The 57,671-nt window shown below is 35.2% G+C and carries 53 protein-coding genes, 3 tRNA genes and 1 rRNA gene (1 of these 57 running past the window's edge); 24 read left to right on the top strand and 33 right to left on the bottom strand.

Annotated elements, in window-relative coordinates; all coding sequences use genetic code 11:
• The 6 genes from INQ25_RS05975 to INQ25_RS05950 all read right to left on the bottom strand — a co-directional run.
• On the bottom strand, positions 1-854 hold the 5' portion of the coding sequence (locus tag INQ25_RS05975) for a hypothetical protein (protein WP_070357004.1). Its footprint begins 355 nt before the window's first position; 854 of the gene's 1,209 nt are visible here — the first part of the coding sequence; its start codon is at positions 852-854; the stop codon falls past the left edge of the window.
• A 128-nt stretch (positions 855-982) separates the two neighbouring features.
• Positions 983-2,275, bottom strand: a complete 1,293-nt coding sequence (locus tag INQ25_RS05970; RefSeq protein ID WP_213863305.1) for a sugar phosphate nucleotidyltransferase — start codon at positions 2,273-2,275, stop codon at positions 983-985.
• Between the two features lie 112 nt (positions 2,276-2,387).
• Positions 2,388-3,626, bottom strand: coding sequence for a hypothetical protein (locus INQ25_RS05965; RefSeq protein WP_010082038.1), 1,239 nt, complete (start codon positions 3,624-3,626; stop codon positions 2,388-2,390).
• Between the two features lie 84 nt (positions 3,627-3,710).
• Entirely contained in the window at positions 3,711-4,067 is a 357-nt protein-coding gene (gene sdhD / locus INQ25_RS05960; RefSeq protein WP_010963113.1) for a succinate dehydrogenase, hydrophobic membrane anchor protein, read from the bottom strand.
• Positions 4,064-4,441, bottom strand: coding sequence for a succinate dehydrogenase, cytochrome b556 subunit (gene sdhC / locus INQ25_RS05955; RefSeq protein WP_010963112.1), 378 nt, complete (start codon positions 4,439-4,441; stop codon positions 4,064-4,066). Before sdhC ends, sdhD begins: the two co-directional genes overlap by 4 nt.
• 100 nt (positions 4,442-4,541) lie before the next feature.
• Positions 4,542-6,046: ribosomal RNA gene (locus tag INQ25_RS05950) — 16S ribosomal RNA — on the bottom strand.
• 153 nt (positions 6,047-6,199) lie between these two features.
• Here INQ25_RS05950 and INQ25_RS05945 point away from each other — a divergent pair.
• Together INQ25_RS05945 and INQ25_RS05940 are read left to right on the top strand one after the other, a co-directional pair.
• Positions 6,200-6,814, top strand: a complete 615-nt coding sequence (locus INQ25_RS05945) for a hypothetical protein (RefSeq protein ID WP_213863304.1) — start codon at positions 6,200-6,202, stop codon at positions 6,812-6,814.
• Positions 6,815-7,325: 511 nt separating this feature from the next.
• Positions 7,326-7,502 (top strand): hypothetical protein, encoded by a 177-nt coding sequence (locus tag INQ25_RS05940; RefSeq protein ID WP_174930890.1) that lies wholly within the window; start codon positions 7,326-7,328, stop codon positions 7,500-7,502.
• A 112-nt stretch (positions 7,503-7,614) separates the two neighbouring features.
• On the opposite strand, the gene INQ25_RS05935 is transcribed toward INQ25_RS05940, so the two are convergent.
• The 3 genes from INQ25_RS05935 to INQ25_RS05925 form a co-directional block, all read right to left on the bottom strand.
• The gene (locus INQ25_RS05935) at positions 7,615-8,466 is read right to left on the bottom strand and encodes a ParB/RepB/Spo0J family partition protein (protein ID WP_213863303.1); all 852 of its coding nucleotides are present in this window, start codon (positions 8,464-8,466) and stop codon (positions 7,615-7,617) included.
• Positions 8,463-9,305: a ParA family protein gene (locus tag INQ25_RS05930; protein ID WP_213863302.1), complete on the bottom strand. Its 843-nt coding sequence runs from the start codon at positions 9,303-9,305 to the stop codon at positions 8,463-8,465. Before INQ25_RS05930 ends, INQ25_RS05935 begins: the two co-directional genes overlap by 4 nt.
• A 90-nt stretch (positions 9,306-9,395) precedes the next feature.
• Positions 9,396-11,879 (bottom strand): response regulator, encoded by a 2,484-nt coding sequence (locus tag INQ25_RS05925; protein ID WP_213863301.1) that lies wholly within the window; start codon positions 11,877-11,879, stop codon positions 9,396-9,398.
• Between the two features lie 160 nt (positions 11,880-12,039).
• On the opposite strand from INQ25_RS05925, the gene hemF reads away from it, so the two are divergent.
• From hemF to sucD, 7 genes are all read left to right on the top strand, one after another.
• Positions 12,040-12,864, top strand: a complete 825-nt coding sequence (gene hemF, locus INQ25_RS05920) for an oxygen-dependent coproporphyrinogen oxidase (protein ID WP_213863300.1) — start codon at positions 12,040-12,042, stop codon at positions 12,862-12,864.
• Positions 12,865-12,968: 104 nt separating this feature from the next.
• Positions 12,969-13,040, top strand: a tRNA-Glu gene (locus INQ25_RS05915).
• Positions 13,041-13,068: 28 nt separating this feature from the next.
• Complete coding sequence (locus INQ25_RS05910; protein ID WP_213863299.1) at positions 13,069-13,755, top strand: 16S rRNA (uracil(1498)-N(3))-methyltransferase; 687 nt, start codon at positions 13,069-13,071, stop codon at positions 13,753-13,755.
• A 217-nt stretch (positions 13,756-13,972) separates the two neighbouring features.
• Positions 13,973-14,046: transfer RNA gene (locus INQ25_RS05905), tRNA-Pro, on the top strand.
• A gap of 199 nt (positions 14,047-14,245) precedes the next feature.
• Positions 14,246-14,446 carry a 30S ribosomal protein S21 gene (rpsU, locus tag INQ25_RS05900; protein ID WP_006279819.1) on the top strand — a complete coding sequence of 67 codons (201 nt, stop codon included), beginning with the start codon at positions 14,246-14,248 and terminating at the stop codon, positions 14,444-14,446.
• A 37-nt stretch (positions 14,447-14,483) separates the two neighbouring features.
• Positions 14,484-15,635: an ADP-forming succinate--CoA ligase subunit beta gene (gene sucC, locus INQ25_RS05895; RefSeq protein ID WP_174515667.1), complete on the top strand. Its 1,152-nt coding sequence runs from the start codon at positions 14,484-14,486 to the stop codon at positions 15,633-15,635.
• A 3-nt stretch (positions 15,636-15,638) separates the two neighbouring features.
• Positions 15,639-16,514: a succinate--CoA ligase subunit alpha gene (sucD, locus tag INQ25_RS05890; protein WP_155969196.1), complete on the top strand. Its 876-nt coding sequence runs from the start codon at positions 15,639-15,641 to the stop codon at positions 16,512-16,514.
• Between the two features lie 8 nt (positions 16,515-16,522).
• Here the strand turns inward: sucD and dapF are convergent, their stop codons facing one another.
• Entirely contained in the window at positions 16,523-17,311 is a 789-nt protein-coding gene (gene dapF, locus INQ25_RS05885; protein WP_213863338.1) for a diaminopimelate epimerase, read from the bottom strand.
• Positions 17,292-17,879: a nitroreductase family protein gene (locus INQ25_RS05880; RefSeq protein ID WP_213863298.1), complete on the bottom strand. Its 588-nt coding sequence runs from the start codon at positions 17,877-17,879 to the stop codon at positions 17,292-17,294. Before INQ25_RS05880 ends, dapF begins: the two co-directional genes overlap by 20 nt.
• Positions 17,880-17,964: 85 nt before the next feature.
• Here INQ25_RS05880 and INQ25_RS05875 point away from each other — a divergent pair, with 85 nt between their 5' ends.
• The 6 genes from INQ25_RS05875 (at position 17,965) to petA (ending at position 24,282) form a co-directional block, all read left to right on the top strand.
• Positions 17,965-18,492 carry a biotin transporter BioY gene (locus INQ25_RS05875; protein ID WP_213863297.1) on the top strand — a complete coding sequence of 176 codons (528 nt, stop codon included), beginning with the start codon at positions 17,965-17,967 and terminating at the stop codon, positions 18,490-18,492.
• On the top strand, positions 18,489-18,878 hold the full coding sequence (locus INQ25_RS05870; RefSeq protein ID WP_151807511.1) for a DUF1284 domain-containing protein: 390 nt from the start codon (positions 18,489-18,491) through the stop codon (positions 18,876-18,878). The genes INQ25_RS05875 and INQ25_RS05870 overlap by 4 nt, the downstream gene beginning before the upstream one ends.
• Before the next feature lie 168 nt (positions 18,879-19,046).
• Positions 19,047-19,922, top strand: coding sequence for a tetratricopeptide repeat protein (locus tag INQ25_RS05865; RefSeq protein ID WP_213863296.1), 876 nt, complete (start codon positions 19,047-19,049; stop codon positions 19,920-19,922).
• A gap of 840 nt (positions 19,923-20,762) precedes the next feature.
• Positions 20,763-20,835 (top strand) — tRNA-Val (locus INQ25_RS05860).
• A gap of 52 nt (positions 20,836-20,887) precedes the next feature.
• Complete coding sequence (gyrA, locus tag INQ25_RS05855; protein ID WP_213863295.1) at positions 20,888-23,590, top strand: DNA gyrase subunit A; 2,703 nt, start codon at positions 20,888-20,890, stop codon at positions 23,588-23,590.
• A 92-nt stretch (positions 23,591-23,682) separates the two neighbouring features.
• Entirely contained in the window at positions 23,683-24,282 is a 600-nt protein-coding gene (petA, locus tag INQ25_RS05850) for a ubiquinol-cytochrome c reductase iron-sulfur subunit (protein ID WP_010963095.1), read from the top strand.
• Between the two features lie 18 nt (positions 24,283-24,300).
• Here petA and priA read toward each other — a convergent pair whose 3' ends face one another.
• Positions 24,301-26,643, bottom strand: a complete 2,343-nt coding sequence (gene priA / locus INQ25_RS05845) for a replication restart helicase PriA (protein WP_213863294.1) — start codon at positions 26,641-26,643, stop codon at positions 24,301-24,303.
• A gap of 144 nt (positions 26,644-26,787) precedes the next feature.
• Here priA and INQ25_RS05840 point away from each other — a divergent pair, with 144 nt between their 5' ends.
• Entirely contained in the window at positions 26,788-28,572 is a 1,785-nt protein-coding gene (locus tag INQ25_RS05840) for a hypothetical protein (protein ID WP_213863293.1), read from the top strand.
• Positions 28,573-28,644: 72 nt separating this feature from the next.
• Here the strand turns inward: INQ25_RS05840 and thyX are convergent, their stop codons facing one another.
• The 3 genes from thyX to INQ25_RS07020 all read right to left on the bottom strand — a co-directional run bounded on the left by thyX (position 28,645) and on the right by INQ25_RS07020 (position 31,715).
• Positions 28,645-29,499 (bottom strand): FAD-dependent thymidylate synthase, encoded by an 855-nt coding sequence (gene thyX / locus INQ25_RS05835; RefSeq protein WP_015589436.1) that lies wholly within the window; start codon positions 29,497-29,499, stop codon positions 28,645-28,647.
• 9 nt (positions 29,500-29,508) lie between these two features.
• Positions 29,509-30,786, bottom strand: a complete 1,278-nt coding sequence (gene murA / locus INQ25_RS05830) for a UDP-N-acetylglucosamine 1-carboxyvinyltransferase (RefSeq protein ID WP_006279833.1) — start codon at positions 30,784-30,786, stop codon at positions 29,509-29,511.
• Between the two features lie 155 nt (positions 30,787-30,941).
• Entirely contained in the window at positions 30,942-31,715 is a 774-nt protein-coding gene (locus INQ25_RS07020) for a lysostaphin resistance A-like protein (RefSeq protein WP_458695336.1), read from the bottom strand.
• On the opposite strand from INQ25_RS07020, the gene INQ25_RS06535 reads away from it, so the two are divergent.
• Positions 31,624-31,848 (top strand): hypothetical protein, encoded by a 225-nt coding sequence (locus INQ25_RS06535; RefSeq protein WP_010082031.1) that lies wholly within the window; start codon positions 31,624-31,626, stop codon positions 31,846-31,848. The two genes, INQ25_RS07020 and INQ25_RS06535, sit on opposite strands and share 92 nt — an antisense overlap.
• Before the next feature lie 40 nt (positions 31,849-31,888).
• Here the strand turns inward: INQ25_RS06535 and INQ25_RS06690 are convergent, their stop codons facing one another.
• Genes INQ25_RS06690 through acpP form a run of 3 tightly spaced genes read right to left on the bottom strand, consistent with a single transcriptional unit; the run spans position 31,889 to position 33,563 of the window.
• Positions 31,889-32,014, bottom strand: coding sequence for a hypothetical protein (locus INQ25_RS06690; RefSeq protein WP_255322260.1), 126 nt, complete (start codon positions 32,012-32,014; stop codon positions 31,889-31,891).
• A gap of 3 nt (positions 32,015-32,017) precedes the next feature.
• Positions 32,018-33,289 carry a beta-ketoacyl-ACP synthase II gene (gene fabF, locus INQ25_RS05820; RefSeq protein ID WP_010082030.1) on the bottom strand — a complete coding sequence of 424 codons (1,272 nt, stop codon included), beginning with the start codon at positions 33,287-33,289 and terminating at the stop codon, positions 32,018-32,020.
• A gap of 13 nt (positions 33,290-33,302) precedes the next feature.
• On the bottom strand, positions 33,303-33,563 hold the full coding sequence (acpP, locus tag INQ25_RS05815; protein ID WP_006279836.1) for an acyl carrier protein: 261 nt from the start codon (positions 33,561-33,563) through the stop codon (positions 33,303-33,305).
• Positions 33,564-33,708: 145 nt separating this feature from the next.
• Between acpP and INQ25_RS05810 the strand changes: the two genes are divergently transcribed.
• Together INQ25_RS05810 and INQ25_RS05805 are read left to right on the top strand one after the other, a co-directional pair.
• Positions 33,709-34,500, top strand: coding sequence for a polyprenyl synthetase family protein (locus INQ25_RS05810; RefSeq protein WP_213863291.1), 792 nt, complete (start codon positions 33,709-33,711; stop codon positions 34,498-34,500).
• Entirely contained in the window at positions 34,493-35,434 is a 942-nt protein-coding gene (locus tag INQ25_RS05805; protein WP_213863290.1) for an FKBP-type peptidyl-prolyl cis-trans isomerase, read from the top strand. The genes INQ25_RS05810 and INQ25_RS05805 overlap by 8 nt, the downstream gene beginning before the upstream one ends.
• A gap of 68 nt (positions 35,435-35,502) precedes the next feature.
• Here the strand turns inward: INQ25_RS05805 and hslU are convergent, their stop codons facing one another.
• On the bottom strand, positions 35,503-36,993 hold the full coding sequence (gene hslU, locus INQ25_RS05800; RefSeq protein ID WP_213863289.1) for an ATP-dependent protease ATPase subunit HslU: 1,491 nt from the start codon (positions 36,991-36,993) through the stop codon (positions 35,503-35,505).
• Between the two features lies 1 nt (position 36,994).
• Positions 36,995-37,549, bottom strand: coding sequence for an ATP-dependent protease subunit HslV (hslV, locus tag INQ25_RS05795; RefSeq protein WP_006280198.1), 555 nt, complete (start codon positions 37,547-37,549; stop codon positions 36,995-36,997).
• A 115-nt stretch (positions 37,550-37,664) separates the two neighbouring features.
• Here hslV and gshA point away from each other — a divergent pair, with 115 nt between their 5' ends.
• Positions 37,665-38,825, top strand: coding sequence for a glutamate--cysteine ligase (gene gshA / locus INQ25_RS05790; protein WP_213863288.1), 1,161 nt, complete (start codon positions 37,665-37,667; stop codon positions 38,823-38,825).
• A gap of 3 nt (positions 38,826-38,828) precedes the next feature.
• Here the strand turns inward: gshA and INQ25_RS05785 are convergent, their stop codons facing one another.
• From INQ25_RS05785 to INQ25_RS05775, 3 genes are all read right to left on the bottom strand, one after another.
• Entirely contained in the window at positions 38,829-39,626 is a 798-nt protein-coding gene (locus INQ25_RS05785) for a hypothetical protein (protein WP_006280195.1), read from the bottom strand.
• A gap of 70 nt (positions 39,627-39,696) precedes the next feature.
• Positions 39,697-40,644, bottom strand: coding sequence for a ferrochelatase (hemH, locus tag INQ25_RS05780; protein ID WP_010082099.1), 948 nt, complete (start codon positions 40,642-40,644; stop codon positions 39,697-39,699).
• Positions 40,645-41,439, bottom strand: coding sequence for a hypothetical protein (locus INQ25_RS05775; protein ID WP_213863287.1), 795 nt, complete (start codon positions 41,437-41,439; stop codon positions 40,645-40,647).
• A gap of 118 nt (positions 41,440-41,557) precedes the next feature.
• Here INQ25_RS05775 and ndk point away from each other — a divergent pair, with 118 nt between their 5' ends.
• Complete coding sequence (ndk, locus tag INQ25_RS05770) at positions 41,558-41,977, top strand: nucleoside-diphosphate kinase (RefSeq protein ID WP_213863286.1); 420 nt, start codon at positions 41,558-41,560, stop codon at positions 41,975-41,977.
• Between the two features lie 599 nt (positions 41,978-42,576).
• On the opposite strand, the gene INQ25_RS06530 is transcribed toward ndk, so the two are convergent.
• The gene (locus tag INQ25_RS06530; protein ID WP_080717651.1) at positions 42,577-42,687 is read right to left on the bottom strand and encodes a WPE palindromic element domain-containing protein; all 111 of its coding nucleotides are present in this window, start codon (positions 42,685-42,687) and stop codon (positions 42,577-42,579) included.
• A 723-nt stretch (positions 42,688-43,410) separates the two neighbouring features.
• Between INQ25_RS06530 and recR the strand changes: the two genes are divergently transcribed.
• Entirely contained in the window at positions 43,411-44,016 is a 606-nt protein-coding gene (recR, locus tag INQ25_RS05760) for a recombination mediator RecR (RefSeq protein ID WP_213863285.1), read from the top strand.
• A gap of 3 nt (positions 44,017-44,019) precedes the next feature.
• Entirely contained in the window at positions 44,020-45,240 is a 1,221-nt protein-coding gene (locus INQ25_RS05755) for a KAP family P-loop NTPase fold protein (RefSeq protein WP_213863284.1), read from the top strand.
• A gap of 45 nt (positions 45,241-45,285) precedes the next feature.
• Here the strand turns inward: INQ25_RS05755 and INQ25_RS05750 are convergent, their stop codons facing one another.
• Positions 45,286-45,918: a hypothetical protein gene (locus INQ25_RS05750; protein WP_213863283.1), complete on the bottom strand. Its 633-nt coding sequence runs from the start codon at positions 45,916-45,918 to the stop codon at positions 45,286-45,288.
• A gap of 69 nt (positions 45,919-45,987) precedes the next feature.
• Entirely contained in the window at positions 45,988-47,352 is a 1,365-nt protein-coding gene (locus INQ25_RS05745) for a pyruvate dehydrogenase complex dihydrolipoamide acetyltransferase (RefSeq protein ID WP_155969613.1), read from the bottom strand.
• Positions 47,353-47,422: 70 nt separating this feature from the next.
• Here INQ25_RS05745 and INQ25_RS05740 point away from each other — a divergent pair, with 70 nt between their 5' ends.
• Positions 47,423-47,914 carry an SH3 domain-containing protein gene (locus tag INQ25_RS05740; protein ID WP_007551030.1) on the top strand — a complete coding sequence of 164 codons (492 nt, stop codon included), beginning with the start codon at positions 47,423-47,425 and terminating at the stop codon, positions 47,912-47,914.
• On the opposite strand, the gene INQ25_RS05735 is transcribed toward INQ25_RS05740, so the two are convergent.
• The 7 genes from INQ25_RS05735 to INQ25_RS05705 all read right to left on the bottom strand — a co-directional run bounded on the left by INQ25_RS05735 (position 47,911) and on the right by INQ25_RS05705 (position 57,110).
• On the bottom strand, positions 47,911-48,396 hold the full coding sequence (locus tag INQ25_RS05735; RefSeq protein ID WP_213863282.1) for a WBM0748 family T4SS-associated protein: 486 nt from the start codon (positions 48,394-48,396) through the stop codon (positions 47,911-47,913). The two genes, INQ25_RS05740 and INQ25_RS05735, sit on opposite strands and share 4 nt — an antisense overlap.
• Before the next feature lie 123 nt (positions 48,397-48,519).
• A complete protein-coding gene (locus tag INQ25_RS05730; RefSeq protein WP_213863281.1) occupies positions 48,520-51,336 on the bottom strand; it encodes a hypothetical protein in 2,817 nt (938 codons plus the stop codon).
• On the bottom strand, positions 51,317-53,671 hold the full coding sequence (locus tag INQ25_RS05725; protein ID WP_213863280.1) for a VirB4 family type IV secretion/conjugal transfer ATPase: 2,355 nt from the start codon (positions 53,669-53,671) through the stop codon (positions 51,317-51,319). Before INQ25_RS05725 ends, INQ25_RS05730 begins: the two co-directional genes overlap by 20 nt.
• 44 nt (positions 53,672-53,715) lie before the next feature.
• Positions 53,716-54,090, bottom strand: a complete 375-nt coding sequence (locus INQ25_RS05720; protein ID WP_022626145.1) for a hypothetical protein — start codon at positions 54,088-54,090, stop codon at positions 53,716-53,718.
• Between the two features lie 94 nt (positions 54,091-54,184).
• Positions 54,185-55,432: a hypothetical protein gene (locus INQ25_RS05715; protein ID WP_213863279.1), complete on the bottom strand. Its 1,248-nt coding sequence runs from the start codon at positions 55,430-55,432 to the stop codon at positions 54,185-54,187.
• Between the two features lie 122 nt (positions 55,433-55,554).
• On the bottom strand, positions 55,555-56,583 hold the full coding sequence (locus INQ25_RS05710) for an NAD(P)H-dependent flavin oxidoreductase (RefSeq protein ID WP_213863278.1): 1,029 nt from the start codon (positions 56,581-56,583) through the stop codon (positions 55,555-55,557).
• Between the two features lie 5 nt (positions 56,584-56,588).
• On the bottom strand, positions 56,589-57,110 hold the full coding sequence (locus INQ25_RS05705) for a cytochrome b (protein WP_010082022.1): 522 nt from the start codon (positions 57,108-57,110) through the stop codon (positions 56,589-56,591).
• Between the last annotated feature and the right edge of the window lie 561 nt (positions 57,111-57,671).

Genomic DNA, 57,671 nt, shown 5'->3' with positions numbered 1-57,671 from the left:
ATTTCTAGCTTTGTGCTTGATTTTTGATCAGTATGACCTAACTTTTTAAGTTTTAGTGGTAATTCAGGTTTATCTTTAGTTGATTTAGGAACAGTTCCTACTACTTTTGGTTTTTGTCTAACTTCTTGACCAGCAGTAAACATTTTTTTTGGCAATGGGGGTGCTATTGATGGTTTTGGCAATATTGGAGGTTTAGATTGTTGTTTTTGTTTAAGTTCTCTTTTTGCTTCCATATGTTCTTTAGGAACTGTTACATAAATTAGCTCTTCTCTAGGCGATTTTGAACTTTGTGAATTTTCTGTTAAAATTTTACTCTTCTTCTCTTGATAATTTGATATCTCTTTGTATCCAGGCTTTTCATCTAATGAATTTCCATGGCCTGAATCATTATAATTAACTTCTACTTGTCTATCTTCTTTTAGAAAACTGCGTTCTGGCTTTTCTGGAGCTATTGCAATATTTCCTCTTTCAACTTGCTCCAAACCTGAAATTTTACGATAAGCCTCTAGATATTCAAAGATTGTCATTGAAGTAGGAGGAGGTAATTTATCAATAAAACTACTTATATTCTTAACTGGAACATTTCTTCCCGAGATTCTATTCAATATTTCCTTTAATATCTTAAGACCTGATGGCTTTCCATTCATCGATTTTACATAATCAATTGAGTCACTACGTATAACAAACTTAGCTACATCTTCTGCCTTATCTGTAAAACGCTTTAATGCCTGAGATAAATCCCTTACCGTTTTATTATAATGTCTAATAGTTACTAACTCATCTCTTGCTTTTATAGCTTCTTTAAGGAAACCGAGATTTTCTCTATAATTGTCACTTTTAAATGGATCCTTCATATTAATTACAACTCATTATTTATTAAAATATGGGTATAGGTTTAAAATATTAAGATTTAGTAAATATTATTTTTTACATAAAGCAGCTATACCCATATTATAAATTGCCAACAAATGCATTTATGGCGTTACCATATTCTTCCATATACATCATCCAATCTCACTATATCATTATCAGATAAATGCTCTCCTATCTGAAATTCAACTATTTCAAGTGGAAAGCTTGTGCTTCTATTTTCAATCCTATGGGAAACTTCCCTTGGGATTTCTATCATATGGTCCTTTGCTATAGCATATTCTTTGTCTTCTAAACTAACATATCCAACTCCTGATAGCACTATATGGTATTCATCTCTATAGTGATGGAATTGCTTAGAAGTGCAGCTTAATGGATTGATAAAAAGATATTTTATAAGAAAATTTTCGCTCATTAAAATTATACTACAAAATCCCCATGGTTTAACTTCTTTCCTTATCACCTTTACTTTCTTAACTTTATGAATAAATGAAATTAGACTTTTGTTTGGTTGCTTACAAGCTCCACTCAATAAATTTTTATTACTTTCTGTCGTTGAAACTGGTTCTTTTTCTCTAATCACATGCTGAAATGATGCCGGTTCTTTACTAAACTTCTCACTCAATTCTAAAACTGAATTCCAAGTTCCAACATCCAACCAATCGAAATTAGCTTCTATCATTGCAACGTCTTTTGCTTTCTCCATCACCAAGTAATCAATGGATATGCCTTCAATTCCTGCAAAATCTCGTTGTTTTAAATACAGAAATCTCTCTTGCGGTGTGAAATATTTAAAACATAAATTGTAAAGATTCGGGGCAGATTTTTTAATCTCATCTATGTAGCGTTTTGCTTTAAACACAAATATTCCAGAGTTCCAATAATGATCGTTACTTAACTTACGCTCGGGCTTTTCTGTAAAATCTTTCACTATATGACATTTTTCTTTCTGATCATATACTGCATTTATATAGCCGTATTCAGAATTGAATTCATGAGGCTTAACCCCAAAAGTGACTATAGAGTTAGTTTCAGAGGCTAACTTAGACGCTTTTTGAGTAGAAGCATAAAAACTATTCAAATCACCTATAAAATGGTCTGAAGGCAGAATTAACATTGTCTCGTTTTCATTGCAGAGAAGTGCAGCAATTAATATTGCTGCTGCTGTTCCAATTTTCACTGGTTCGAAAATCACTTTATATTCTTGCAGTGCATGCAATTCCTCCATCACTAATGACTCGTACTGTATATTTGTAGCAATTATGGGCGGCATATAATCGCTTTTTAGCCTCAACAAAGTGTTGTGAAACATAGTGTTCTGACTAAATATTTTCTGAAATTGCTTTGGCTTAGATAAAGGCCAAAGTCTGCTACCACTACCACCACACAATATTACAGGGCGCATTTAGTTAAGATATTAATTAAATAATTAATATCTTATACTGAGGGCAAAATACATGCAAGTTTTTGTTGTGGAATAGTTAATAAAGAAAGTAAATGTTGATTTAAAGTAATTGCTAATGAGAGTGATCATGTGTAGCGCCTTGCCCTTGCTGTGAATTTCTTCTATTTTGTAATTCCTCAACATGACCTTTTCTTTTATCACTTAATATTTCATTACCCTTATTTTGTTCTTCCTCAGGACTCTTTAGTATTTCATTACTCTTGCTAACTTCTTTATCATCCCCTTGTTTCTTTGGCCTTCTAGCGTTAAGCTCATCCCATGTGCCCACTAGTGAATCACGATTCCCATGATCCGGCTTTAGCCTTTCTTCACCTTTAATAACATTAAAGTCACTTTTTGCTTCTTCCAAACATCCTTTCAGTTGGTGTTTCCACATGGTGTAGTAAGCATCACCATATTTTTTCTCATTTGCTACAAACAATAAAATTGGAGCCTTAAGTATGGTAGCTCCCATATCCACTAAATTTTTTACTGCCATTGCAGGAGTAAATAAAAGATAACCAAAAGACTTTGCAATTGGGTTTTGTTCGCTTATTAAATGCTCCCCTAACTTTATAGGAAGAGAAGTCAACAATTTAGTACAAACTTTAGCTAAACTTGTAGCAAAAACGATAGGAACAGATATAAGACTTTTATCTAGCTCTAGATTACCATTCTGATCTCTAATTTCTGAAAAATGGGTGCTTAGCTTCTTGTAATCACTAGTGTATAATAATTCTCCATTTCTTCCTTTTTCATCAACAACTTCCTGAACTTTACCTTCTTTATTTTTTACCTCTTTAGTTAGCACAGAAGAATTAGTTAATTCAAATGGATATTGAGGATCCTTAGTTTTTTCAGCTTCAAAAATTGGCACGTGTTTTTTCAAATCCATTCTCGAAAAGCCTAATGGCTCAAAATATGACTTATGCAACTCATTTATCGGAATTTGCTTACCCTGATTGTCTATATAATTGATAGTAAAATAAGATCTATCATTATCTTTATCTTTGGTAACTAAAGATAATCTGAAACTTGGTTGTTCTCCATTCTCATCTTTTTGACCATACAAAAGTTTATAGGTTGGATTTTTATCTTTATCTAGTATAGCATTTCCATGCATATCCCTGTTTTCTATGATTTTAGCAGACTGTACAATTTGATCATAATTTTTTGGATACTGGCATTTCCTTCCATCATACATCATTACCTTTCTAAGGTCTTCGACGTAAACTTGAGATTCAGGTGAAGTAAGCAGACCTTTTGCTTTAAGTGTAAGATCTATTGCTCCCTTTTTTAATGCTTCAAACATATTGTCAAACCAAAATCGCTATAATGCTATAGTTCAATAATAAAACTAGTACACTAATAATATATTAACACAGCACCGGTGATTTTACAAGAAAATATGCCTGTAGAAGATAAAGATTGTAAAAGCGAGGGTTATATAAGTAATGCTTGATAAGTACTTTATGCATGTAATTGTAAAAATCCTCAAAGGTACGCTGTGTATATAATCTTCGCATACTACCTGCATTCCAAGAACTGCGTGCCAAAAAATGCAAAACAACAATACAACAAAAAATAAAAGCTCTAGAGGGTGATTAATAAATTTTTCACTAAAAGACAAAGAGCTATCAGTATAAAATGTGCAAGAAAATGAATAGATAAACCAAGGAAACAGGAACAGTAAAATTACCGCAGAAACACGCTGAACCCACCAATGATGTACTGAATTTCCAGACTGACTCATATAAACATAAATAAAAAAGCCATAGTAGAAAGAAGTAGCGTTACTGTCAGCAGTATAGCACTCCTTGAAACGCCAGTAATTTCTAAATTAAGCCCAACATCCCACAATAAATGACGAATACCATTAAGAAAATGATATACAAAACTTATAAAACATAAGACATAAGCTAATTTAGCAACAGGAGTGAATAATAATGCATTTAAGTACCTTACTATAAGTAACTCAGGAAAGTAAACATGTAATATGAAATACCAAGAAAGTATCATTAATAAAAGGAATAGCAAGATACCAGTCAATCTATGCATAATAGAGAAAAAACTAGTAACTTGTACTTTATATATTTGTAAATGTGGAGAAAGAGGTCTATCACTCATAAAATTCCGTTATCGGGAAATTAAAATAAAGTAGAAGTAAAGACAGCAGTATAGCACATAACAACACCATCATTAAAAATGGTAAATTATGTGCAAAGCCTAAGGAGGTAATCCAGCTGCAGATTCCCCTACTGCTACCTTGTTACGACTTCACCCCAGTCACCGATCCCACTTTAAATAACTCCCTCCTTGCGGTTAGGTCGTTAGCTTCGAGTGAAACCAATTCCCATGGCGTGACGGGCAGTGTGTACAAGACCCGAGAACGTATTCACCGTGGCGTGCTGATCCACGATTACTAGCGATTCCAACTTCATGCACTCGAGTTGCAGAGTACAATCCGAACTGAGATGGCTTTTAAGGGATTAGCTTAGCCTCGCGACTTTGCAGCCCATTGTAGCCACCATTGTAGCACGTGTGTAGCCCACTCCATAAGGGCCATGATGACTTGACATCATCCCCACCTTCCTCCAGTTTATCACTGGCAGTTTCCTTAAAGTCCCCAGCATTACCTGATGGTAACTAAGGATGAGGGTTGCGCTCGTTGCGGGACTTAACCCAACATCTCACGACACGAGCTGACGACAGCCATGCAACACCTGTGTGAAACCCGGCCAAACCGACCCTATCCCTTCGAATAGGTATAATTTCCATGTCAAGGAGTGGTAAGGTTTTTCGCGTTGCATCGAATTAAACCACATGCTCCACCGCTTGTGCGGGTCCCCGTCAATTCCTTTGAGTTTTAATCTTGCGACCGTAGTCCCCAGGCGGAATGTTTAACGCGTTAGCTGTAATACAGAAAGTAAAACTTCCCATATTTAACATTCATCGTTTACAGCGTGGACTACCAGGGTATCTAATCCTGTTTGCTCCCCACGCCTTCGCGCCTCAGCGTCAGATTTGAACCAGATAGACGCCTTCGCCACTGGTGTTCCTCCTAATATTTACGAATTTCACCTCTACACTAGGAATTCCTCTATCCTCTTTCAATCTCTAGATTAGCAGTTTTAAAAGCAATTCCAAGGTTGAGCCTTGGGATTTCACTTTTAACTTACTAATCCGCCTACGCGCCCTTTACGCCCAATAATTCCGAATAACGCTAGCCCTCTCCGTATTACCGCGGCTGCTGGCACGGAGTTAGCCAGGACTTCTTCTGTGAGTACCGTCATTATCTTCCTCACTAAAAGAGCTTTACAACCCAAAGGCCTTCTTCACTCATGCGGCATGGCTGGATCAGGCTTTCGCCCATTGTCCAATATTCCCCACTGCTGCCTCCCGTAGGAGTCTGGACCGTATCTCAGTTCCAGTGTGGCTGATCATCCTCTCAGATCAGCTATAGATCATTGCCTTGGTAGGCTATTACTCCACCAACTAGCTAATCTAATATAGGCTCATCTAATAGCAATAAATTTTTCCCCCGTAGGGCGTATACGGTATTAGTTGCCGTTTCCAACAATTATTCCGTACTACTAGGTAGATTCCTATACATTACTCACCCGTCTGCCACTAAGTTATACCATAGCAAGCTACAATATAACTCCGTTCGACTTGCATGTGTTAGGCCTGCCGCCAGCGTTCATTCTGAGCCAGGATCAAACTCTCAAATTTAGACTTCAACCTATAAAAGGTTGAGGGTACATCGGATAAATCCGACAAAAAATAATTTAGCTTAATACTGCTGTCTTTATTTCTACTTTAGAAATATTTTAATCTCCAACTATTCAAACAACTTTAAGAATATTATTATGTGATATAATCACTATGTCAATATGTTTTTGCAAATCAAAAGCATTAATGTATAAATATATAACTATTTGGAATATTACCATGAAAAAATACATCTTTCTGCTTGCACTCGCGCCAATGTTAGTTGGCATCACATTATACTTATTGCGCAACATTGATAACACAAAACAATCTATAACTGCAGGTGACAAGTTTTACGAAGTATTATTCTTAAAAAAAGATAATAAGCCGCTGCTAGAAGAAATAGATTCAAATTGGGAGTATTTAGCAAATTTTGAACGCGCATTCAATCATATCTCAGATTCAATGCCAACAGACACAGCATCTATTTATAATGATTTGGCAGATGATAAAGATGCTCCTGGTGTTTTGCGTGAGTTAGCACAATATTTAGAAGTAATGAGCTTACTTCACTCCAACGGTGAAAAAATAAATAAAGACAAAATTGATAATTTAGAATCAAGTGCAGTGTATCCTTATTCAAGCCAAGAAGCTATCGCTGTAGTAAAGATACACAATAACGACGTTAAGGGTGCAACTGAAATATTGCGTTCCCTATTAAATGATAGAAAATGCCCTATCCTAATCAAAGCTAATGCACAAGAATTACTCAGGATATATGGGAGTTAACTCATTGGACTTTTTGCATAGCTTTTGGCAGCGCATCGGATGAAACGAAAAAACTTACTTGACACCCTTCGCCAGCGCCCTTATCATGATAGTGAAGCTATTGTATTTGCTTTCGCCAATCTGCAGATTAAAAGGTAAGGATTACTTAATGTATCGGCGTCTTATGTTCAATTTTTTGCAGTATATAGATACTGTATGTCTTTACAAAACTTCATCTACATCTAGATTTTTATCTAAATAAGCTGAACGCGCTTATAAAGCGTTACAAGACATCAAAAAATGCCAATACTCGACAGAGATAGTAAAAGACTAGCTAACTCGGGGATTCTTTGTCTTTTTTTCTGCTTAGTAAACTTCTTAAACATTTGCAGCGTAAGTTAGTTGCAATTAAAAGCAGCTTAATCTTGCTTGTCAAGCGTTTAAAACATAAAAAACGCCAATATTTTAAAGCGGATAATAACCCCAGGGCTTCTTTTGCCTTTTTTTTCATTTGGTAAATTTCTTAATATTTATGGCTAAAGATTGCACGAATGTTGCAATTACAAAAACGATTTCTACTAGGGTGTCACGCACTGGGATGACACCATTCTTTTTCCTGGATCCAAGTAGTCAGGGCACTGGGATGACAGCTACCCTGACAATCGTCATCCCGCTGCTTGTTAGCGGATACCGCGGCGGTATGACGTAGAAGTTATACTTTTATGCTTACCAACTTAATAAAATTCCTGGATTCCAGTGTCAGCTACTTTCATGACACCAACAGTTGATATTGGTTTGTTGCTTTGCTAGCCAACTACTAGCTATGCCTCAAGTTTCCTATTCAAAATTTTCAATATCAAATCCAATTCATTTGGATTATCATACCGTATCATAACTTTACCCTTAGAATTGTTGTCATTAATTTTGATCTTTAAACCAAGTTGAGAAGATATAGCGCCTTCTATTACTGTCATATCTTGATTTCTAGTATATCTCTGCTCTTTTTGATTGTTGTTTTGATGTAGGTCCTTTATCAGTTTTTCAGTTTGTCTAACGCTTAAGCCCTGAGAAACTATTTTTTCTGCAATACTTTCCGCATTTTCAACATTAATCAACGCTCTTGCATGACCCATAGACAATTTTTTCTCATTGATCATTGTTTTCACCCTATCAGGGAGCAACAACATCCGAATCATATTGGTTATGTGGCTGCGGCTTTTGCCTATAGCTGAAGCTAATTCCTCATGTGTATAGAAAAACTCATCTATCAGTTTTCTGTAAGCTTCACCTTCCTCTATTGGATTAATATCTTGCCTTTGTATATTTTCAATAATGGATACTTCCAAGCATTCCTTGTCGCTCAGATCTTTTATGATAACCGGTGCACTATCAAGATTTGCAATCTTGCTTGCTCGCCAACGACGTTCCCCAGCTATTATTTCGTAACCATCATCATTTGAATCTTTGCGTACCACGATAGGCTGTATAATGCCACTTTTCTTTATCGAATTTGCAAGCTCTCTTAATGATTCCTCGTCAAAATGTTTCCTCGGTTGAAATTTGCTTGGGTGCAGTAATGAAATAGGCAAATACTCTTGTCGATCTTCTTTATTATCATAATTATCGCCTATGAGACCGGCAAGACCTCTGCCGAGGCGTCTATCATCCTTCATACCACGCCCTCGCTTACTAGCTTCTTCTCCTTACAACTGCTCGCGTGCTTTTTTAAAATTTCCCTTGCCAAACTTATATACGCTTGTGCACCAGGACATTTAAGATCATACACAATAGCAGGTTTTCCATGAGAAGGTGCTTCTGATAACCGTACGTTACGTGGAATAACAGTCTCATACAATGGGATGATAGTTTTGTATACTTTATCATTTAAATACTGACAAATATCGTTTTTAATCTGCTCACTAAGTTTGTTGCGCCTGTCATACATTGTTACCACTATCCCTTCTATTGCCAAAAAAGGGTTTAGGTTATTCCTTTTTATTAGCTCCACAGTTTTAACTAAATGGCTTAATCCTTCCAGAGCAAAAAATTCACACTGAAGAGGAACAATAATAGAATTAGCAGCAGTCAAAGCATTTATGGTCAGAAGCCCAAGTGATGGAGGGCAATCGATGATTATATACTCATAATTATCGCGTATCTTCTCCAATGCGCTTTTTAGTACGAATTTTCCTCGCTCAAGTTGCGATAATTCAATTTCTGCAGCTGACAAATCAACTACTGACGAAATTAGCGATAAATTCGGAATTTCCTTTATATTGAAAATTGCCGATTCTATCAATTTATTTTCGCTGCTTAGTAGTATTTTATATATGTTTTTTTCTTCCCTACTACGATAAGAAATCCCGAGCCCGGTGCTAGCATTTCCTTGAGGATCAAGATCTACCAATAAAGTGCTTTTTCCCACAGCAGCAAAGGCTGTCGATAAATTTATACTAGTTGTGGTTTTGCCAACTCCACCCTTTTGATTTACTATTGCAATAATCTTGCTCACGCCTTTTATCTTATGTATAAAATAATTCTATTGTATATATGCAAGAAACTTTTGCATTAGAAAATTTTTTTGTTGTTAACCACACTAAAATTAGACTGTCTTTTTTGCTTTGTGTAACACACTTTGAACCTTGTTTCCTAATTCATTCAGAGTGAATGGTTTTGGCAAAAAGTGAAAATCTTCTATATTGATGTCATCACTCTTTAAAAAAGCATCTTCTGCATACCCAGAAATAAAAATAACGTTGATATTTGGCCTATGGATCAATGCTTCTTTAACTATTTCTGGGCCGCTCACCTCTGGCATGATTACATCAGTGATTATAAGATCTATGTGTTGACTTTTTTTACTGATTATTTCTAGCGCCTCGCTGCCTATGCTTGCTTCTATTACATCAAATCCTTTTCTTTTGAGTGCTTTAGAGATGAATTCCCTTACTGAATCTTCATCTTCGATTAATAAAATTATACCATTACCTTTAATTTCACTTACTACCGGTCTTTCTGTTTCTTCACTATCTTCCTCTCTATCATTTTCATCTGATATGTAAACCATGGGCAAAAATATGCTAAATTTAGTTCCATGATTTACTTTGCTAGCAACATAGATGTATCCTTCAGTTTGTTTAATAATGCCATATACAGTAGAGAGGCCAAGACCTGTACCAGAGGTAATATCTTTGGTAGAAAAAAATGGATCAAAGATCTTTTCAGTTGTATCACTCGTCATTCCACATCCAGTATCAATTACTTCAATCACAACATAATTTCCATGTTCAATCGCTTCCTTGTCTGGAGAAAACATATCCTGAGGTGTAGAATTTAATGAGTCAATCTTTTGATTAAAGGTTCGTATAGTTAATTCTCCGCCCTTTTCCATAGCAGCACTAGCATTGACTGCTAAGTTAAGTATAACTTGCTCTAATTGCCCTTGATCAGCCCTAACAGCACCCAAGTCTCTACCATAATAAATATTAAATTTTATATTTTCACCTATTAATCTTTTTATCATTTCATAAAGATTAGCTATAGTATTATTTACATCAATAATTTTTGGCTGCAAGGTCTGTCTTCTTGAGAAAGCAAGCAATTGTCTTACTAAATTTGATCCACGCTTTGCATTTTGCTGTATCTGTATTATATCTCCAAAAGATGGGTCACCAGCTGAGTGTTGGAGTAAAAGCAAATCGCAAAATCCTATTATCCCAGTCAATATATTGTTGAAATCATGCGCAATACCACCTGCTAACTGCCCTATAGCTTGCATCTTTTGATAATGCTCAAGCTTTATCTCTAGGTTTTTGTGTTCAGTATTGTCAATAAAATAACAAAGTATGAAGATCATTTTATTATGAAGAAACTTATTGAAATATATTTTTATGTTATTACCGCCGTTGAGCTGTACATCAAAAGACGCATTATTTATTCTATTACTCGAAAAATATTCACGTATTTTCACATGATAACTATCCAATATCAACGTAAAGATTGAATTATTATCTGACCCTGCAAGCTTTATTAGTGCCGTATTTTTCTTTACAAAGTTGCCGTTTATGTCACATTGTGCAATAGCAATTGATGAATTTGCAAAACAAGGGTGTAATTGATAATCAACAATATTTGATTCGGTTGGTGTTATAAAGCCATATATATAGCTATGGTTGTATTTATCACAAAATATAGCAGTGCTCATATAAGCCTTGAATGGAATACCACTTATAGTAAAAAACAAAATTTCATTATCGGTTGTTGTATTGTTATATTTAGATTGAGATATAAAATCACTGATTGAGCTACCTTTTTCCAGTTTTTTTAGTTCAAATATGTCTAAAAATCTTTTATTTACAGATAAAATCACCCCTTTGGCATTTGCAATGTAAGTTCCTATGCTGTGTTTTTCTATTAACTCTTCATATATCTGCTCCTTGTTTATCTGTGTTGCTTTTAATACAAAATACCCATCTGGCCTTGCTATTGGCACTAATGATAAATTTAAAATCTTATTACTATTTATAGCAATTTGGGGATTATCTGGTATCGGCTCAAAGAGCAAAAGAAAGTTAGATACTCTATTCTTCTTGTTTAAGGAAATGCATACCTGTACAGAAGAGTTATTTTTTAGTGCATGATAGAGTACTTTTTTGTCTGCTTCTGAAACATCTCCTATTTCAAGAATCTTGTCTAACGTAATGTCATCATCTATTATATGATCTTTAAACCTTTCGTAGAACCTTGCATCAGCATAAATAATACCTTCATCTTTATGTAAAATAAGGCAAAATTCTGTATTATGATTTAGTGCATTTGCAAATATTGCATTTTGAAATTCTATAGTATTAAGTAGGTATCTGTAGCGTTTTACATTATACATCATAAAGAGAGTTGTTAGAATGCTAACTAATAAATTAATCTCTATATTAATATGCTGACTATATATATCAAAAAAGTAGAGTATCGATATTGCTACTGGAGGTAAGAGCATAATAACTGCCATCACAACAATTGACATTCCATAATTTCTTAGTATGAAGTCAACCCTGTTCTCTTTTTTGTTATCTATGTATCTTTTATTCATTATTGTTACTTGGCATTGTTGTACATACGAAAATGTTCTATTATATTGATTTAATTATTATAGATTTATTAACGTCTTTGATAGATAATTATCATCCAAATCTAATTAAGTTCCTTAAATATCAGATATAACAATGTTAATAAGCTAGCAAGAGGATATTATGGAAAAACAAAAAACACAAGCATTTAAATGGTTCTGTGCACTAAGAGATAAGATCATAGAATCTTTCTTATTAATTGAAAAACAATCATCCGCAGAGCCAAAGATCGAAAAGAGAAAGTGGGATCGCCCAGGTGGTGGAGGTGGTGAATCTACAATTATTTTTGGTAATATTTTTGAAAAAGTTGGAGTAAACGTTTCAAAAGTACACGGAAAATTTGCAGATTCAGCCATCAATGAAATTCCTGGTGCAAGTGAAAGTAACGGAGAGTTCTGGGCAAGCGGTATATCTTTAGTGTCTCATATGCAATCGCCCCTTATCCCTGCAGCGCATATGAACACAAGGCTGATATATACTTCAAAACAATGGTTTGGTGGAGGAATGGATTTTACGCCAATATATAGAAATGAAGAAGATTGCAAGTATATTCATGAATCAATCAAAATGACATGTGATAGATTTGACACCGGATATTATCCAAAATTTAAAGAGCAATGTGACAATTATTTTTTCTTACAACACAGAAAAGAGCCACGTGGCATTGGTGGTATTTTCTATGATAATCTGAGTTCTGGCAACTGGGAAAACGATTTTGAGTTCACAAAAGCAGTAGGTGAAGCCTTTTTGGAAATTTATTTGCACGTCATACGTAAACATATGCAAAAATCTTGGACAAAAGAACAACGAGAAAATCAATTAATAAAACGTGGCAGATATGTAGAATTCAATCTGTTATACGATCGTGGCACAAGGTTTGGTTTAATGACTGACGGCAATCCAGATGCAATTATGATGTCAATGCCACCACTTGTTAAGTGGGTGTAAATCACTCTTATTACAAATTGGGATTTCACAAAAACTGCTTGTGTCATAAAACAATTGAATTGACTTTATGTGCATAATCAATATAACTTGAGTTAATTCGCATTGACTCTTTCGTCTAGTGGTTAGGACACCACCCTTTCACGGTGGTAACACGGGTTCAAATCCCGTAAGAGTCACTCAAATAGAATATAATTAAAGTTTTAAATGGGAAAAATTAGGCTCTATGTTGAAGAAGCTTTATCACAAGGCGTGAGTTTAGCACTTAATCCACAACAAAGTCACTATATTTGCAATGTAATGCGGCTTAAGAAGTATGATAATCTCTCTCTTTTTAATGGAAAAGATGGAGAATGGTTAGGAGAAGTAGTTAATATATCGCGTAAATTGACAGAAGTTACACTCAAAGAATGCACTAAACAACAGCAACATGAGGAAAATTTATACCTGTATTGTGCCATGGTAAAAAGTGCTGCTTTGAACAACATAGTAAGACAGGCAACTGAAATGGGAATAACCTGCATTCAATTTATTTCAACGGAACGTACAGTGGTAAAAAACATTAACCTAAGTAGAGCAAAATTACAAGCAATCGAAGCAGCGGAACAATCCGGTAGGATGAGTATACCAGAGATTTTGCCTCCTATTAACTTTTGCGAATTACCTGATTCCCAGAGTAAAAATTTTGTTTTATGTGATGCAACAGGTAAAGCTGATAAAGTGCTGAAAGGTAAGAAAAATGTTGCTATTATTGTTGGCCCTGAAGGTGGTTTTTCATCTTATGAACTTGATCTTGCCGATAAGTTTTGTCAAAAATTGAGTCTAGGAAAAAGAATTTTAAGAGTCGATACCGCTGTGGTTGCTGCACTAACTTTCACCAATTGGTGTAGCTAGATTTTTAAATATGGCTAAGGTTTGGGCCATAGAGAAATCTGATTCAGTGTTGCACGCGCTAAACTCTATAGGTCACCTGCGAAGCAGTTTGCTACTAAAGAGGAGCTAATAAAAAACGTATTCTAAGATAATATTAAATCTTATATTATATTTTTTCTAAAATAAACAAATGAACCTTGCATTTTGCCTGAATTATTGATAGCCTGAGTAAAGAAGTCGGGGCGTAGCGCAGCCTGGTAGCGCATTTGGTTTGGGACCAAAGGGTCGGGAGTTCAAATCTCTCCGCCCCGATGTTAGTACGATTGTAAAAACGCTGCAATATAAGAGTAATCTCCATCAGTAAGCAAGTAGCTGACACTGGAATGACATCATTTACCATGTAAATTGTGGCATATTATATTTTAACGCTCAAGTTTATAAAATAATTGACAATGTTAATTTTCTAATTTATAAATAGATTTTGACATGATTATCGAAGGAGGTATAGAGTTTGATAGAAGTATCAGTCCATTATGGTGATGTAGACAGAGCTCTTCCAGTATTGAAAAAAACAATTCAAAAGGAAGGAAGAGGGTTGAAAATGAAAAAACAATATCATGAAAAAAAATCAGAAAAAAGAGCTAAAAAGAAAGCTGAAGCTAAAAAAAAGAGGTACCAACAAGAGTGCAGAAGGCAGCGTTATGGTTGGTAGTTTGTACTCAAGTTAATAGTTTATCATTGGTTATTTTATGAATATTCACGAATATCAAGCGAAAGAAGTTTTGCATAAATTTAATGTCCCAGTGCCAAAAGGTTTTGTTGCTACATCTGCGGAAGAAGTAAAGACTCAAGTAAGTCAATTAAAATCTGACGTGTTTGTAGTTAAAGCTCAAATTCATGCAGGTGGTAGGGGTAAAGCCGGTGGCGTAAAGCTAGCAAAGTCAGTTGAAGAAGCTCAACAGTTTGTAAAGGACATGATTGGTATGACTTTAGTTACTCATCAAACAGGGCCAAGCGGGCAGCAAGTAAGAAAAGTGTACGTTGAAGAAGGCTCAAGCATTAAGAAAGAGTATTATTTAAGCCTGGTAATCGACCCGAAGCTCAGTAGGCCAATATTCATATTTTCCTCAGAGGGTGGAATGGACATCGAAGAAGTGGCGAAAAATTCTCCCGCAAAAATTGTGAAATTTGATATTGATTCTGCTACAAGTTTTGATAGCAGCAAGTTAAGCAGCAGTTTTCATTTGAGTCCAGAACAAATAGAAAAGATATCGAACATTGCAAAAAAAATATATGATGCATTTATTGCAACTGACGCGAGCCAAATTGAAATTAATCCACTGGTTGAAACAAATTCTGGAGATTTTATTGCGCTCGATGCAAAAATTAATTTCGATGATAATGCTTTATATCGTCACCCAGAAATTATGGAACTTCGTGATTATGATGAAGAAGTGAAAGAAGAGATAGAGGCTTCAAAGTATGGGCTCAGTTACATCAAAATGGATGGCAGTATTGGTTGCATGGTAAATGGTGCAGGTCTTGCTATGGCAACAATGGATATAATAAAATACTACGGAGCAGAGCCTGCTAACTTTTTGGATGTTGGTGGTGGAGCGAGTAAAGAAACTGTAACTGAAGCATTTAAAATCATATTGTCTGATAGCAACGTAAGAGGAATTTTGGTTAATATATTTGGTGGTATAATGCGTTGCGATATTATCGCAAGTGGAATTGTTGCGGCTGCAAAAGAAATGAGCATTAAAGTTCCTCTAGTGGTTAGATTATCAGGTACTAATTTTGAAGAAGGAAAAAAAATTTTAGAAGAGTCGGGATTAAATATTATTGCTGCAGATGAGCTAGATGAAGCTGCGCAAAAGATAGTAAAAGAGGTAAAATAAAGCATGTCCGTTTTAGTAAATAAAGATACAAGATTAATATGCCAGGGTTTTACTGGTGCACAAGGTACGTTTCATTCAGAGCAAGCTATTGACTACGGGACGAAAATGGTTGGCGGTGTAACTCCTGGAAAGGGTGGTAGCACTCACCTTAATTTACCGGTTTTTAATACTGTAGCAGAAGCCAAAGAAAAAACCGGTGCAAATGCTACAGTTATATATGTACCTGCTAAATTTGCTGCTGCTGCAATACTTGAAGCAATAGATGCAAAAATAGAATTGATAGTTTGTATTACAGAGGGCATTCCTATACTTGATATGGTGAAAGTTAAGCGCGCGCTTGTTGATTCAAAAAGTCGATTGGTTGGTCCCAACTGTCCGGGAATTATTACGCCTGAAGAGTGCAAAATAGGAATTATGCCTGGCCATATCCATAAGCGTGGACACATAGGAATTATGTCTCGCTCTGGAACTTTAACTTACGAAGCAGTAGCACAAACAACTGCTGTTGGTCTTGGTCAATCCACATGTATCGGAATTGGGGGGGATCCAGTTCATGGTATGACATTTGTTGACTGTATGGAGCTCTTTTTAAAAGATAACGATACTCATGGTATTGTAGTTATTGGTGAAATAGGTGGAAACGAAGAAGAAGATGTATCACATTTTGTGAAAACAGAAAAAACTAAAAAGCCAATCGTTGGTTTTGTAGCAGGCCAAACGGCACCTCCAGGAAGACGTATGGGACACGCTGGAGCAATCATCTCTTCCAGCGGTGGAAGTGCTGGTGCAAAACTAGAAGTTATGCGGAGTGCCGGGATTGCAATTGCTGAAACCCCTGCAGTAATTGGTAAGAAGGTATTGGAAGTAATGCATCACTAGAATTAGGGTCACAAAAACCCTATATCACCGGTCATGAATACGTTATTTGCCCATTCGATTAATAACTTCCCTCCTGGTAAATTTACTGAAGTCTGTTGGACAGTCAGATATCCACGTAGTGTGGATGTAACAAGTGCTGCACAGGCTGCACTACCGCATGATGCAGTAATGCCTGTACCTCTTTCCCAAACTCTTAAAGCTATTTCTCCAGACTTTTCAACTTGTGCAATACTAATATTAATTTTCTGAGGAAATAATACGTGACTTTCCAACTTTGATCCTAAACTTTGCAATGGTATTTCATTTACGTTATCAACAAAAAAAACTATGTGAGGATTACCAATATTTACTGCAACAGGATCTTTTAGCATTTCAAGCTCTATAGGTAAGTGAAGAGTGTCACACTCAGTAGACAAGGGAATTTTATGCCATTTTAGCAAAGGTTTACCCATGTTAACCTTTATGGATTTATCACCAACTTTAAAACACTCTAAAATGCGTTTGTTTACCAGCTCAATAGTGATATACTCAGCACCTTTTTCTGACATTAGCAAATATCCAACGCAACGTGCTGCATTTCCGCACATTTCAGCTTTGCTACCATCAGCATTATAGATATGCATAAAGCAGTCTGCAGCATTAGACATTGTTATAATTATCACTTGATCACAACTGCTTTGATCAGCAATTTGTCTATAGTTCCAGTCTAAATTGTTTGTTGAACGTGAGTCTATGATAACGAAGTTGTTACCAGTTCCATGCATTTTGATAAAATTTTCAGAATTTTGGCCACTCATCATAAAAAAATATTTCTTCTATTGGTCTTCTTTTCTTCTTACTTGTTTCAGCACCCTCTTCTTCGTAACCAACCGCTATCACTGACATTACGTTAAAGTCATTGGGTATATTGAACTCTTTCACTATTTTATCTCTATCAAATCCACCCATTTGATGGGCCATTAAGTTCATAACTGCAGCTTGTAACATAAGTCCATAATTTGCTGCACCAGTATCATGATTAGCCCAAAAATTTTCACCTTTGTCAGATTTACGGAAATTCTTAGCGCTTAGAGATATAATTAGTATTTGTGCATCTTTTGCCCATTTTTGATTAGATTCATCAAGACAATTTAGCAGCTTTTCCCATACGCTTTGATTGTTCTGTTTGTTGCATATTACGTATCTCCAGGGTTCATCACCAAAACATGAGGGAGTCAGCCTTACAGCTTCCATTAAAATATCCATGTCTTCCTGAGATATTGCTCTTGTAGGATCGTATGAACGTCCGCTGTGTCTTGCTTTCATCAACGATAATAGATCTTGTTTACTCATCATTTTTAATTTAATAGTGCATAAATAATTCATTGTAGCACAATATAAGCAAAATTTAAATTGCAAAACCTCTCATACACATATATTACATTTAATAAGTTATTTTTATTGGGAAGGTATGTTTATAACACAATCTAGCAGTAGATCAACACTGGCTGAAATATTGTCTTGCATTTTACTTTTATTCTTGATGGCTCAAATAAGCATACCATTGCAGCCTGTGCCTATCACATTGCAAACTTTAGGAGTAATGCTTATTGGGCTTAAATTTAACTGCAGAACAGCATTCTATTCTGTGCTTACATATCTATCACTTGGTGCAGCAGGATTGCCTGTTCTTGCGAATTTTTCTGGTGGTTATCACGCTCTTCTTGGACCAACCGGCGGATATTTAATTGGCTGTTTAGCTGCTGTTATGGTAATGAGCAAAGTAAATGAATTACTGAACTCTAAATATAAATCATTTGTGTGTAATTCTTTAAGTTGTCTGGCTGGTACAGTTGTAATCTTTATTTGTGGTGTTAGTTGGCTTGCTGTTTACTTGGGTCTGGAACAAGCAATAATGGTGGGTGTTTTACCATTTATCCTTCCTGGTTTGGTAAAAATTTTTCTACTTGTAGCGGCTTTGCAATATTTAAAAAAATGATAAAGTTTCGCCCTCATCATTTCATGTGCACCCTCGCGTTTCGGGGATATGGGTATTCTCAGGGTTTTGTAGAAAATTATAGGAAGATAGCAAGTGAAGTGGTTAGTACTCAAATCGAAGTAGTTGGTAACCTTGATAGTATTTGTAGTGCTTGTCCAAATCAGACTAAACAAGGTAAATGCACCGAACAAGCTAAAGTTTTAGAGCTAGATAGAAGGCATATGGAAATTTTAGGAATTAAAATTGGCGAGACTTTGACCTGGAGTGAAGCGGTAGAAAAGATTAGAGAGAAAATGTCTTTAAAGAAATTCGAGTACGCATGTGAGGGGTGCAACTGGCAGCCATATGGAATATGTAAAAATGCCCTTTTAAATCTACAAAGGTAGTTGACAAAATGTTAAGATAAATCGAAGCATTTTTGTGAAAATGAAGCGAAATATGGAAGACAAAAGATAAATGCATTCTGAAAGGCTACACAGCATGTTCGTCCCGCTAATTAATAATATCTTTATTATTGTATGAGATAGGTAATTTAGCATTTATGAATTTGTAATGTGTTGCATATAGCTCAAAGAAATAAGGTTTACTGGTTACACGCTGCAGCCAATGCCACAACACTAGGACCTATGTTTATCTGCATGTTAATTTGCGTTGTGATTTTATGGAGGTCTTCTGTTACCTATGCTAGTGAAAATTTGGAGATACAGAAGGCCTTTGATAGTGTTGTCAAGCATATAAAAGCTGATAAAAAATATAAAGATCTTGATGTTATTGAGAGAAAAAGTGATAAATTTAACATCAAAATTGCGCAGAATTCTGGCAAGAGTTTTGACATATACTCTACTTTAAAAAAAGCAAAAGATTCCTTTGAATCAGGAGATAATGAAACAGCTATTTCTCTCCTTAATCAGATCATTGCAAAGTTTCCTTATCATAAAAATGCTTTAATTGGATTGGGAAATATTTATTACGCTAATAAAGAATACAAAAAAGCTGTAGAGATTTACACAAGACTGTTAAAAGAACACCCTAGTAACCCTTACATATTAAAAAATTTTCTGACGATAATCTCACAATATGATCCTGATCTGGCGTTGAGTGAAATGTTAAAATTGTATGATATACATAAAAATTATGCTCCTTTATTAGCAAATTTAGGTATGATCTATATGAAAAAGGAGGATTATGTAAAAGGTAAAGAGTATATGATAACTGCTATTTCCCTCGATGAAAACAATATTTTTTATACTTATAATTTAGCTGTTATTCTAGATAAACTTTCAGATTTTCAAAATGCTACAATATTCTACTTAAAATTGTTGAACATGGCTACAACTTCGAAAGATGTGAGTGAAAAAATACCTTTATACAAAGTGACAGCAAGACTAAAATTTATAAAACTTCACAGCACGCACTCAAAGATTTCATAAAAGCTTATAGCTCACCTAAATCTAATTTATCGTATCTGTTCAAGGGAGTGGCTAATGTGCAAATATTGAAGCAAAGTGTGTGAAACACAGATGTACGAACATTTGTTTGCAAAGGTAATTTACACAACAAATGCATAACTGTACGAACATTGTGATTTTGGCCCATCAGGAGGGTGTCATCCCAGTGCTTGACACTGGGATGGCTTTGTTGCATCGCTAGCTATGATGGATTAAAGATAAAAAAGACGGAGAATATCAGTAGCTTATTATTCTGGTATTTATAACAAGAACGGTCAGTGAATACCTAAATTTGAGTAAAAGAAATTTCACTACCACTCACTAATCCGGCTAAAATTCAAGAATTTCAATGCTTTAGCTATTTTCAATAGAATTAAATTTATTAATGTAAATAATAAATTACTATTCTTAAATTTGATCAGATTGATTGCAAAAAAACAAGATTTTCAATAGGTTACTTATAATCCTAACTATAGTTAGCCTTTCATAAGTAGCGATGCAACAAAGCCCTCTGGGATCCAGGAATTTTATTAAGTTGGCGAGCATAAAAATAGCTGTTTTATGTTAAAATACAACGTTTTAATGATTATGAAAAAGCTGGATTCCAGTGTCAAGCACTGGAATGACACCATTCTTTTTTCTGGATCCCAGTGTCGGCTACTTGGACGACACCATTTATTGTAAGGACTTACCTCACATTTACTCTATGATTATCTTTTTAGATCACCTTGTCTACCTATTTTGCCACTCTGCTGAACGGATACAATTTATTGCTATTTTTGTTTACAATAATAATATTGAGCTATAGAATTAGATCTAAAGGGGCAATTAGCTCAGCTGGTAGAGCATCTCGTTTACACCGAGGAGGTCGGCAGTTCAAGTCTGTCATTGCCCATTTGCTTAACTGAATGTTAGTATTATTAATTACTTCAATTAAAGTATAGAAAATGCAGGATAATATAGTACCAATCTCAATAGTAAAAGAGCTGGAAGATTCTTATCTTTCCTACGCAATGAGCGTTATCATAAGCAGGGCTATACCTGACGTGCGGGATGGATTTAAACCTGTTCATAGGCGTATATTATATGCAATGTCGAGAGCTGGATTCGATGCCGGTAAGCCATATAAAAAAGCGGCTCGTATAGTTGGGGATGTAATGGGGAAATATCACCCACATGGTGATGCAGCTATTTATGATTCCTTGGTTAGGATGGCCCAAGATTTTTCTCTTCTTTTACCACTTATTGATGGGCAAGGTAACTTTGGTTCGATAGATGGAGATCCACCAGCTTCAATGCGATACACAGAAGCAAGACTTCAAAAAGTGTCGCACTTTTTACTGAATGATATTGATGAAGATACAGTTGATTTTAGGCCAAACTACGATGGAAATGAAACAGAGCCTGTTGTGCTGCCTGCAGAGTTTCCGAATCTATTGGTAAACGGTGCAAGTGGTGTTGCAGTTGGTATGGCAACCAATATTCCTTCTCACAACCTTGGAGAAATAATAGATGCTTGTATATTATATGTAGATAATCCTGAAGTTACTTTGGATGAGTTACTTGAAGTGATGCCAGGGCCGGATTTTCCAACTGGGGGAACAATTCTTGGAAGGTCTGGAATAAGATCAGCATTTGCAACTGGTCGTGGATCAATTGTTGTGCAAGGCAAGACTCATATAGAAGATCTGCCACAAGATAGGCAAGCAATAGTGATTGATGAAATACCTTACCAGGTAAATAAAGTAAAATTAATTGAGAAGATAGGTGAGCTTGTAAAAGAAAAAAGAATTGATGGTATAACAGAAATTAGGGATGAGTCCGATAAGTCTGGTATTAGAGTAGTAATTGACCTCAAAAGAAATGCTGAAGCAAGTTTTATACTTAATCAAATATTGGGGCTAACTCCACTAAGAAGTAGTTTTAGTGTTAACACTTTAGTGCTCAATAACAACAGGCCTGCTTTGATGTCATTGAAAGAAATCATAGAGGCCTTTATTGATTTTAGAAAAGAAGTGTTAATCAGGAGAACAGAATTTCGTCTAAGAAAAACGAGAGAAAAAGCTCATATATATATAGGGCTCTACATTGCGGTCCTCAGCATAGATGAAGTGATAAAAATCATCCGCGGTGCAAAAGATCCTGCGGAAGCAAGTAGAGAACTTTTAAATAAAGAATGGAAAACTTCGAATGAAATCAACACTATTATCGAGTTGATTTCAGATAGCGCAAGTTTTTTGAAAGATGGAGTGTATAGATTAACTGAGCTACAAATTAAAGCTATCCTTGATATGAAACTGCAGCGTTTAACAGGCCTTGAAAAAGACAAATTAGAAGCTGAGCTAAGTTCAATGATCAACCTGATAAAAGAATATATCGCTTTTCTTGGCTCAGGAGAGAAGTTGATGAAAGAAATAAAAAACAATCTACAAGAAATAAAGAACAGATTTGCTGTGCCGCGAAAAACTTCAATAGAAGAGTCAGACGCGGACATTGAAGCTGAAGATCTAATTCCACAAGAGGATATGGTGATAACCGTAACTATGAATGGTTATATCAAGCGTGTAAAACTTTCTCACTACAGAACTCAGCGTCGTGGTGGAAAAGGAAAGCTAGGACAGGGATTAAAAGAAGAGGATGTAATCACAGAATTATTTGTTGGAAATACCCATACTAGCTTTTTATTCTTTTCTAACATTGGTCGAGTTTATAGATTAAAAGTTTATAAGTTACCTCTTGCAGAGCCAACCGCACGTGGAAGAGCACTTGTTAACATATTTCCGCTTAGCGATGGTGAAACTATAACTAATATCATGCCATTGCCAAGTGAAAATGACGAAAATCAAAACATAGTTTTTGCTACTGCCTATGGAAACATAAGGCGTAACTCCTTAGCGGACTTTCACTATATTCCAAGCAATGGAAAAATAGCAATAAAGCTCGATGAAGGAGACAAATTAGTATCGGTTAAGGTATGTAATGAAATTGACCATGTTTTACTTTCAACAACGCTTGGAAAAAGTATCAGATTTGTTGTAAGTGATGTGCGTCAATTTAAGAGTCGCAATTCAGATGGCGTAAGAGGTATCAAACTTGTAAAGAATGACAGCGTGATATCCATGACCATATTAAATGGGATAGGTGTAGCAACAGAAACAAAAGAACTTTACTTAAAAGTTCCACTTGCAAAAAGACTGGGGACTGCAATTAATAACTCCATTGATTCTAAATTGGAAAAGACTTTGAATGATTTAGGAATAGATAACGAATTATTCTTAAAACTTGCAGTGAATGAGGAGTTTATATTAACTATTACTGAAAATGGCTTTGGTAAAAGAACTTCTGCGTATGAGTATAGAGTAACTAACAGGGGTGGTGTTGGTATCACCAATATTCTTACTACTAGCAGAAACGGTAATGTTGTTGCTAGTTTTCCAGTTGAGCAGGGTGATAATATAATGCTTATTACAGATAAAGGAAAGTTAATTCGCATTTCGGTCAATGAGATTAGAATTGCAGGACGCAGCACTCAAGGAGTCACTCTGTTTAAAACAGAAAGTAGAGAAAAAGTGGTGTCAGTAGCGAAAATTGAAGATCCTGATTCCACTGAAGATAGTATTTTTGAAGTTGAAAACTCTATCGCTTCTTAACCGTAGTATAGGTTAAACAAAAAGCGCAAGTTTTTGTTGATTAATACGCAGTATTTAAATTAAAATATATACTTATGGCTAAGTAAAGATCAATGGACAAAAAATTAACTAAAAATAAAAAACCACTGGCAGACAAAGAGGATAAAAAAACACCTCCTGTTAAAGATCTTACTAAAAATAAGAGTAGGAGAGATTTTATAACATTAACTACATGCGCTATGGCAGGTATAGGAGCTGCAAGCGGACTTTGGCCACTGGTTAAATCTATGAATCCTTCTGCTGAAGTTCTAGCAACTTCCACAGTGGAGGTGAATTTGTCTGGAATTCAGGAAGGACACGGAGTAAAAGTAAAGTGGCAAGGTAAACCAGTATTCATTCGTAGACGCACAAAGCAAGAAATTGAGGCTGCAAGAGCTGTGAATGTGAAGAGCTTGAGGGATCCTCAATTAGATGAGCAGAGAGTATACGAAGGAAAAGACGAATGGTTAATTATGCTTGGAATATGTACTCATCTTGGGTGTGTACCGGTTGACCACGCTACAAGAGATGGTAATGGTTGGTTCTGTCCTTGCCACGGTTCATATTATGATACATCAGGTCGAGTAATTGGGGGTCCTGCACCGAAAAATATGGCTGTACCTGATTATTTTTTTCCCAGTGAGAATGTTGTGGTAATTGGCAAGAAGGCTTAACGAATATAAATAAACTCGTTAAAAAAAACTCACAGGATCAACATCTATTATCACTGCAATACTCGAATTCAAGTTACAATTTTTAATCCAATATTTCAGCTTTTTTTGTATGGATAGACTATGCTTATTGTGTATTTTTAATAATACCCTATACCGATACTTATTATTTAAAAAATTTATCGCTGCTGGTGATGGGCCAAGAATTTCAAATTCCTTTTTGTCTACACCTACATTTTTTTCCTGGATACAAGTAGTTAAGCTACTTGGATGACAAAGAAGAGATTTTACTATTTCATTCGCTGCTTTTTGTGTTGCAATCTGATTCTTACCACAAATGATAAGCGCTATTAATCTGCTAAATGGTGGCATTTTGGCTTCACGTCTTGACTTAAGTTCAATTTCATAAAATGAGTCCCTTTTTTGATGCAGCAATGCTTTTATTATTGAACCTTCAGGATTATTGGTTTGCACTATTACCATTCCTTTTTCATTAAACCTTCCTGATCTGCCTGCAACTTGGTGCAATAATTGATACGTCTTTTCCGCTGCTCTCAAATCAGAATTTTCGAGGCTCAAATCTGCATTTATTACTCCAACCAAAGTTAATTTAGGAAAATTGTGCCCTTTAGCAATTATTTGTGTGCCGATTATAATGTTCACCTCTTCCTTTAACACTAAATCAATGATGTTACTAACCGACTTCTGATCGCTGCTTATAATCGCAGTTTTTGCGTTTGGTATTAATTTCACCATTTCTTCAAGTAACTTTTCAATTCCTATGCCGTAGAGGGACAACGGCTGTTCACTTTGGCAATTAGAGCATTTTTCTGGAAGTTTCAATTGATAAGAGCAGTGGTGGCACAAAAGAGCATTCTTTTTCTTGTGATATGTAAGCCAAACAGCACAATTTAAGCAGGAAATTTTATATCCACACTTTTTACAAATTGCCAGTTGTGCATACCCTCTGCGGTTTAGAAAAAGCATAACCTGCTGTTTTTTCTCTATGGTTTGTTTGATGCTTTCAAAAAGCTCAGAGGAGATCCATTGCTTGTCGTTCCTCATATCTACTACTTTAATGAGTGGCAATTCTGCACCACCAAATCGTTTAGTTAGCTTTACATGATTGTAATTCCCGTTTTTAACATGATGAATCGTTTCAAGCAGTGGAGTAGCTGATGATAAAATAATCGGAATATTTTCAAATTTGGCTAAGATTATCGCCATATCTCGAGCATTATATATAATTCCCTGTTCTTGTTTAAAAGATGAGTCGTGCTCTTCATCAACGATAATCAATTTTAGGTTTTTATAAGGCAAAAAAAGCGCTGACCGTGCACCAATAATTATCTGCGCATTTCCATTTGCTATATTGAGCCAATTATTCCGGCGAGTTTTTGGAGTGAGCCCTGAGTACCATTCAACTAAGTTTTTTGATATCTGACCGCGAACACGATTTACCAATTGTGAAGTTAAAACAATTTCAGGTAGGAGGATTAAAATTTGTGTATTACCTTCTCCTGATGTCATTTCAACATATTCTGGTGTCATACTAGTACGTGGCAAAGACGGTATGCTAAATGTTACAGTGGGTTTTGCCTTGAGTATAAAGGTGTCATTCCAGTGCTTGACACTGGAATCCAGGAATTTTGATTGTAAATTAGGTATTGGTTTTAAGTTAAAATAAACATTTGTAATGAGGTTATATGAAAAACTGGATCCCAGTGTCAGGCTACTCGGATGACACCCTCTTGGTAGACCCAAATCACAATGTTCGTACAGTTGTGTCTCTGGGCACTGGGATGGTAAAGTCTGAGCAGCATTTGGAACGGCAGTGTAATTCTTAATCAATTGTGCAATCACAGAGAGATAAACTTCCGTTTTTCCAGATCCTGTCTCACCGTCAAGCAAAGTCACTGAATACTCGTTCAAATTGCTGATTATTTTATCACTAGCTATCTGCTGTTCAGGGCTTAATTGGCAACTTATTTCACTTGTTTCCTGCTTTTGTTCAACACAAACCAATTTATCTATGTGATTTACTTTTAACACTCCTCCCATTATCACTTTGGCAAGCATACCAATAGGTATTAAATTGTATTGTGCAACCCACTCTGCAAATGCAATCAATTTTGGTCTAATATTTGGTAAATCGATTTTTTGCTCAATAAATTTTAATTCTCGGTTACTTTTATCACTGTATTTCCAAACTATTCCGATTAAGCGTTTTTTGCCAAATGGCACTACTACGTAATCTCCAAGTAAAATCTCAGTACTTTCCTCAATTGCATATGAAAATAACTGATCAATTGGAAGTGGTAGTAATACGTCAACTGTTTTTGCCATAGTGATTGAGTTTAACATTGTTTTAAAGAGCTTGTAACTTTATTAAGCTTGGCAATATAGATGAATCGGTACAGAGAAAATCTTAATGTTTAACACATTTTTCATAGTACAGACCGTATGATTGATAAATAAAATGATTTATAGAATTTGTGGAGGCTACCAATGGTCAACGACAAGATTACTTTGAACTTTGAAATAGAAAAAGGCGAACCTATAGATCGATACTACTTTTCTGCACATATAAAGCTTACAGATGAAAGCAAAAATCTTTTGCGGGAGAAGCTTGGCAGTACAATTCAATTCGATAATCTAGATGATCACTTCAATCTTAACCATGAGAATTTTTATATCTACTACAACAAATATAGTGAGCACAATGGTAGAAGTGAGCTACACGTTAGGGATGATAACGGTAAATATTTAACCTCCAATCTTCCACTTAATTACTATGGATTCTCAATGGAACTATCACCTGACGGAGCGTCAATTGCAGATTATGGTTTTTATCCTCTGTATGCAATCTATAACCCAAATCACTATGATAAAGCAAAGGAAAAAGTATTTGATGATCACGGTGAATTGTCACCAATTGCATCAAATGTGTTAGATAATTTTTTAAGCAACACAAATAGCTTAACCACACAAGATATATTACAAAATGTATTCTCACAACTGCAGAAGAAAGCTGATGAAGAAGCAGAAAGATTGGCAAGAGAGAGAGAAGCAGAAAGACAAAGGGAGGAAGAGTTAAATGAAAAGAACGAGGAGTTAAAAGAACTTGTAGAAAAGGATGAGATTAAAATATTCAAAGTGGTAAAAGGTAATGATTTAGGTAATGGGCATTCAGCAGTAGTTTTACAACTTGATGGGGAAGAAGGTGACAAGATACCTCTCGACTCTAGTAAATACTACATAGCAGAGTATAGACACCACCCAGAATGGGAAGGCGATGAATATTTAAATTTTGTTAGCCCTGATAGTGATATGCTGGTTAATTATGAAAACTTATTTTTTGTGCTCAATCAAAGCTCCTACTCAGACTTTGAAAGTGGGTTTTATTCAGAAAACAGAACCGATCCCCATAATTATGCTAAATATTCAAAGGAACCATATTTGAGTGGTGACCAGCTATCTGAAAAATTAGAGAATGAATTGGAGGAAGATAGCAATCAGATAGGTACTGAATTTACAATTGATGATGAGCAAGTAGACGAAGAAGTTGTGGTAGAGAGTGAAGCCAAGTCTGGGGAGAAAGGAACGGTTGGTGAGGATAACGCAAAAAATACTATACAGGAAGAAGAATCTAACTATATAGATCAAATGCAAGCGGATGATAGCAGCAGTTATAAACCAGCTTTGCAAAGCAATCGTGATGATTATGCTGATACGAAAAAAGCTCTGCAGGAAAAATTGCATGGAGATGAAATACACAAGCAAAGTAATGAGAAAGCTCAAAAAGATATAGAAGTAAAAAAAGTAACTGTGGAAACTGACAGTAGCAGTAATAAGACTGAAAAACAAACAAAACCAACAGAAGATGAACAAGAAACTGTTATGGCAAGTGTGATAGAAAATATGGATAAAAATTCTGATATTGAAGCAGAAACTTCTAACAGTGTTGCAAATTCACAACATCCCTTAAAAATAAAGACAGGAAGTCCTCTTGAAGTGGGAAAGTATAAGGTGGAGCTGCAAGTGACATATGATGATGTAAAGAATTTTTATGATACCGTACGTGGTAAATATCATGCTGGCGATGGATATAACTACGAACAAGTAATGGTTTTATATAATGAAATTGTTAGGCCCGCTCACAATCATCATTACGAGCTGTTTACTCTTGATGAAGCACATGTTGCTAATGATCACCTGTTTATCAAGGGTCAGGATTTTGGAACTCTAAATGATTTTAATGAGATGTTCTATAAAAGTGATGAGTTAATGTGATGTAAAAAGCAAGATTCAATCTGGTGAACGAGAGTTAACTGACAGAGGAGATTGACACGTATGCCTTTATCTTTAAGATTGTTTATCAAGTATAGACATCAGCTCGCCCCATTCTCTTTTACCAATATTACTTTCTTCTCTAGTAACGTTTTCCCCTTTAATTAATTTGCGAATTATTTCTAGACCAGTTCTTGAAATACAGGCTGATTCTAGGCAATATTCAACAAAGGCATTGTAGGCCAGTGGAACCCATTTTTTTATTATATCCAGCATAACTTCTGCATAAACTCTGATTTCATATTGGGCATGCTTATCAGCTCTAAGCTTCAAAAAATGAAGGAGATTATGCAGATCTATTTTCCAATAAAATTGCGTGTAGTAATTAAGCATTAGGTTAGTTCTGGCAATTTCTCTTGCAAGCCCCTGCTCAATAAATTTTTCATAATGAGAATATACTAAATTAGAGTCATTTGTTAGAGAATCTATTATTTCCTTTGAGGTATCTGGATCAAAAGCTTCCCCGCTACCTTGTTTATTATTGTCAGATTGTTTTGCAACTTGTTCTGGTTTAGGTGTATAAAATTCATTATCAAGTATTGAATACCTTGCTGAATATTCATTCACATTTGCAGTTCTATGCCTTATCCATTGCCTTGCAACAAAAATTGGAAGTTTCACGTGAAACTTAATTTCACACATTTCAAATGGAGTTGTATGATGATGTCTCATTAAATACTTTATAAGTGCTTCATCCTGACTTATCTGTTTTGTTCCCTTGCCATAAGAAACACGAGCAGCTTGAACTATAGCGCTATCAGAGCCCATATAATCCACTACTCGAATAAATCCATGGTCTAATACCTTATGTTCTTCATATAAGATTGCATCTATTTCTTTTACTATAGTTCGTTTGGTTGCTTCATTCATAAAATATCCTCAAGACGAAATGGAGATATCAGCTCCACATGAATTGAGTTTTTCATGCATTGCTTCATATCCTCTCCATAAATGATGTGAATTGTTTATTATAGTTTCTCCACCGGCTACCAAAGAAGCAAGCACCAAAGCTGCTGTTGATCTTAAGTCAGTAGCATATAGATTAGCTCCAGATAAGCTTTTTATTCCACTTATAGTAGCTTTGCTTTTCTCGATGCTGATATTAGCACCTAACTTTCTCAATTCATCTGCATGTGTAAATCTGTTTTCAAAAATGTTCTCTTCAATTACTGATATCCCATCAGCGATGCACATTGCAGACATCAGTTGTGGTTGCATATCACTGGGAAAATTGGGATATGGATCTGTCGCAACGTTAGCAGACTTAATAGAGCCATTTTTTCTGGAAATAACAATGCCTCCATCATACAGTTCAACCATAGCTCCTATAGTCTCCAACTCATTTGTAATACACCTTATATCAGATAGATTTATTCCTTCCAACTCCAACTTACCACCGGTTATTATAGCAGCTAGTGCATAGGTGCCTGCTTCTATGCGATCTGGTATTATTTTATGAACACATCCATTTAGTGCTTCAACTCCTGTTATTATGACCTTTGTATTATCAATTTCAATATCAGCACCCATTTTCTTCAGAAAATCTATTAAATCAAGAACTTCCGGCTCAGTTGCAGCATTGTTTATTGTTGTCACTCCTTCTGCAAATGTTGCTGCCATTATTACATTTTCTGTTGCGCCAACACTTATTTTCTCAAATGTGATTTCTTTTCCTTGTAGCTTTCCTTTCACTGTTGCAATTATATTATAGCCGTCAATTTCAATTTTAGCTCCCATTTCTTCTAATGCTTTAATATGCATATCAACGGGACGCTTTCCAATGTTGCATCCACCAGGAAATGCTGTTCTCGCTTTGCCAAATCTGCTAAGCATTGGACCCAATATTAGAAAAGAAGTTCTTAGCTTACTTGCGGTTTTATATGGCATCACGTGATTGTTGATATTGCTGCAGTCAATTTTCAAAGTATGGTTCGCTTTATAATTTTTATTGTGCATAAAGTTCACTTCTGCTCCAAGACTTTCAAGCAACTTAGACATTAGATGCACATCAATTAAATCAGGTACATTATGCAAAATTACCGGGGAGCTACTTAATAGACTTGCTGCCATTATTGGTAAAACAGCATTTTTTGAGCCATTAATCTTGATTTTTCCGACCAAAGGTTTGTAGTTATTTCTTATTAATATCTTGTGCATTTAATTAGATATAAAGTATAATTCATTAGTTTATTGAAGTCTTACTAAGTATAATAGATTGACCGTAAAAGGCAAAATTTGCTTTTTCTTCCTCATCATCCCAGTGTCATGCTACCTGCATGACACCTGATGCGAATTGCCCCCGAAATTTTATACTATGAATTACTCAAATGACGCTCTCGAGCTTTATCAAACCAAATAACACCAATTGCAACAATGAAATAACCAGCTGCTCCTAATGTAAGGCGAATTACTGCATCGAAAGTTGACAGAGGAGGAGACGGCATTAGAATGCTCAAAATACTATACACAAGATTATTTGTTGCATGAGCAATAGTTACTGGCCAAATCGAGTTGTCTTTTTCAAACAACCAGGTAAACATTATAGACATTGCACAAATATAAAGGGTATAAGCACAAATAGTCGGGAATGTAAAGCCATCCTTCCACAAAGCTGAGCCAGCAACCACATAAGTTGGTATGTGCCATACTGACCAAATAATACCGACAATAATTGCTCTGATATAAAAATTTGATATTTTGCTTTTAAGATTTTTCAAAAGATAGCCACGCCAACCGATCTCTTCACCAAGAGACATAATGATCCACATCACAAAGGTTGATAATAAAACAAATAACATCACTAATGGACTCAAAACTGCACTCAAATCCTTTACACGGTCTAACGTAAAAGACTCTCGGAAAAATGAAAAACCGCAGTAAATTGACAAAAGACCATTGGAAATTAGCATACTTACCAGAATAAGTATAAACCCTAATAGACAGTTTTTTGGCGAACTAAGTTTAAAAAGATCCCTTACCTTCTGTTTATTATAAATGGTTAGCAAAATTGCAACTGAAGCCGGAACAAATGTTGTTAATAATGTTATGTCTTTGAAAGGTAAGCACCAAGCTATAATGCACGTCAAAAAATATGTAATTACAACAAATAATGTACAATTAATAGTGGTTAAATTCATGCATACGCCCATCAATTCCTTTTCTGCATTATTGATCTTTATTCATAAATTGTCAATAAAATACTTCTTCAGGGATGAATAGAATATTTTTTCTTTTTGAATTGCTATTGATAGTTTAATTTTTATATGTATTCCCTTTCACAACCGTTTGTCATCCCAGTGTCACGTGCTGGGATGACAGTAGGAGAGCTGCTTGCATGACAAGAGGAGGGTACTGGAATGACAAGAGGAAGACACTGGGGTGACATCAACTAAACTTGTCCAAATATGAGCGATGCATTAGTGCCACCAAAACCAAACGAATTAGAAAGTGCATATTGAATTTTATGCTCCTGAGCTTTAAACGGTACAAAATTTAAATCACATCCTTCTGAAGGCTTGTGTAAATTTAAGGTTGGCGGAATAATTCCATTATTTAACGCAAGAATACTGAATATTGCTTCAACGCTCCCTGCAGCACCAAGTAAATGTCCTATAGAAGATTTAGTTGAAGAAACAGGTATTTTATAAACGTAGTCACCGAATAACTGTTTCATTGCTATTACTTCAATTTTATCTCCAAGTGGCGTTGAAGTTCCATGTGCATTGATATACCCTACTTGATTGGGATTAATTTGTGCGCTCTTTAAAGCAAGCTGCATTGCCTTAAATGCGCCTCTTCCTTCTGGATGTGGTGCTGTAATGTGGTGCGCATCTCCTGTGAGTCCGTACCCAACCAGTTCAGCATGTATTTTTGCCCCCCTTTTTTTCGCATGTTCGTATTCCTCCAGCACCAATATACCTGCTCCTTCACCCATAACAAAACCATCGCGTTCTTCATCCCATGGCCTTGAAGCTTCTTCCGGTTTATCGTTAAATTTAGTTGATAACGCCTTCATAGATGCAAAACCTGCAATTCCAACTCTACACAGTGCACTTTCTGCTCCACCTGCAATCATAACATCCGCTTCACCAAGTTTTATAGTTCTTGCTGAGTTTATGATTGCATGCGCACCTGTTGCACATGCGGTTACTGCTGAATCGTTTGGACCTGTAAATTCGTATTTAATAGAAATATGGCCAGATATCAAATTTATTAGACTTGCAGGGACAAAAAATGGACTGACACGTCTGGGCCCTTTTTCCTGCATGGTAATAACATTTTCCTGAATTGACGGAAGACCACCTATACCAGAGCCAATAGTCACACCAACACGTTCCCGATTGATATTTTGGCTTTCCAAAATTAATGAATCATCTACTGCCTGAATAGCTGCTGCAATACCGTAATGGATAAAACGATCTGTCCTTTTTGAGTCTTTCTCAGAAATATAATCTAGTGGATTGAAATGGTGCTCAATGTTGTCTGATTGCAACGGCACCTGCCCTGCAATTTTGCAAGCAAGATCAGAAGAGTCAAATCTATCCGTATTGATTGCTTTTATGCCAGACTCACTTTTTATTAGCCTTGACCAAGTGTTGTCAACATCTGCCGCTAGTGGAGTGATTAAACCAACACCAGTGACTACTACTCTTCTGCTCATTTAACACTAACTATTAGCCTTTTTTATTATTAATGTACTCAACTATTTGCTCCATAGTTTCCATTTTTTGTGCGTCTTCATCTGGAATTTCTATTCCAAACTCTTCTTCTGCTGCCATGATGATTTCAACTGCATCTAAGCTGTCTGTACCATGCTCCGAAAGCTTTGAAGAGCTGTTGAATTTCTCTACATCCTTACTAATATGCTCTAGTATAATCTTTTTCACTTTTTCTTCTATGTCTTCTCTAGTGCTCTTTGCTAGTTCGCTATTCACATTTCTTACCAAAAAAATAACCTATTCTTTGATGTTATAAAAAATTTTTATGTTTGCAATATCTTTTATAACTGGTAAACTACAGTAAAGTTTTCTACTGCCCTAGCTGGCTAGCGTTACGTGCTAAACAATTAACAATTCAAAAATGCTAGACGAAACAACAAAAAATTTGCTTATTGTAGAAGTAAATAAACTTTTACCAGAAAATAGTGAGAATAAGCTTATATCAGCTATGCGTTATATACTCCTTGCTCCTGCAAAACATATACGCTCCTTTTTAGTCGTAGCTTCATCGCGAGTGTTTAACGCGGAAGCTAAAAAAGTAATATCAGTTGCTGCAGCAATTGAATTTGTTCATGCTTACTCTCTAATTCACGATGATTTACCGTGCATGGACAACAGTGATACTCGCAGAAGCCAGCTAAGCTGCCATAAAAAATTTGATGAAGCAACAGCAGTACTTGCCGGAGATGCACTACTTACTCTGGCTTTTGAGGTATTATCTTCGTTAAATGAGAAACGCTGTGAGATCATAAAAGTGCTCTCTCAAGCAATAGGAATTAGGGGAATGGTGGGAGGACAGATTTTAGATATTGGTGCAGATTTTAACAAAATAAAAGAAATTCATTTGATGAAAACCGCAAAACTATTTGCAGCTTCATGTGAAATAGGTGCTATAATAGGGGGTGCTACAGATGAACAACGGAGAGCGTTATATAACTATGGAATAAATCTAGGGCTTATCTTTCAAGCTAAGGATGATATTGAAGACTACGAACAAGATAAAACAAATAATCTTATGTCTGTGCTTGGTAAAAGTGAAGTAGAGGACTATATAGATGGCCTCTTTAAACAAGGCTTGGATAATTTGAGTGCGCTTTCAGGGGATACTAATTATTTATATGATTTATTGAATCAAGTAAAGAAAGATGGTTAGAAAAATTATATTACAAATGCTTATTTCCGTAGTAATGATTCTCACTTTAACTTCTGCTTTTGTGTTTACTATTGTCTATATAAACAAAGGTAAATCGGAAAAAAAGGACAAGCTTTATGAGATAAATGCCACGCATGGTGGTTTGATACAGACGATAGCATATTACCTAGTGAAGCCAATACTTGAATCAGCACTTGACCGCTATATTGAAAAGCATGGGCTGACAGAATATTTAGAAGAAATGACGCAGCAAAAAGAAGAAGATTCAATAAATTTTTATGAAATTACTGAAGGCAGTGGCAGCAAGGCTTTTTGTGGCCTGGAAGTCCTATTGCAAATATATAAAATTTCTAATAATAACTTAGCAACACTCCCTAGCAAAGTTTCTGATGTTACTTTGAAAATAGGTCAAGATAACCTAAAAGAAGTGAGTTTAGGGGTAATAGGTATGAAAGAAGGCGGAGAGCGTGTAGTTACTATTGCCAATGATAACAAAATGAATTTTAATTCTTATTACGTCAAACTGATCGAAGTAAAGGATAAATATCCCGACTCAGTAAATAATCTGATGGTTTTTAATGACTTAATTAACAAGACTGGAAAACAAGTAAGGTGCGGTGATGAGATATCGGTTAAATATAGCGTAAAGGAGCATAATGGAGAATATATAGCCAAAGATCAAACAGTGCAATTTAGGGTTGGCGATAAAAAAATACCACTTGCTATAGAGCTTGGAGTTGTGGGAATGAGAGCTGGTAATAAAAGAACTATTCTTTCTCCGCCTGACCTTTTGACTATTACTGACGATATGTTAATAAAAGACATAGATTATGATGAAGAAAATATCTCAATAATTGACTTAAGCTTAGATGTTAAGCAAGAGGTCGCAGCACACCATTCTACTGTTGAAAAACAGCCTAAAGAATATAGCTGAAATTTTAGGTCTACTGGCTGACCTTCTGAACACTTTCTATATTACTTAAAGTAGGCTTTTCGTTTTTCCTAAAGTATAAACTTAGATAAATCAAGCTGCTTCGAAATTGACTCAAGTTTATCTTTTACATACTTGCTGTCTATAATGAATTTTTCGCTATTTTTCTCAGAAGCAATGAAACTTATCTCATCTAAAAGCTTCTCCATAACAGTGTGAAGCCTTCTTGCGCCTATATTTTCCACTTGCCTATTAACTGTAAACGCTATTTCAGCTATGGTTTTTATACCATCATCAGTGAACTCAAGTGTCACATTTTCTGTTTTCATTAAAGCTATGTACTGCTTTAACAAACTAGATTCTGGTTCCTTTAATATTCTTATTAAATCTTCTTGAGTAAGTGCCTTAAGTTCTACCCTGATCGGTAATCTGCCCTGCAATTCCGGTAAGAGCTCAGATGGTTTAGACTGATGAAAAGCACCAGATGCAATAAATAATATATAGTCTGTTTTTACATGGCCATACTTAGTTGTAACAGTTGTTCCTTCAAGTAATGGTAACAGATCGCGTTGCACTCCTTCTCTGTTTACTTCACCTTTTACTTCTGTACGCGCTGCAATTTTGTCTATTTCATCCAAAAATACTATACCGTCATTACTAACAAGATCAATGGCTTCTTTGATTATCTTATCTTCATCCATTAGCCTTTCACTTTCTTCATTAATTAATATTTCACGCGCTTCTTTTACCTTCACCGTAATAGTTTTTGTTTTTTTGCTCCCGTTAAACATCTTGCCCATTATTTCTGTTACATTCATCACACCAACTTGCCCACCTGGCATGCCTGGTATATCGAAAGTAGGTAACATACTCTTGCTCTCTCTGACGTTAATAGAAACTTCTCCGTCCTCAAACTCTTTATTCCTCAACCTTTCTCTAAAAATTTTTTTACTCTCTTCGGTTGCATTTTCGCCTACCATAGAGTTTACTATTGTTTTCTCAGCTAAAATTAAAGCCTTTTTAGCTAAGGCTTTACGGGCTTTCTCTTTAACTAAAACTATTGCTGCATCAACTAAATCGCGTATTATCGAATCAACGTCACGTCCAACGTACCCTATTTCAGTAAACTTCGTTGCCTCAATTTTTATGAACGGTGCACCGGCAAGTTTTGCTAAGCGACGAGCTATTTCAGTTTTACCAACCCCTGTATGACCGATCATCAATATATTCTTAGGTATGATTTCATCACGCAATGGAAATGGAACCTGATTGCGACGCCAACGATTTCTGAGCGCAATGGCAACAGCACGCTTTGCATCATCCTGTCCGATTATGAATCTGTCCAATTCTTTAACTATCTTCTGTGGTGGCAGGTCATCTAACAAAACTTGAGTGCTGTCATTAACTTGAACATCGCTGTCATTTGAATCAAAACCACTCTTAGTATCTTTATAGAGGTTATCTTTTTCATCGTAGGTGTCACTACTACAAGACCGCCCTTCTGAAAGGGTTATGGGCTGATTGGAAAAATTGGTGCATAAAGTTTTTTGCTTGGAAGACATATCACTCCTCTATCTTTTCAATAACTACATTATGATTTGTATAAACACATATATCGCCAGCTATCTTCATAGCCTTTTTCGCAATTTCCTCTATTGATATTCCTTTAATGTCAATTAAAGCTCTTGCTGCAGATAGAGCAAAATTTCCCCCAGAGCCAATAGCTGCGACTCCATCTTCAGGTTCAAGAACATCACCTGTTCCCGTAATTACTAATGAAATAGATTTATCTGCAACGATCATCATAGCTTCTAATTTCCTCAGATATTTATCCATTCTCCAGTCTTTTGCAAGTTCAACACATGCTCTCATTAATTGCCCTGGGTGCTTGTCAAGTTTAGATTCTAATCTTTCAAAAAGAGTAAATGCGTCGGCTGTTGCCCCGGCAAATCCAGCAATTACGGAATCACCAGAAAGACGCCTAACTTTTTTTGCTCCAGATTTTATAACAGTGTGGCCCAGTGAAACTTGTCCGTCACCTATTACTACTACACTTTTATCTTTTCTAATTGATAATATAGTAGTGCCATACATTTTATTGTTATCGTGTTGAATCATTTTTCTATCACTTTAAATAAGAATCTCATTATACTTTAATCTTTAGTCAAATTTACTAAATATGTTCAACTATAGCTTATAATATAATACCTTCCTTATAACATTTAAAGTGCAGATGCAAAACATAATTCACCCAGATTTGGAAAAAAGTATAAATAATTGGTTCGAAGCAAAATTTAATGGCCTTACATCGCCATTTTATAGCTCTATAGATCTTAGAAACTCTGGCTATAAAATCGTTCCAGTAGACGCTAATTTATTTCCTGCGGGGTTCAATAACTTAAGTGAAGAATCAAGAACGATGGCAGCAAGATTGATAAAAAGCTATTTTAAAAGACATCAATACAAAAAGGTTCTTATAATACCGGAAAATTATACACGCAATAAAATGTATATAGAAAACGTATTTGTTATAGAGAAAATACTACAACTCGCAGGTTTTGAGACTAGAATTGGCCTTTTATATAATGAAGTATACAATTTAATAGAACAGTATGAAACTGTTGTGAAAGAAAACTCTCTGCTAAAGACAACTTCAGGATTTGTGCCTGATGTTATTATACTGAACCGTGATATGACGAGCCACATTCCAGACACGCTGAAAGACGTAAAGCAAGATATAGTACCAAGCCCACTATACGGTTGGCATAGCAGACAGAAATTTAAGTATTTTGAAATCTATCAAGAATTAGCATCTGAGTTTTGTGGCGAATTTAAAATAGACCCATGGCTAATTTCTGTGCTTACAGAGAGCTGTGATGGAGTTGATTTTGATGATGATTTGTCACTAGGAGCAGTAGCAACTAAAGTTGACCAAGTATTATCTCTAGTGCAAAAAAAATATGAGGAATATGAAATAAAAACACAACCTTACGTTTTTATCAAAGCAAGCAATGGCACATATGGGATGGGCATTATAACAGCAACAAGTGGAGAGGAAATATTAAACCTCAATAAAAAAAAGCGTCATAAAATGAAAAAGATAAAAGAAGGAATAGCAATCAATAGCGTTATTATACAAGAAGGTGTACCAACCATTGACATGTTTAAAAGCAGTTCTGCAGAACCGCTAATATACTATATAGGAGATACTCCAACATGTTACTTATACCGATGTAATAGCAGAAAAGATGTATATTCTAGCTTGAATGCCACTGACTGTGAGTTTCATGATGTTAGCCAGGTTGTAGAAGGTAAAATTCTATCACTTTGGAGTATTGTTAGCAAATTAGCAGTACTAGCGTTGGCAGTAGAAATAAAATCTTTTCATCCCTAATTCTTATACCTCTACAGTGCTGTCATTAGAATGACCGTTTATATTATGAACATCATCAAGTTCAGTGGAAGGATCATCATTGACAGGTTGTTGAAACAATTTGTCAAGCTGAACTGCAAGAAATACTGCACTATATATTATGCTGACTGTTACGCTTAAGTTGAAATTATAGATTATACCATTACCTAAGTTTATTGGTATAGTTGGAGTCTCTATCCTTCTTAATATGAAGTTTAATAAACCTAACGACAAAGTTAATGTGCTAATAATAAGGTCCTTCTTACACTCAGCAGACTTTTCAGGATCCTTATTATCCAGATATTCCTTGCATGTATAATAATAGCTTATAGGTTCTGAAATGAACAAAAATAGGATCGTTGAGGTTAAGTTAATATAACTTATTATGTCTGTATTGCTTCCAGTGCAAAAATGGATGATTTTCAACATCATTAGCGCTTCTATGGTGCTGCTTGCAAGATTAGCCGATTTACCCACAATTTTTGCCAGCTCTTTTTTACTCTCAGGGTTTCTGTAATCCTTAATTAGATCCTGTAGAGTAAATGCAGAATGGGCAATGTATAGAATAGATGTCGGAAACTTTACTAGCCGAGCAACATTCCGTATAAGAAAGATATTGGATCTATTATTGTCAATGAACTCGCAGCAAAATTGCAGTGAAATCTTACACAATAGGGCTGTTAAACCTGTTGTGATGCAGATTACCTTCCTGAAATCATGATCATAAATATCATGCACCCTTTGTGCGAGTATGTTAGATTTCTTTTTTAGCTTGTTTGGCATGAAATAGTTAATAACTTCCTGTTATTCTATCACATAAAATCCTAAAAGAAAAGCCCTATGAATCAGGACTTTAAGGGAGATTTATGCACAAATCGGCTAAGCATTTTATAAACAAGGGATCGGTACTGAGAGTTGGCACACGAAAGTAATATCCATCCTTGATAATTGCTTTATATTCTATATCAAGTTCAACTAGAGTTTCTGAATGCTCAGAAACAAAAGATATAGGTGATAGAACTACAGGTACACCATCAGCTTTTGCGCGTAATAGCTCACTTTCAGTGCTTGGCTCTAGCCATTTTACAGGACCAATCTTACTCTGATAACATATTGACCAATCTAAGTTATTGATAGCTAACTTTTCTACTATTAACTCTACGCTTCTTTCTACCTGTGAAGCGTAAGGGTCGCCCTTTTTAATGATACTAAGAGGTAAGCTATGGGCTGAAAATAGGACTCTTGGTTTACCGATTTTTCTAGCCAATTTATAGTACTTAGCTATCAGATTAGTGTGAGCTTCAATAAAATCTTGGTTATCATAATAACGGTGAATCATTTTTGTATTGCATTTTAGGCCATACCGTTTAGCATTTTTTTGCCAATTCTCGATGGATGACAGAGTTGTGGTAGTTGAATATTGTGGATACAGTGGCAGCAGAATTACTTCGTCAGGATCAAACTGTTTTACACTTTCAATAACTTCGTCAGCAAATGGACGCCAATAGCGCATGCAGATGAATACCTTGTGTACATGGTTTCTATTTTCGTTTAATTTTAGTTCTGAAGCATTAGCTTGCATTTTTGTATTCTCTAGAATTGGCGATTTACCTCCAATTTCCTCGTATATTTTTCGTGCAGTATTTTCTCGTTTCGCAGATATAAACTTTGCTAAAAGAAACCGAAAGGGATTCGGTAGATTGATTATTCTCCTGTCATAAAAAAGGTTGAATAAAAAAGGACGGACCGCATTTAGTGAATCAGGCCCGCCAAGATTAAATAAGATAACTGCCTTTTTCACCTACGCACTACTACAACAAGTTACTTCTGGGGTGCCTATAAAATTAGCTACACACTCATCAAATTTAGTTATAGGCACTAAATTTCTCACACTAGCATACAATAAATGACCTGATCTCTGCAGGTTACTCTTGGTAGATGTGAAGCTCCAATCGAAAAATGTATCGACAAAAAGACTTGGCGCTACTTCAAGAAGTTCAATAGCAGCTAAAGATAGCATGATACAACTTTGCAGGACCTTCAAAAGAACCTTTAGAGGGAAAAGTAAAACTTTAACGAAAAGAGAGGTGCTACTTGTTTCATCCGGTGGTTGCTCTGAGTTAGGCGAATTATACTCGATGTGTTTTCTACTTTTATCGAAAATAGGGTAGATTATAGTATCTTTCTCAAATTCCTTATTCACTGTTTCTTTTGGGCAACCTGTTTGTTTTTCTAATAATTTTTCACGTAGATTAAAAGTTCTGACAATAAAACATGTGGCAATCATTAAGACAGCACAAGCAAGTGCACATTGTAAAAGACTTAAACCACCTACTATAGCCGGCAGTGCAAAACAAACAAGCGGTGCTATGATTATCATTTCAAGAAATGAAATAGTGTTTCTTTTCATCGCAAAGACAGCACCTTTTTTTAATTCTGTATTATGATGTGAACTATATTCCAAATAACTTAAAAAGGCTAAATTAAAAGTCAGAAACCCTTTTGTTCCACAAAAAATTGACGATTTCAAGTTATTGACCAATTTTTTAGCAGTAGATTCAGCTTTTTCATTAGTTTTTTTACAACATTTACCCATACAATACCTCCTTGATGGTTCATTCTTAACTATAAATAAAAAATCACTTTTATGAAATTAAAATTTATAATAAGATAAATCTATAAATATACTATTTTACTTAATATGAGGGAATAATATGGCAATTGAGAAGACACTTTCAATCTTAAAACCTGATGCAGTAAAAAATAATATTACAGGCAATATAAATTCCTACATCGAACAATCTGGGCTGAAAATCACAGCACAAAAAATGATGTTACTAACAAAAAAACAAGCAGAGCTGTTTTATGAAATTCATAAAGATAGGCCTTTTTTTGGGGAATTGGTAGAGTTTATGACTTCTGGTTCTGTGATAGTTCAAGTTTTAGTTGGTGAAAATGCAGTAAGTAAATACAGACAAATCATGGGAGCTACCGATCCAAAGCAGGCAGATAAAGGCACAATCAGGGGTGATTTTGCTGATGATATTAGTGAAAATAGAGTCCACGGCTCGGATAGTCTAGAAAATGCTCGTAAGGAGATAGCTTTCTTTTTTGCTGAATGTGAGTTGGTGTAGTTAACTCAGATTGGCGTCATCCAAGTAGCTGACAACATAGAAACGAAAAAACTTGCTTGACACCCTCCGCCAGCCCCCTTATCATGAAACTGAAGCTATTGTATTTGCTTTCGCCAATCTGCAGATTAAAAGGTAAGGATTACTTAATGTATCGGCGTCTTATGTTCAATTTTTTGCAGTATATAGATACTGTATGTCTTTACAAAACTTCATCTACATCTAGGTTTTTATCTAAATAAGCTGAACGCGCTTATAAAGCGTTACAAGACATCAAAAAATGCCAATACTCGACAGAGATAGTAAAAGACTAGCTAACTCGGGGATTCTTTGTCTTTTTTTCTGCTTAGTAAATTTCTTAAACATTTGCAGCGTAAGTTAGTTGCAATTAAAAGCGGCTGAATCTCGCTTGTCAAGCGTTTAAAACATAAAAAACGCCAATATTTTAAAGCGGATAATAACCCCAGGGCTTCTTTTGCCTTTTTTTTCATTTGGTAAATTTCTTAATATTTATAGCTAAAGTAATTTAAAAGTCCGTGAAGGGTGTCATGCCAGTGCTTGACACTGGCATCCAGTTTTCCATATAATCTCATCAAAAATGTTTATTTTCTAGCTACTTTTATACTTATCAACCCAGTATGCTTACTTACAATTAAAATTTCTGGATCCCAGTGTCTGGGCACTGGGATGACAGCTAGCCTGACAACCGTCATCCCGCTACGTGTTAGCGGCTAAGAGATACCGCGAATGAATCGCGGTATGACGGTTCGCGGCAGTATGACGTAGAGCTCACGTTAGCTATACTTTTATGCTTACAAACTTAATAAAATTCCTGGATCCCAGTGGGCTTTGTTGCATCGCTACTTATGAAAGGCTAACTATAATTAGGATTATAAGCAACTTATTGAAAATCTTGTTTTTTTTGCAATCAATCTGATCAAATTTAAGAATAGTAACTTGTTATTTATATTAATAAATTTAATTCTATTGAAAATAGCTAAAGCATTGAAATTCTTGAATTTTAGCCGGATTAGTGAGTGGTAGTGAAATTTCTTTTACTCAAAATTAGGTATTCACTGACCGTTCTTGTTATAAATACCAGAATAATAAGCTACTGATATTCTCCACCTTTTTTATCTTTAATCCATCATAGCTAGCGATGCAACAAAGCCATCCCAGTGTCTGGGCACTGGGATGACAAAAAAGGAGGCACTAGGATGACAAAGGAGAGCTACTCGGATGATACCTTTTTTCTACTTAGTTTGGATTATGCAAGAAGTCTATTATAATCAGGCTTTAAGTGTGCGGAAGTAATTTTTTGCGTTAGAGTAAAAAATTTTTTCTATAGCTAATCAAAGTGGGATCAAGAGAAACTTACCACTTTCTTTACAAAGGGTTTGATGTTACCATTTGACTGCCTATTCTGAATTTATTGAATGAACGTTAACATAAAGAATCTAGTTCATGCTTTCTCTAAATTGCCAAGTTTAGGGCCATCATCATCACGCAGGTTAGTTATACATTTACTCCAAAACAAAGAAAAAGTTATGCTACCGCTTGCATCTTTGATTAAAGAGCTAGCAGATCTTATAATAGAGTGTGAAGTTTGCGGAAATCTAGATACTAAGTCACCTTGTTCTATTTGTACTAACCCAAAACGTGACACTAAGTTACTGTGTGTAGTAGAAGAATTGGGTGATCTATGGGCGTTTGAAAAAGGAAATATATATTCAGGTTTATACCATGTTTTGGGTGGCAGATTGTCTGCGATAAATGGCATAGGTCCAAAAGAACTCAACCTTGATACTATTCTGGAAAGAGTGACAAAATCTAAAGTTGAAGAGATAATTATTGCAATTAATCCGACATTAGAGGGTCAAGTTACTGCACAATATATAATTGAATTGCTAAAAAATTTGGATGTGAAAATATCACATCTTGCTTGCGGCATACCAATGGGCGGAGAAATTGACTATCTTGATGAAGGAACGCTGAGGATAGCACTTACTTCAAGACAAGAATATGAGTTAAATATAAAATAAGACATGTGCTTAAAAAAACTTATATCGCTAATAACATTCAAAAAGAAAGGAATAGCGCCACCACTTAAAGTGGTGGCTTGGAAAAATGACCGCCTAAACTATAAGCAATTTACGAATAAGTTCAGCACTATAGTAAAAACGATTGATCAGTCTTTTACAATAATATCTTTGGAAGGATATAGTGGATGGGGCAAGACGTTTTTTTTGAAAGAATGGGTAAAAGAGTTAAAACAGCAAAATGAAATTGCAGCTTATTATAGCGCATGGGATATCAATGCATTGGACCAACCACTTCCTTCTTTTTTAAATTTTCTATTTGAAGATTTATTTGCATCGTATGAAGTAAAAAGAAGCGTTATACAACAGTTCAAGAACATAAACCAAGAGCTATTTTCTCTAAACACACTAGGAAAGCTGATCAGTAAATCTCCACTTGCTATGCTTTCAGTATTTCTTGATGCTGCAAAAGAGGCTGATAAAAAAGACATAGGTTTTGTCTTGAGTGAATTAAGTCTTCTCCAAAGAAGAAAAGAGAGTACTAGAGATTTTAAAACACAGTTAGCGGATGTGGTTAATAAAATCAGAAAAGACAAAAACATTTATATAATGGTGGATAATCTTGATGTGTGCCGTCCTAAATTCGTTGTCGATTTTTTGGAATCTATAAAGTATATGCTTGATGTGGAGGGGCTGGTTTTCATTATTCCTGTAAGTAAAGATAAGAGTAATGTACAAAGAGCAATCAGCACAATACTTGGACCAAATTTTGACCTAAAATCTTTTACTGATCTCTCTTTACATTTGCCAAAACAACCGATAGAAAAATTTACAAAAGAACTATTTGAAAATATTAAATTACCGAAAAAATCAAAAAGTTTAATTATAGATAGTTTTATATTTTATGCAGAAAGTCTATTGCTATCGCTGAAAACAATAGAATACTGCGTGAAAAAAATAAAACTATGTCTTCTGAATTATATAAAGGAAGAATTACCTGATCCGAATTTGTTTTCATTTTTGGTAATACTGCAATCGATAAATATTGATATATATGAGGAATTAGGTTTTTCATATCAAACAGCATTGGAAAAAATTGAAAGTGAATATAAATCTTTAGTTCTAAATGGTCAAGAAGAATGGGAAAAACTTAAAACCTCTCTAGAAACTGCTTTTGCAGAGAAGGAGTCAAAAATTAACAAAGCTATAAAGGACATAATATTTTAAAAAGATACCCTACCTTTGCATATACAAGGATAGGGTAACATTTGATTAACGCCCTTTTACTATGTCACTACCTTGTTCAAACTTTCTGATTAATTCGCTTACATTGACATTAGATAATTTTTTGCCTGCAGATTTGTCATTATGTGAAGCATCAGGTTTATGAAGGTCCTCCTTACTGTTACTCCTAGTAATATTACATCTAACAATGTTTGAATTATTAGACTTATCGCTTATATCTGAAATATTACTTTTTTCACTGTACGAAGACGAGTTGCTCGACATATTGTCTAAACTAAAACGCTTTTTACCTTGATAGATTGGATTCCAATCAAGAGGATTATAAGCTTTAGCTTTTTTATCAAGAGTACTGCTACTAACATCACTGATACCACTATCCCCTGAATCACGGCGTTGTTTGTTAGGAGTGCTATGAATGTTGTCTTCCATGAGTTTTTGCATTGTTGAGCCAAATGTTCTTCCAAGATTGCTACTTACTGTTTTATTACTATCATTTGCTTGGGAATGAGATGCATTTCGCTCAAAAATCGCTTTTATTCCAGCAAATTTAGCTTGGGAAGATTTCGGAGGAACAGGTGGGGCAACCATGCCTTTTGAGTTAATCTTTCCTTCATTTTTAGGAAAAATTTTTGAATTATTTTTTTCTACTGTAGTATTCATTTTTTTACCTCTAAGCCTATTAACTAGTAGAATTATAAACTTAGAGGTATTAATTTTGTAATAACGATGCTAATAAGTTACCGCAGTTTCAATAAACATCACCAGAGGATTCTCTATATAATGCTTAAAGGCATTTAAAAACTTTGCTCCGAGTGCCCCATCAACTGCTCTATGGTCAACAGAGAGCGTTACTGTCATTATTTCTGCTATTTCTATTTTCTCATTCATAACAATTGGTTGTTTTTTAGATGCACCAACTGCCATAATGCAAGATTGCGGCGGATTGATTATAGCACTGAAGGCTTTTATACCAAACATCCCTAAGTTGGAGATAGTAAACCCTCCTCCTTGAAACTCTTCAGGTTTCAATTTTCCAGATCTTGCTCTGCTTACTAAATCTTTCACTTCTTTTGATATAGATAAAATACCCTTTTTATCAGCATTTTTTACTATAGGAGTAATTAGCCCATCTTCAAGTGCCACAGCGATTGAAATATCTATATTTGAATATCTCAGTATTTTATTATCTATCCACGAAGAATTTATATCAGGAAATTTTTTCATGCTGAAAGCTGCAGCTTTTATGATTAGATCATTAATTGTTACTTTATTGTTTTCATCTGCTGAGTTAATCTCGTTTTTTAACGATATTAACTTATCAACCTGGCAGTCTACAGTTAAATAAAAATGTGGAACATTCTGTTTTGATTCAGTCAGGCGCTGTGCTATCACTTGGCGCATGTTGCTTACTTCAACTATGGTATCTTTCTCAGGACTTTCAGTATGTATACCACTGCCTAAAAACTCCAACACATCAGCCTTAATTATGCGACCATATGGTCCTGTACCTTTTAATTGCTGCACATTAACCCCTTCATTTTGAGCTATTTTCTTAGCTAATGGGCTTATTTTTGTTCTACCTTCTGCATAACCCTCTGTCATCTGAGTAGCTGACACTGGGATCCATTCTTCTTTTCTAGATCCCAGTGTCAAGCACTGGGATGACATTGAGGGGTTGGATTCCAGCGTCACGCGCTGGAATGACACCGAAGAATGACTTATTGGCTTTCCGTTTAAATCTTGGTGTTCTGATTTTTGATTATCAACAGCACTTTTTGTCACTTCCTTTTTAACTGCACTATTGATGGAAGTTGAAGTATAGTTGTTAAGTGCACTTTCATCTTCTCCTTCTTCCAGCATTAAAGCTATTGGTTGATTTACAGGCACGCCACTTGTTCCTTCTGTTACTAAAATTTTTGCTAAAACTCCTTCATCTATAGATTCAAACTCCATTATGGCTTTATCAGTCTCTATCTCAGCAATTACGTCGCCTACTTCAACTTTGTCTTGTTCTTTTTTATGCCACTTTACAATTTTTCCTCCAGTTTTGCTCATTGTCGGTGAAAGAGCAGGCATTAATATTTCTATAGGCATTGATTTTGCATTTAAAGATCTATTCAATTTTTAATTTACTCTTTATCTTATGTCAACCTAATCGTGAATTATGATGAATAAATCTGTTACACTATCCCTCACGTTATCCCAGTGCGTGACACTGGGATCTTGGTTCAGTACTATTATCCTATTGTTTTTATTATTTAGCCATAGCTTGTTTGCTAATAACTTTGTTTCAACCAAATCAAATAAGATCAACATGAGAACGGGGCCAGGGTTTCACTATCCTGTAAAATGGATATACACTTGCAAAAATCTGCCCCTGAAAGTGATAGAAGAGTTTGAGAGTTGGAAAAAGGTCTGCGATATAGATGAAGACTGCGGATGGATAAAAGGCAATCTTCTTAGTGATAAGCGCTACGCGATTGTAAAAGAAGATACTTATGGATATCAAAAACAGAGTGTAGACAGCAAGATTACTATGAAAATAGACAAGTTTGTTGTGATGAAGATAGAAAAATGCAACGAAGAATGGTGCTTTCTTTCCACCCCAAAACGCAAAGCATGGGTACAAAAAAAACATATATATGGGGTTGATTAGGTTGACAAAAGATCTAAATTAACACTAGTTTCTGGGCCTTCTGTAGCATGCTCTTCAGATGAAGCAGAGGGTTCTTGAGGCTCTGGAGACTGTACAGGGCTATCACAGAAACTCCTTAACATCTCCTCAGCGGATGAATCTAAAATTTGTACAATAGACTTTTCACTCTGCTCTTTTAGCGATTGATCCACTCTAGAAATCAACTCAGAAAACTCGCTACCTGATTTTTCAGCTTCACTTTTTATTTTACTTTCTATGCTTGCAATATTACCTTGGTCAATTTCTTCTTTTGTTATGTTGAATGACTTTGCAACATCTTGATATCCAATCTTGCAATTTCCACAACCAATTATGCAAAAAGTAATAGAATCAGATATTTCGCTTGCAGCCCAATTATGTATAGTGTAAGCCAAATAATTGTCATGGTATTTAATGCTAAATTGTTGTTCTATTAACTCAGAAATTTTATTCTTTAGAGACATAAAGCACCCTCCTCTTACATTCGTTATACCTTTTTGTTAAGATACAGCAATTACACCATTTACTACATGCTTTACTTTAATTAATTATTAAAACAAGAGCATCATTTCCAGAGCTATATCTTTTTACCTTGATAATTCTTTTTTGACTTCCTCTTTAATTATCCCACTTATATTCACGTTAAGATCCCCTACCCAAAAATCAGTCATAGTTTCAAGATCGTATAGATCCTCTATTACTTTTTTAATAGCAGCATTTATTTCTTCTTCGTCAAATTCCTTTATAATAGGTCTAATCTTCACATACCCTGGAGAGCCTTTACCATAAATTCCTTTGCTTTTATTAATGCAGCCACCTGCACCAGATCTACTGCTTCTCAAACCACTTCCACACTCTACTGTTTCATACTTGATTTCACCATTTTCTATATATGCTATTTGATTGTCTTGTGTAGACTGCAGTTTATCTGCCTTTACAATTTTCTCCTCTAGCTTTAAATCTTGCTTATGAATTACTGTTTCCTCATAACCCTTACCACCGTATGTTCTATACTCACCTCCACCTGCAACAGTAATCAGTTGCTGGCAATGTTGCTTCTGCGAATTGCACATTTCTATGAAAACAGGTCCCCCGTCCTTATCTGAGAGGTTACTTTCCTGGTTACCCCCTCCCTCTGTGACTTGCACCTTAATTATAGGATAATTAGGATCGATTTTCAGTTTAGCTTTAATATAATCTCCTGGCATCCCTACTCTGCTTTCAGTAGAATGGCATTTTTGATTGTCACAGCCACTACCTTGTATATGACCTGCTTCACCACTTCCCCACGCTTCTATTTTAATACGATCAAATTTTATTGATAAGTCATCTGTATAAACATCTTTATTTTTATGATCATAGGATTTTTCATTATTTTTTTCAAGATCTGGTTTCTTATTTTTCAGATGTTCCTTGATTATCTCTTTTAATTTTTCTTTTAATTTCTTTTTGAGACCTTCTAAATCGAACCTACACAATTTATCAGCGTAAAAGACCTCCGTTCTGTTTGCTTTAATTGGTGCTTCTTGTTGTGTGACAACGCCATTTGTATTTTGTGAAATCTTTGTATAAAAAGGTTGAGTGTTTTCTTTGTCTACATATCGTGTTGAACGGCTGCATGTTCCAGTAAAGCAGATACAACCATCATCACCTTGATTACATTTTTCTCTATGCTCTACATCCGTCAATTTGTATACTACTTTCAGTCCTTTACTAGATTTAAATGTATCGTCTATCTCATCATTTCTTTTTACACAGTAACTGCATTCTCCCTTCTTCTGCTCATTTTCATCAGGGAAGAAAACATACCCTTGTTTATTGAATATTATTTTATCTAACTCACTCTGATCTCTGTTTAAGAGATCGGCTCTTTTATTTTCCTTGCTTGGAAGATAATAGAACTGATTTGATTCCTTGAAGTAAACAGCATTGTATTTAGTATATCTTGTTCCCATTAATTTTAGTGGTATTATTTTATTTTCTCTTTTAAGAACAAACTCCTCTGGTTCTGGCTGCCATCCAGAAAGACAAAGCATTTTACTGTTAGAATTTCCTTTATACTTTACTTCTATTTCCTGCTGCCCAGAGTTATTAAATTCACATTGAATAGATTTGTCTTTTAACTTTTTCTCAAAATCATTAAAACTATAAAAACTTCCGCCTTTAGAACATTTAATTTGCACATCAGGAACATAGCCATATTCTTTCAGAACTTTAAATTGTTGCGGATTACTTTCTAATATACCTTCTATAATATTATCAATATTACTATCAGTTGTTTTTGCTACTATTGCTGGTTTTACTACTTTTAAAGATAGGGGGCCAATGTTTATAGGATGGTTGAGGTCAGTATTAACATTAAAAGTACAGGAACCATTACTATAGGTTCCATGTGCTTTAGCACAAGTGCTCTCACTCATCTTCATTTCTACTTTCAATGTATTTGCATTTACTATCTCCACTATCTCAGGTTCTGGAGCAGGTGGTGCAGGAAAACAGCGGATGAACTGTGGATTGTTTTCATCTATACTTTGAGTTCCAAGGTATTCAGCGCAGAGCTTATCTTTTTCTCTATAAGTTTTGAAGTAGTACGTGATGCCATCTTTGTCTAAAATAGAGCGCCACTCAGCTTTATTTTCTCCATACCCTTTAGGGAAATCTAATTTTTCTCCAATCTCTCCGTCTCTTCCTTTCAGATCACCAATGATTACCTTAACCTTAGGATTAAAGTAATCATTGTCTTTATCTGTTATAGGAACAATTCTAACTTGTGGAAGCGACATTGCAAGTTGTTCACAAAATGGAGGGGGGCCAGGTGCAAGTGGAACAGGAGCACATTTTACTGCCGTTTGGTAGCAGGTATCACAGACTTTTTCCATCTCCCCAGGACGGAAAATATTCTCACCCGAAAATACTCTAGAACCCCATGAAGAAATTCCTGACATACAAGCCCCTTTTTGACTGCAAGCACATATTTTAGGAGAGTTAGCGAATCTTCTTTTTTCCTCATCAGTAACACCGTCTGCCCATTCCCATTTAAGACCCCGAGCAATTTCTCCTCCAGCTTTTGTTTTATCTCCTTCCCAGTCGATAAAAGCTGCAGCAGAAACTCCAGCTCCTGTACCTTGCGTTCCATATATCTGGCGGCAGGATTCCCCACTTTGTAAGTCATAACAATAACTTTGTCCATCATAAGCACATACTCTAATTTTGGGATTAAAGTAACCATCAACTCCTTGATCTTTTATTGCTTGCACCTTAATTTCCTTTACCCAATCTCCACCAACTATTGCTTCCCACCAAGTATTACTTTCTACAAATGTTGGACAATCAGCATATCCTTGATACGAAAGACCAAGTATCAAAAAAAATATCAATAAGAAATTAAGCCTTACACTTCTCATAAAATACCGGTAACCACTCATTAACTTCTTCTCCTTTTTCCTTTATTGCCTCGTACATATACTTTATCGTCTCTTTGTTAGCTGAAAGTACATGTATTTCTTGCATATTCTTTAAATCTAAATTTAAAGTTACTAATCCTTTGTACTGTTTTATCAAAAATAAACCTTCCTGTGTTGGCGTCTGCAGAATTATATTCAGCTCCTCTTTCGATAGAGAAAATGCCTTCATGTATAATCTATTTGCATTGACGTTCGGCATCAAGATTCTTGTATCAACATGTTTATCTAAATATTGAGTAAATTTGCTAGCAAATGCGAGATTTAAATTCTCAGTACTTAGGATTACTACAACATTTAGTTCCGTCATTCTTTGCATCCAGTTATCAAACTCTTTCTCTGTAGGAAAAATATTACTTATCTCCCATGCTTCATCCAAAACAAGTATTGCAGGCGAGCCATCACATTTTGCCTCAAAAGAATATAAAAAATAGTAAAGTATCACGGACATACATTCCTTTTGTTTTGTAAGGTTTGCGGTGTTGAGAGATATAATTTTTGTTTCCCAGTCAATATCTGATTCATCACCATCTTGAAATAAGTAAGCAAAGTCACCATCGTCACACCATCTACTTATCTTACCCCCAAGGAGCAAGAGCACCTCAGAAATTTGTGAAATAGAACGTGATTCCTTGGGTATAGCAAATATAGAATCCACAATTTTTCTTATCTTTTCTTCTACGTCCACCAAGCTCGTATCGGCTACCATTCTTCTGATCAGTTCAACCAACATATTGCGATTGGAAGCACTATCTTCAATGTTTAGTGGATTAAATTTTAGGCTTTTGTCCTTATATTTTGGATCGATTATGTAATATTTACCACTCACTGCTTTAGTAAAAATTATTGATTTTCCAGTGTTATCCAATATGACAATTCTTGGGTTAAACTTTCTTGATTCTGATAATAGAAAATTAATGAGTGAAGTTCTGCCTGAATTTGGAGCTCCGAGTATCGTAGTATGGCCATTATTTCTTTTTCCATGAAAATTAAAGAAGTAAGGATTTCCTTTTTTTGAGAAAAAAATCATTACCGCTTCTTTCCACCTTCTTCCTTTTAATGTACCTGACGTAAAATCGTGCAGCATAGCAAAGCTGCAAGCGTATTTTGTTAAGATATTTTTCGGTTGCGTAATAAAAGCAAAATTGCCTGGAAGTTGTGCCCAAAAATGACTTTCCATATGTAAATCAGTTCTAAACATCATGAAGCCAACTAATGACATTATAGAAGATAAATCACTAATACTTTCAGCTAACTTATTCCTATCATCTGCAAATATTGTAAAAATAATTTTCTGTTGGCAGAAGTCTATACTAGAGGTCTTTTCAAGCTCTATTATTTCTTCAATTCCTGAGCTTTTAAGTAAGGTATTATCCTCACTAATTTGCAGCATGTTGATTTGTTTTTTAAATTCTTTTATTGCTTTGTTATTACTAGTAAATATCATTATTTCTGTAATGATAAATTCAGATTCAAGCTGCAAGCATCTATCTATATTACCTAAAGAGATTTCCCGGTATTCTTTTATGCTGAAAATAGAGCCAAATTTCTGTTGATTTTCAAATATTGTTTGAAATGTATTGAAACCAAAAGCTATTTTAAAATTTCTAATATATTGCGACAGGTCCCTTTCATGTATTGGATAATCTTTGTGCGTTAATGTAACAATATAGTGGAGAAATTCTATCATTTCAGAATATATTTTACCTTCACTAAACCTTAGACTCAGTTTTTTAGCTCCAAAAGGTCCTAAATCATTTTGAATTACGTCAGTTATCTTTTGCAACTCCTGATGGCTTTCTTGTAAAGACAACTTATGCTTATTCTTTATTCTATTGAAAAAAAACGAATTATTAGTATGCTTGCCAAAATCGCTAAACAATATTACAATGTATAGTTCATTTATATACTGTAATTTACTATCAGTTAGTTTATTAAACCACGTTGAATGTAGGTTGTCAGAGAAGTCTTCAGTTTTATTCCATTTCAAGCTCAGTTTATTGCGCTTTCTAACGGTATGAATCCAAACGGTAAAACACAGGCTATTAATATTTTTTGATATGCTTTTTCTAATTTCAGTTCTGAGGTCGCTGTAGTTATCAACAGAAGAATAATCTTCTAACTTGATTATTTTTAACAATTCTCCCTGTTTTGTTAGTATGGTTTCTTCATCGTAATGACAAGCATAAGGAACAAAATCTAAATCAATGCTTTCTAGTAATGCTAAGTTGTTCTTTTTTTTAAGCTTAGAGTTAACTGTTGGTACTTTTAACTGCATATGCGTATTCAATAAAGATAATTAAAAAAGATAAAAATACTATCTTAATTTTTATCTTTTTTTTCGCTATCGGATTGTAATTTTATATCTTTTGCAAAGTTAAATTTTTCTTTTAAGTAGTCTGTTGCCTTTTCTGTACTACCGAACATCAGGACCAGTACACCAAACATTATCATAAAAAAGATTAGACCTCTGAACACTACTGCAAGTATCACTGCAGCTATACACAACCCTATGATTGTTGAAGGACTCATATTTTCTACAGTATCTTTAACTGAAAATGAAGAAATAAAATTTTTTACCGTTTCTTGTATACCCTTTAATTCATCACTCGCCGAACTTGCTTCGCTAGAATATGATGCAAAAATGAAACTTAATAAGGCTATAAAAACCAAAACTTTATTCAATTGAATGCGCATCAACTAAACACCTTTTAAACATTCCTCAAATATAACAACTTTTATATCAATAGGCAAGAACTGAATTCACTTATCCACTACAAGTAACACATATTTAATTTTTACCGCTGCGAACATGCTGTAAGCTCTTATCATCAACAAGAGGACTCACATTAATGGATGTTAATTTACTTGATAGGAAGTTTGAATGCAATTCAGCTACTGCTGCTATAGCAAGCACTGCAACCATAGCAAGTAGTCCTGCTCCTATCAATCCTGATGTCATTGCTCCTGCAACAATGCACCCTATTGTGGAGAGAGCACAACCTGCTACAAGTGCAACGTGAAGATTTCTGTTATTGGGTTGGTTTTTAAGTAGGATATCTTTCTTAACTTGATCTGGATTTGCTTGACCATCTGAGTTTTCATTTTCTTGCATTTTTGGCTCTTTTTTTACAGTCTGCTCTGGCTGCACTTGAGTCTCGTTTTCTTTTGGGGATTCCAAATTTGATTCTAATAACTCAGTTTTTTCTCCACCCTCTGGTTGTAAGCCATTATCTCCTTCAACAGAGCTCAATGTTGAGTTTAAACTTTCCTCAGATGAAGTGCTTGTTACTAAAGTTAAACTGCTCCTTCTGCTACTTACTGGTGATTTCAAACTTTCTTTACTCGTTCTAGGTGAGTCTATTCCACTATCTGAGTCATTGCCACTACTGAGTTTAGAAGTTTTCTTCTCCTCTATTTCTTTCACAACCTTGCTATATTTTTCAAACACTTCCTCTGCAACATCTGAATTACTAAGTATTTTATTATCACCACTTTTTTTCTCAGCTACATTCAAGGGTGTTTCTTGTGTGTTGTTTTGCTCTTCAATATGTCCTAGCTGCATTTGATCTTCAATATTTTCTTCAACAGCATTTGGTATTGAGCTTACACTGCTGCTCCTGTTAGTAATATCCAAAATTGTTTTTACTATTTTTCCTCTTTTTGTTTGTGGTCTTTGTGATTGTTCTCTTTCATTGTTAAATACTGTAGGTACAGCTAGTTCTTCTGATTTTATTACTTCATCTTTCAATGCAGGAAGAAAGTTTTCGATATAATACTTATAATGTTTTTGATATTCCTCTTGTTTTTCTGGTGATTTTTCTAATTGTTCTCTCAGCGATTTTTCTAATTCAGTTAATACCTCAGGACTAGCTCCTTCCTTGAACAACTCTATGCATTTTTTGATAGTTCCATCTCCATTTTTTTTTGGGCTTTCATGATTATGTGTTTTTTTTGTTACCTTTTTGTATATAGTGTCGTGCAATTGTTGGTTAATAACTTCTTTATTATTCTGAGGTTTTTTTAAAGTACCTGGCATAGACTCCTCCATACAAATAAAATGTATAGATACCTCTTTAGCGTTAATTTTACATTAAAATTGGATAATTATGCCATATTATGGATAATTAATGGCAACTTGCTTATTGTGAGGTCGCTTAACTATTTGCTTTCTGGGTTTTCTACTTCTACAGATTTGCTCTCAATATAATTGTTTGCTTGTTGAACTAACATATCCACTACTTCTTTTACAGGCTTTTCCCTATCAACCATGCCAACACTTTGACCGGCCATTAAAGATCCCGTTTCAACATCTCCATCAATTACTGCTCTTCTTAAAGCTCCAGCCCAGAACTTTTCTATTTCAAGCTGCCCATCTTCTTTTGAGATCTGTCCCTTTTGGTATTCATCAATAACTTCTTTTTGACGCTTCATGAAATCATCGCTTGCTTTGTTGGCTATAGCTCTTACTGTAATTACAGGAAAATCAGCACTTATCTGTACAGAAGGTATTGCATTACGTGCGGCCGATTTAATAAACACTTCCTTAAAATTTTTGTGGGCAATTGACTCATTAGTGCAGACAAATAATGTGCCTATTTGACAGCCACTTGCTCCCATTTCTAAGTAATTAACTATCACTTCGCCTCTGCCTATTCCACCTGCAACAAACACTGGTATTTGTTCATTTTTAAAATGAGGCAATATCTCTTGTGCAAGAACAGAAGTGCTCACTGGACCTATATGTCCACCTGCTTCCATTCCTTCTATTATTAACGCATCTACTCCCATTTTCACTAACCTTTTCGCAAGGCTTAATGCTGGTGCAAAGCACATAACTTTAATGCCTGCACCCTTGATTTTTTCTATATTAGGCTTTGTTGGCAGTCCACCGGCAAGCACTATATGGCTCACTTTCGTTTCAATACACACATCTATCAACTCACTCAACTTTGGGTGCATAGTAATTAGATTTACACCAAATGGCTTGTTAGTTAATTGCAGCGTCTCTATGATTTCTTTTTTTAGCAAGTCTGGAAACATTGCACCACATGCAATCACACCAAAACCACCAGCGTTTGAGATTGCTGAGACCAAGTTTCTCTCTGAAACCCAGCTCATAGCACCACCCATTATAGCAAACTCACTGCCAAGAAAATCTGTTCCTTTTTTCCAGAGGCTACTTAACATATAACCTATATCATACGTTTAAAAATGTTTTGCTTATCTATAAATGTGTGCTTCAAAGCGCCAAGTATATGTAAGATTATAAAGAGTACCATAAAATATGCAAGCATCGAATGTAGCTCGTTAGCCGTGTTAGCTAGATCTTTGTTTTGATTAATCAACAAAGGGATATGAAAAAAATATTTGATCTGTTTGCCAGAAGCAGAAGACATGACATAGCCAGATAGTGGCATTAGCACCATCAAAGAATATAAACCAAAGTGTACTGCTTTACTTATATTGATTACAAACCGAGAAAAATTTGCTGGAAGTGGTGGAACATAAGTAAAGACGCGAAAAAATATGCGTACTATGATTAATCCAAGAATAGTGATACCGCAAGCCTTATGAATAGCGTATATGTTGAACTTAATTTCATTGCTAAGTGGCAGGCTTTTCATATAAAGTCCAGAACAAAGCATACCGATAATAAAAACAGCCATCAACCAATGGATAACCCTTAAACCTAGGCTATATTTATCGTCTTCCATTTTGATTACCCTAAAGTAGCATTTATATAATAGAAAAACTATTTTTCAATCAAAATTATTAAAGCAATTTAGATTTACCGACAATGTAGCTATACAAATTCGACCCAGCCGAGAGTCAAGTAGCAGGCACTGGCATCTAAGTCATAGAAACGGATCAAATGCAAAACTTACTTGACACCCTTCGCCAGCCCCCTTATCATGAAACTGAAGCTATTTATTTATCTTCGCAATCTGCAGATTAAAACGACAAAGGGAACTTTGTATTTGGCGTAAATCATGCTTAATTTTTTGCACTATGTGCACCTCATGTCTTTATAAAACTTTTAGGTTTCTACCTATACAAGCCGAAACGCGCTTATAAAGCGTTTAAGACAGTAAAAGACGTCAAATAGACAAGGGAGAATTTGAATACTAGCTACCCTAGGTTTTCTTTGCCTTTTTTTCTGCTTAGTAAATTTCTTAAACATTTAAACTAAGGTGAGTTGCATTTAAAAGCAGCTAAATTGCAGTGTTTAAGACTTAAAAAACGCCAATACTGAAAATAGACAATGACTAGGGTTT

The organism is Wolbachia endosymbiont of Rhagoletis cerasi (assembly GCF_018454475.1).
GTDB lineage: Bacteria > Pseudomonadota > Alphaproteobacteria > Rickettsiales > Anaplasmataceae > Wolbachia > Wolbachia pipientis.
This window is presented reverse-complemented; position numbering and strand designations above follow the sequence as displayed.

Coding starts and splice junctions, on each gene's coding strand:
- sdhD (WP_010963113.1), bottom strand. CDS start 4,067: ATGAGTCAGTCTGGAAATTCAGTACATCATTGGTGGGTTCAGCGTGTT.
- INQ25_RS05785 (WP_006280195.1), bottom strand. CDS start 39,626: ATGCCAAACAAGCTAAAAAAGAAATCTAACATACTCGCACAAAGGGTG.
- INQ25_RS06530 (WP_080717651.1), bottom strand. CDS start 42,687: ATGACGGTTGTCAGGCTAGCTGTCATCCCAGTGCCCAGACACTGGGAT.
- INQ25_RS05725 (WP_213863280.1), bottom strand. CDS start 53,671: ATGCAGTTAAAAGTACCAACAGTTAACTCTAAGCTTAAAAAAAAGAAC.
- INQ25_RS05750 (WP_213863283.1), bottom strand. CDS start 45,918: ATGAATACTACAGTAGAAAAAAATAATTCAAAAATTTTTCCTAAAAAT.
- INQ25_RS05910 (WP_213863299.1), top strand. CDS start 13,069: ATGGGAAAAATTAGGCTCTATGTTGAAGAAGCTTTATCACAAGGCGTG.
- INQ25_RS05745 (WP_155969613.1), bottom strand. CDS start 47,352: ATGCCTATAGAAATATTAATGCCTGCTCTTTCACCGACAATGAGCAAA.
- INQ25_RS05705 (WP_010082022.1), bottom strand. CDS start 57,110: ATGGAAGACGATAAATATAGCCTAGGTTTAAGGGTTATCCATTGGTTG.
- hslU (WP_213863289.1), bottom strand. CDS start 36,993: ATGTCTTCCAAGCAAAAAACTTTATGCACCAATTTTTCCAATCAGCCC.
- INQ25_RS05965 (WP_010082038.1), bottom strand. CDS start 3,626: ATGTTTGAAGCATTAAAAAAGGGAGCAATAGATCTTACACTTAAAGCA.
- priA (WP_213863294.1), bottom strand. CDS start 26,643: ATGTTAAACTCAATCACTATGGCAAAAACAGTTGACGTATTACTACCA.
- INQ25_RS05720 (WP_022626145.1), bottom strand. CDS start 54,090: ATGCGCATTCAATTGAATAAAGTTTTGGTTTTTATAGCCTTATTAAGT.
- sdhC (WP_010963112.1), bottom strand. CDS start 4,441: ATGAGTGATAGACCTCTTTCTCCACATTTACAAATATATAAAGTACAA.
- INQ25_RS05775 (WP_213863287.1), bottom strand. CDS start 41,439: ATGGGTAAATGTTGTAAAAAAACTAATGAAAAAGCTGAATCTACTGCT.
- INQ25_RS05940 (WP_174930890.1), top strand. CDS start 7,326: ATGGCTAAAGATTGCACGAATGTTGCAATTACAAAAACGATTTCTACT.
- fabF (WP_010082030.1), bottom strand. CDS start 33,289: ATGAGCAGAAGAGTAGTAGTCACTGGTGTTGGTTTAATCACTCCACTA.
- hemF (WP_213863300.1), top strand. CDS start 12,040: ATGGAAAAACAAAAAACACAAGCATTTAAATGGTTCTGTGCACTAAGA.
- INQ25_RS05935 (WP_213863303.1), bottom strand. CDS start 8,466: ATGAAGGATGATAGACGCCTCGGCAGAGGTCTTGCCGGTCTCATAGGC.
- INQ25_RS05840 (WP_213863293.1), top strand. CDS start 26,788: ATGGTCAACGACAAGATTACTTTGAACTTTGAAATAGAAAAAGGCGAA.
- INQ25_RS05715 (WP_213863279.1), bottom strand. CDS start 55,432: ATGCCAGGTACTTTAAAAAAACCTCAGAATAATAAAGAAGTTATTAAC.
- INQ25_RS06690 (WP_255322260.1), bottom strand. CDS start 32,014: ATGTCACCCCAGTGTCTTCCTCTTGTCATTCCAGTACCCTCCTCTTGT.
- INQ25_RS05730 (WP_213863281.1), bottom strand. CDS start 51,336: ATGAGAAGTGTAAGGCTTAATTTCTTATTGATATTTTTTTTGATACTT.
- INQ25_RS05805 (WP_213863290.1), top strand. CDS start 34,493: ATGGTTAGAAAAATTATATTACAAATGCTTATTTCCGTAGTAATGATT.
- recR (WP_213863285.1), top strand. CDS start 43,411: ATGAACGTTAACATAAAGAATCTAGTTCATGCTTTCTCTAAATTGCCA.
- INQ25_RS05925 (WP_213863301.1), bottom strand. CDS start 11,879: ATGAATAAAAGATACATAGATAACAAAAAAGAGAACAGGGTTGACTTC.
- dapF (WP_213863338.1), bottom strand. CDS start 17,311: ATGAGTGGCCAAAATTCTGAAAATTTTATCAAAATGCATGGAACTGGT.
- INQ25_RS05810 (WP_213863291.1), top strand. CDS start 33,709: ATGCTAGACGAAACAACAAAAAATTTGCTTATTGTAGAAGTAAATAAA.
- gyrA (WP_213863295.1), top strand. CDS start 20,888: ATGCAGGATAATATAGTACCAATCTCAATAGTAAAAGAGCTGGAAGAT.
- murA (WP_006279833.1), bottom strand. CDS start 30,786: ATGCACAAGATATTAATAAGAAATAACTACAAACCTTTGGTCGGAAAA.
- INQ25_RS05735 (WP_213863282.1), bottom strand. CDS start 48,396: ATGTCTCTAAAGAATAAAATTTCTGAGTTAATAGAACAACAATTTAGC.
- gshA (WP_213863288.1), top strand. CDS start 37,665: ATGCAAAACATAATTCACCCAGATTTGGAAAAAAGTATAAATAATTGG.
- ndk (WP_213863286.1), top strand. CDS start 41,558: ATGGCAATTGAGAAGACACTTTCAATCTTAAAACCTGATGCAGTAAAA.
- sucC (WP_174515667.1), top strand. CDS start 14,484: ATGAATATTCACGAATATCAAGCGAAAGAAGTTTTGCATAAATTTAAT.
- INQ25_RS05970 (WP_213863305.1), bottom strand. CDS start 2,275: ATGCGCCCTGTAATATTGTGTGGTGGTAGTGGTAGCAGACTTTGGCCT.
- INQ25_RS05755 (WP_213863284.1), top strand. CDS start 44,020: ATGTGCTTAAAAAAACTTATATCGCTAATAACATTCAAAAAGAAAGGA.
- INQ25_RS05880 (WP_213863298.1), bottom strand. CDS start 17,879: ATGAATTATTTATGCACTATTAAATTAAAAATGATGAGTAAACAAGAT.
- hslV (WP_006280198.1), bottom strand. CDS start 37,549: ATGATTCAACACGATAACAATAAAATGTATGGCACTACTATATTATCA.
- INQ25_RS06535 (WP_010082031.1), top strand. CDS start 31,624: ATGGTTAGCAAAATTGCAACTGAAGCCGGAACAAATGTTGTTAATAAT.
- sucD (WP_155969196.1), top strand. CDS start 15,639: ATGTCCGTTTTAGTAAATAAAGATACAAGATTAATATGCCAGGGTTTT.
- INQ25_RS05710 (WP_213863278.1), bottom strand. CDS start 56,583: ATGTTAAGTAGCCTCTGGAAAAAAGGAACAGATTTTCTTGGCAGTGAG.
- INQ25_RS05945 (WP_213863304.1), top strand. CDS start 6,200: ATGTCAATATGTTTTTGCAAATCAAAAGCATTAATGTATAAATATATA.
- INQ25_RS05875 (WP_213863297.1), top strand. CDS start 17,965: ATGTTTATAACACAATCTAGCAGTAGATCAACACTGGCTGAAATATTG.
- thyX (WP_015589436.1), bottom strand. CDS start 29,499: ATGAATGAAGCAACCAAACGAACTATAGTAAAAGAAATAGATGCAATC.
- INQ25_RS05740 (WP_007551030.1), top strand. CDS start 47,423: ATGATGAATAAATCTGTTACACTATCCCTCACGTTATCCCAGTGCGTG.
- INQ25_RS05870 (WP_151807511.1), top strand. CDS start 18,489: ATGATAAAGTTTCGCCCTCATCATTTCATGTGCACCCTCGCGTTTCGG.
- petA (WP_010963095.1), top strand. CDS start 23,683: ATGGACAAAAAATTAACTAAAAATAAAAAACCACTGGCAGACAAAGAG.